The organism is Enterococcus sp. XAF26B05_ASV22 (assembly GCF_056727285.1).
Genome location: NZ_CM161538.1, coordinates 519,043 through 576,713, shown reverse-complemented (window position 1 = coordinate 576,713; position 57,671 = coordinate 519,043). Strand labels below are relative to the sequence as shown.

Here is a 57,671-nt window from a genome sequence, read left to right as displayed (position 1 = left end):
TTCACCTCATTAGATAGTATATCATAATAAAAAATGTGGCATGATTATTTTAAGCTGTTATTCATGTTCATTTATTTAGTTTTTCAGTATCTAACGTTATAACATTTCCTTCATACATCAATCGATTAAAATTAATTCCTCTGCTCACATCATAATTACCATTTTCACGTATATTTTTCTCGATACAGATTTGTCGGCCTATTTCTTAATACACTTCTCTCATTATACGATCTCCTTGAAATTCAAATACAATAACTAAAGAATTTTCTTCTTCTCGTTTTATCATCTATTCATCCTTTTTGACATACTTGTTAAAAATCGTTATCTGTCTACTATTTATACTATTGAGCTGATTTTTTTTAACTTATTCCAAATTAGTATATAATTTGATTATAAAGTACTTTATCAATTTTCGGGTCATGAACTCATTTGGGAGACATTGCAGGTTCAACTCCTGCTTGACCCTTATCTTTTTTGTTTTAATAACTAACATAACATACATTATTAGACACTTAAAACTACCTTTTTTTATTTACCTTCTTTTCGTACAGATAAGACGTTCTCATTTTAATATTTAAAATTTTTCTAAAATAAATTCTACTAACAATTATTTTGAACATTAAATTCACAAAAAAAGCGCACCTATATTCTGGTTGGTACGCTTTGTTTGTGAATTTATTGAGATTATGTTAAGTAAGTATTCAAATAACTATTTTTTATTTTTATACTGATGTACACCTTGACTCATAATCTTTTAGTCCGCTCACTCATTAAACTGTATAAATGTGATTATCTAGTTGAATATCATTATATGTGATCTCAGTTAATGTTGCATCCATGGTTTTGGATGTAATAGCTAATCCTTCCCCAGTTTGGACATAAACGGTTCTATTCGTAACGTCATATCCTGACCAGTAACGTGTATAGTCCGTGATCTTCTCTTCTTTCTTCGCATGTTCTAAGCCACGTGGTATGATTAATGGTCTAAAAATTGCGTACAAGGTATTTATACCTGTTTCTGTATCAAACGTATCCACCATATTTTTATAATAAAAACTTCGTACAAAGCGTGAAGGAGAGGTATAATCACCTGGAATACCAAACAAACCATAACCAGTTCCATTTTCAATAGGTTGCAGTGTTAAATCTTTATCGACTTTTTTTTCAGATACTCCTGTATTTTCAAGCCCAATGTAATTTCTAATGTTCACTGTATGATAATTGTATTCAGGACTATTTGTCATCACGCCGACATAGTCATACATTTTAAAACCGCCCGCAACTACTGGTTCTAAAACAACACCATCACCTGTTTCATCAATAAACGCATAATGCAGTGGAAACTGTAATTTAGCGCCTTGATATTCATAAAATTGATCCGTCAACATGAATTTTGTGTATGTTTCTCGAAGTTCTTTTACACTTTTAAAATTCGTTAATACATACGTGACAAATTCCTCCCCAATCATAGGTGTTTTTCCTTGTGCTTCAATTTCGGCTGTCTTACTTCTCGTTGTTTCCACTAAAACTTGACAATCTCCAGCTAAGCCATGTTCGTTGATACCATCATACAGGATTGTAGTATCCTTCGTAGACACGCCTAAAACAGCATATTTACTTTTCCATGGTTGCAATTGACTCTTAACAGTTACACCTTTAGGTATAGAAACCAACTTTACATCTAGATCAATTCCTATATCTTCACCAAACATTGACATATTCAAATCCATAGTGCGACCAAAGAAAATATCCTTATTCTTTGCTATTAATTTAATATTTGTGCACATTTTCAACAACCTTTCTTTATTAAACATATCCTTAAGCATGGCATTGTAAGTAAAAATCCCTTGTTATGAGAGCCGTTCATTTGATATATGAATCGATTTAGGTTATGCCCCAAAATAGTCTTTGCTGCCTATAATCCCAGTTTATGTTACTTATCTTTAACTGTATACCTTATCTTATAAAAAATCTAGACTTTTGGGATGTCTTCCACGTTATCACAAACGAAGAATTTTTTATACTTTTACTCAGTTGTTTTCAGCCAAATAGAAGAGGTTGGGACAAGCGTTTAAATCCCCTAAACTACCATTAGAGTATTATGCTATAACCGATAACCTTAACAATCCAAGTGATTAAACCGGTATTACTACTCAATTTGAAGGTGGGGAAATATGGTTAAAAGTAAATGTTTAACCATAACAAATCCCTTTGCAAAAAATCAATGTAGAAACCCCGTCTTCAATAATTTATAATAAACGAATATTCCTATCTTTTAAAGTTTTGGTTTATAAATACCTATGTCCAAAGCCATGCTACTCTAGATTTTGCTATCTACTTGATAAGGAGTAATTGAATTAATAACACAGCTTTTTTTATCTTACTTTGATCCATTTTATATTTTTAAAATGATTCAAGTTCATTAAATGGAAACAGTTTTGTGATCACTTTACCAAGTACACGATCCTTAGCCACGAAACCATACTGTCGACTGTCATTCGCATATGGTCGATTATCTCCCAATACAAAGTAATACCCTTCTGGAATAACGACAGTCTTTTGTTCAAAATCTTCTGTATAGTTGCGACCATTTTTTTGGCTCTCATTAATAGCTTCCACCAAAAATTTTTCATCCACCGGCTGTTCATTAATATACAATGTATCGTCTGCATAACGAACCGTCTCTCCTGGGAGGCCAATAATACGGCGAACCTGTGGACCCTTACCACCTACAGTAAAAGCAACCAAATCAAACCGCTTCAAGTCTCCCTGTTTTCGAATTAATACCTTGTCTCCTTCTCGTAAGGTTGGTACCATACTAAATCCTTGTATCGTTAAAATACTCACAACCATTAGAGTCAATCCCACTACCAAAATACTACCACCGGTCAAAGCTAAAAACAGTTCTTTAAAAAAAAGAGCTTGACTATTAGAATAATGTTTGTTTTTTGATTCAGTCGGCTGACATATTCGTTGCCTTTGCTTAGTCGATTCCTCTTGCGATAGTCTGTGAGACTTTGTCTTTTTCATTGCTTCTCACTCCACTTATTACTCTTGTGATAAGTTAGATTCGTCGACCTTATAATAGGAGAAGGCTGCTTTTTCATACGTCTGTATTTTTTTTATATCCTCTATAAAACTGTCGACTACTTGTGTATTACCATAGAAATTTTTAGTCTGAGTACTTGCATTCATTCCTATTTGCTTGATTGCATTATAATACCGATTCAGTATCAGTTGACCTTCTTTCGAATTAGTCGTACTCGCCGTTTTTGTTCCATAGCTAGCCATTGCTGTTGCTAGATACCGAATATTTTTTTGTAGCTTTTCCTCACTATCGCCTTTCTCTTTGGCGATGGTTATCTGTTCTTCAAAATCATCTAACAGGTAATAGCCTTTGACAACAGATTCTGAATCGTCCGTTGTCAGGTTCATAGCCTGATAATGTGAAATATACTTAGAAGTACCACCAAATATACCCGTTAGCAACAACGATATTAAACAAAGCAGAAGACTTCGTTTTCTTTTTTTATAAGCTGTTGACTTTTACTTGCCACTACTCGCTTTTTTTTCTTATTTTTGATTCGTCTGTTTTTTAGCCTCTCAATCTGTTGCTGTGCTCCTAAAATCTGAACCAAAAAATAGGCTGATCCTAGGAGCGCAACGATTGTTAGTGCAATACCTATAACTAAAATCCAATCTATGATAGACACTCATTTCATCCCCTATGCTCCGCTAATTCTTTGGTTTCCTATGCTTTTTACTTGTATTCACTGCTGCTTGATTTTTCGCTTGTTGATGTTCATTCTTGATAGCAACTTCTTTTTCTTGTTGCTTCTTACGACGGAATCGAAGAATGAAAAAGAGCAAAAGAACACACATAAGGAAAACTAGTACAAGTAATAGAATCAATTTCCAGTCTAAACCTTTTTCTTGGATCAAACCGACATCCCGCTCATTGAATTTATTAGCATCTTCAGCCGTAATTTTAAAGGCTTTTTTCCATGCCCATTGTTTTTCTCCAGAGGTAACGAGGATATCTGCATCATAGTCTCCGGGAGCCATTTGCTCACCATTCATACTAACTGGAAAATCAATGAAAGAATTTGGCGCCATCCGCATAGCCGTCTGTTTTCTTTCGTATAGTACTGTTTCTTTTCCTTTTTCAGTGATTTGCACTTCAATTGTCATGTTATCCAAGTATGTAGCCATGACATTGGAAAAGTTGACAAAAATCGCATTACGATAATTGTTTTGCCCAGCTTTTACGCTGTTTAAGGACAGATCGGGATTAACTTGGGTCTCATTTTCTTGTAAAACCATCCCGATAACATAAGCATATTGATTGATGATTTTTGAGCCACCATTATTCTTCGTTGCGTCATTTTGTCCCGCACGCATCAACTGAATGCCCCCAGCGATCAAACCATCGTAGTCAGTTTCTGGCATGTCAACAGTCAGCTCTAGATTTTTTGTTTCTCCTGGCGCCAACTCCACTGACTTTGGTCCTTTCACAAGGTCGGTAAAATCAAATTTTAATGACTGATCATTTTTTATTGTAGATTCTCCATATTCGATCACACCGTTTTGGTTAGTCTTCGCCCCATTCAATTTCACATCGATTGTCACTTTTTCTGTGCTAGGATTGCTTAAAGCAATAGCTAATTGTTGGTGTTGGCCTGGAGCCATTTTTAATTTGTAGTAGCCTAAATCTTTGTCTACCTGATTCTCTGGAAAGGTGATACTGTAGGTAAAACCTGTAGCACCTATGGGGTTCTCTTTTGCGGCATAGCCAGGAACTGTTTGGAAAAAGAAAAAAAGTCCCACAACTAAACTCCAAAAAATTAAAATACGTTGCCATCTAGATACTGTATATGTTTCCATAATCAACCTCATTTATTCTAAGTATTTTTTTATGTAGGTAGACTAACAAGACATAATTGTTAGTCTACAAAAAATAGAAAAATACAGTTTATCCTGCCGGAGTTTCTTCTTCAGCTGGTGCAGCAGTAATTTTCCAAGTGACTGTTGCAGTATAATTTGTTGCTGCCATGTTTGAAGCTGTAGCTGCTGGGACAGTTAATTTCACTGAATTCGCATCAGTACCTGCGACACCCACCGTTGAATCTTTACTTTGACCAAATTCCATTGCATAACGACCTTTACCTTCTTTTTTATCTTTGCTTGCCGTTACGATTGTTTTTGCATCGTTCGCTGTTTCCGTTAGTTGAAAAGCAGTTTGTGCGCTTGATGGTACTGTATTTGTATTGTCGCCTTGTGCAGCCAATAATCCATTACTGAAATCAATCGTCGAACCAGTTAATACATTCGCTCCCGTACTATCCTTAAATTGGCTTGATAATTGAGCGGTCACTGTATAACCGTATGTTCCTCCCGCACGAACATCTGCCCATTGTACGTATGCGCCACGCGTTTTCGCACCACTTTCAAAACTCATTGGTTTCGCAAATCTTGTCACATCACTCGCTGATGTTTTAATTGTTCCAAAGTCTAAATTTGTTGTTTTTTCAATCACTAGGGAACCAGTATCTGGGTTTGTATTTTCTCCTGGAGAGTCTGGATCTGGAGTTGGTAATGTTTGATCAGGATTTTCTGGATCGACCGTTCCTTGGTCACCACCACCGGCTGTTCCTTCTTCTACAGTTACATTTCCTGTTGAACTTAATTCTGTTGGTGCCGCCAAAGCAGGGGATGCTGTTCCTACCACCGCTACTCCTAAGATTGCTGCTAATGTTGTTGTACAAAGACTTCTTGCTTTCATATTGTTTTTCCTCCTAAAATGTGTGTAATCTATTAAGGCAACTTGGCTAATATCCAAGTTAACTCCGTTTGATATTCGACCGGATATATCGTCGTTGTTTCGGGTATGTTCAAGATGATTGCTGAATTATGATAGACCGGTTTGTTGTAAGTACGGTCTATTACTGGTTTACCTGAAGCATCCACTACAGGGCTCAAGGTATGTGGTTGATTATTCGTATTGGTATCTGACGCTCCAAATGCGATGGTCCAAACCCCTTTTCCGCTGCCAGCTCGTGCTGTCGCTACTTCATAGGCTGAACCGATAGAATTCAACCCAATCGTTTCACGCGTCACCGTTGGTGCTTCGCTCGTGCCGCTAGAATTCGCCCATCCTTTATCTAACGAAAGAACGGCTCCTTTGAGTTCTTGTTCCTTTTTATTTTGAATAATCTGATTGGTAAACTGTGTTTCTTGTTTAACTTGTAGTGTCCAACCAGAGGAATCCGCTTGTTGATCCGTAATTTGGATATAACTACCTCTAGGTCCAGTTTCTCCAAAAAACTGTTGTGCTAATGCATTGTACTTACGCGTACCTTTACTGATTTTGCTTTCGCCAAAATCCAGAGATGATGCATAGTCGATACGTAGTGGTCCTTCTGTGGACGGACCTGGTCCTGGATCAATAGGTACTCCTGGATTTTCAGGGTCAATTGGATTCGTCACTACGCTCCCTTCAACTGAAACAGTTCCAGATTGATTTAACGATGCAGGTGTTGCGTTAGCAGTCAAATTGAACGTACTGCTGAAAAGCACGATAATTAGTACCATACTGAGTAAAAAAGTTTGTTTTGTTACGCTCATTCCCGCTCCTCCTTCCTACGCTTCCGTAAAAAGAGTAAGAGAAGGAATAAAAGGATCATGCCGCCTAAAATCAAACTGTACGTTCGAATTTGTTCCCCAGTACTAGGAAAGTTCCCTATGGGTTTAGTCGGCTTCGCTGTGCTTGATTCCACTGGAGCAGAACTGCTGGGTTCAGTCACTTCTTCATAAAAAGAAATCTTACCTGTCGTACTGACTTGACCGCCAGTCCCCTCTTTAGCTTGGACAATGGGCCCAGAAACTATTGTACCCACCCATAGAAGCAGAGAACAGCCGAACAAGATAATGCGTGAATAGTTCATTTCCCTCTCTCCTTTTATGGTTGTCCTGCCATCACTTTCCATGTAATGACGCCAACATAATCTCCCGTATATACCGTGTCAGAGGAATTGATTTGGAGTTTTATCCCGTCTGTATCAGATGTTTTACCCCAACCATCGCTGATGGCATAACTACCAGCTGTACCTTTAGTATTAGTGTAAATCACCTGTGCATCCTGAGATAATATTGTTTCTTTGCCTTGATTCATATAGCGCAAGGCATTAATCAATTCTTGTCCTTCACTATTGCGCATTGGTGTAGATAAAGATGCGGTCATACGCCAACCATTTTTAGCATCTGCTCGTGTATCCGTTACGACTAATTGCTCGTCGAAAGATGGATCTTCCACGCGTTTAGTCCTTGCATCGTATGTCAAGGTTCCAAAATCAAGGGCATTGGGCACGGATGTCAGACTTAAGACTCCTTGCAGCTTGTACTGTACAGTAACTGCCGTATTATCGATTGTGATTGCGTTCTCGTTGGCTGGACGTTCCGCGATGTCATACCCTGCAGCGGTGACATTTTCTACTTGGGTTTGAACGGCATCATTTGTCGTTAAGTCTACGGTATTGCCTACTATCGTATTGATAGTTACTGTGTAACCTGAAAGCACTTGATTCGCTTCATTCACAAATTCAACACGTAATACAGCATCCATGTCAACAACCGTCACATTGATCGTTATTGAGATATCTGTTGCTAATCCTGAATCTGCTGCTTTCACCGTCAATGTTACCGGATATGCTTTAGGTCGAAGATTTTCAGTCTCATTCAATCCACCAAAATCAGTTACTTTTATTAAAGAACTGATATCTGTTTTCTGCCCATCACTAATTTTATACGCCGTTGATTGACTATGCTCAAGGATATAGCTTTTTAATTGATCATCGGATAAGTCACGAATGTCCTTATACGGTGCATTAAAATCAGAACCGTCTATCACTTTATTCACTGTAAGTTTTGATACGATGGTCGTCTCATTGCCTGCTTCATCGAATAAATCCACTTTCACTGTATGTTCGCCAATTTGACTCATAAAGCCATCGACCATTGATTGTGGTGTTTCAGCATTAAATGCATACGTGAAGTTTTGTGGCGTTGGATTGGAATCAGTCGGATTTTTTACGAATTTATCTGCTGTTGGTGTTGGGCCGTTCAACGCAACCTGATAGTTGACAGATTCTCCTTCGGGCGGTGTTTTATCTGCGACCGTTTGAAGTGCATAGCTGTCTTTACCATCTAACCAAGCGTATGCTTTGATTTTTTGGCCTGCTTTTAACGTTACGCTACTTGGTAAATCAAATGTAAATTTCCCATTATTATCGGCGATCGTATTAAATTTACGGGTATCTCCTTCTATAGGAGAGGTAACAGTAGGTGTTGTCAATAGTACATCTGTACTTGGATCACTTTCGTCCGTTACAAGATAAAAGAGCATCAATGCATTATTATTGACCGTTCCCGTTAGTTTTTGTCCACTTTCCAGTGTCTTATTGTCGCTTGGTTGGTCAAATCCTACAAGAACATCTGGAATATAGTCGTATACAATTCTAGAAAAGTTCTCTGTCCGATAATTATCTACAAAGCTTTTCTGAATAGCGTTAGTAATACTATTTCCTACTACACTTGTTGTAGTAGTACCATTGTACTTGATTGACATACCATACATTGGTATCCAATAGAAAGTTGGCGTTGCTTGGCTAGCATCTGCTTTACTCCAAGCAGAAACTGCTTGGATATCCGCAGTAAACGTACCTGGATTTGTCATATTAATCAGATTTACGTTAGTATTGCCACGTGAGTCCAAATCGATTTTTTGTGCGTTTGAAAACTGGAATGTCGTGTTACTACCAAAATCCAACATATTCCTTACGCCTGTACCCTCTTTTATCACAGACTCAAATGTTCCTTTATCACCAATGATAAAGGATGACCCACTTCCACCATAAATCATTGAACTGGTAGAGGCCCCTTCATTAGTAGAGATGAATTTCGTCACACCTTGGTCTTTTACTTGGAATTTCGATCCCGTTGAAAGATCCAAAAGACGACCAGTTCCTCCGTTTTTGTTCAAGACGAGACTCCCTTTTTGGGCGACATCAAATTTGGCATTTTGCCCCATCGAGATAATCGGTGCTCCAGTGGTCATTTGATTGGCATTGATAACCATCTCTGCATTATCTCCCACATTGATTGCTGAATTTTGTTGAAGCATGAATCCTGCACGAGAATTGGTGTTACTGATTGGTCCATTGATCGTTACATTGAAATTACTACTGTCTTCAAGATTGATACTCGTCGTCCATTGCGATGTTGCTGCCTGATAACCCAATCGAACTGGTACACGTGTCGTACCATCAGCCGTTTCAACATTTAGATTAGCATTTTTCCCAACGTCGATTTTTCCATTTCTTTGTACACTGATGACGGACGGAATACTTCCTCCATTTGTTTGCCAAGAGTTGGTTTCCCCTGTATTGCCTAATGTACGAATCGTGGCGGTGGCATTCTCTTCAAGTGTTAATGACGGTTGAATAGTAGCGATCGTATCCCAGTCAGAATACCAACTACCTAAGATCACACCGTCTCCGTTTTCTGCTTCAATAGTCGTATCTGTATTAGAGGCAAACACTAGGGTGTGTGACTCCAAACCAGATTGGTTTGTATCAGCCATATTTCGGACTGTTCCATTATAGGATGTATACTGAGTGGCTTTCGATTTAATCACATTTTTTCCTTCAAAGCGCAGAACAGCTTGGAAAGAAGCGGTCAATTGTGATCCAGTATAATTTACATTGCGGTACGTAATACTTGAACCATAGGCATTTCGATCCCACATTGTCACAGGTCCATAGAAATGTCCGCCATATAGGTCAACGTTATCGACCACTGCTTTGTGCACGATGGATGTATTCGTGCCCCATCTATAAGAATAGCCTATAAAATCGAGCGAATAGCCATTCCCTAGTAATACATAATTGGGCCGATTGTCTGAAAGATTGCGGTCTGCTCTACCAGTCGCCGTATTTGTCATAGAACTTTGTACATCAACGATTGTTACCGTATTGCTCATTAGAGCAGCATCTAATTGACTCCAATTACTTACCTTTGCAACATTTCCAATGTATACGATGACGTCACTACTCAACGCACTACCTGTTCCTGACTGAGTCGCCGGTACTGTTAGCGTTAAATGAAATTCTTGCAAATTATTCGATGAAACGGTCTCTAGTCCCTTTAAGTCAGATACTTGGATACTGTCTGTGACATCCACTACAGATCCCCCGGATAACCCATATGCTTTGGCACCTGTCTCTTTGAGAATCATTTGTTTGATTGCGGCAATATCACCATTGTAACCTTGGATATCTGTCATCGTTTTTGCTATATTTTTAGCAACAATTCCCGTACCATTCGCAGTAAGTTCATAGGCTTCAATATTTTCCATTCTTGGTCGTGCTATCTCTGAAACAGTTTGTCGTGAGCTAAGCGTTTCATTGCCCTCTTTAGGTGTATCTGCTTTGATCAATGACGTGCTCATAGATAAGTACATACTTACTACTACAATAAAACTTGTAAGTAAAAATACAGTTTTTTTCCTTTTCATTTTATTCCTCCTCTCCTATATGTGACATGATCATTCTTAAAAAAATTCACCTCCTTACGTTGTAGATAATGTCTTTCTTATGTCACTTGGCACATATTTCTGTTAAAAAGAGCTCGTTGGATATATACTAATAAAATAGATAATTCTAATTCATGATATGCTGTTTATCTGTATGCAGAACAACGAAAGGAAGAAATATTATGGCCAATCACCAAAAAATAAAATGAAGTTTACAGAAGTAAAAGCAAAACTTTAGAAAAGGAAAAAACTATTCTGAAAAAATGACTACCCTATTCACACCACATGCTGTCAAAGACTAATTGCTATTTCTTTTCTTCATAAGGAAGAAGAACTGAACCTCTATGCTTTTCTCAATTAGAAGTAGTAAAACCTAGCCAGTTTAGCTATATTGAAATTTTTTTATACTTCTAGTAGACCGTTTTCAACAATTGATACGCTTTCCCAAATTTAAAAGTAGACATTTCTTGGCAGTTTCAGTAACATACCTTCTTTTTTCTCTTTATTTTATCGGCATTTATCTACCTCTATCTCTTAATTACTCCATTTCATTCTCTTTGATTTTTAGCATATATCCTTTAGAACGTGTAGTCTTTATATCGAAATTTTTACTTTTTTTCATCTTATTCCGTATATGAAATACTGTATTCGCTATCAAAAAGGTGTTTCTTTTAGAATGATTTTTCCATACTTTATCCATTAATTCTTCGTAATGAACGGTCGTATTCTTGTTTTCATACAAAATATTTAAAAGTTCAAATTCTTTTTTAGTTAAAGAGATCTCATCACCATTAATATATGCTGTTCGATTCTTCTCATTCAAGAATTTTTCTGAAGAATGGTTTATTTTTTCTGAAATCCTACCGTTTAACCTAGAAAATGTATTTTTTATGATAATTGATAATTGAGGTAAATTCGCTGTTGATATCACTACATCATTAGCTCCTAAACTCATCATCATCATCTGCTCATGTTCCAATTCAACTTCTGAAAAAATCCAGACAAATAAAGTGGGTGTTGTTTGCGACGCAATTAACCAATCAATAACACTAGCTATTTGATCCTTTGTTTTCATCACTATTACTAATCCATCCAATTGTTGTAACTGTTCTTTTTTATCCACAGTGCTTACACAACAATTTTCTAGCTCTAACAAACTATCCAGCATCGCATCCGCTTTTATTTCTTGTTGTATTATTCCTAGATTCAACATATAATATATCGTCCTTTCATATTTAATTCTCTTTTGGTTCTCAGATTCCTTTATGTATCATCTTTTATCGCAAAGATAACGGAAGAAATTCTTGCTTAGATTCCCCTGCACATTCTCGCCATACACTATCTATTTTTAGGTAAGAAAACTGAGTGTTTTTACATAAAATTTTTACCGATTTCTTTAAGTTTTTTTACTTTTTCGGAGGTATGTTTACTAGGAAATATCAGAATACTAGATTAAACTTACTTTCATAGTTTAAGTAGTTCAATCCGTGAGTATTCTGTATTTACTTTAATTTTTGTGACTTTCTCAACGATTGTCTCCATTTATTATGTTATGTCTAATAGTTCAAACCTATTTCTTTTTAAACAGAATTAAATCGATTATAATTGAAGCGATTGTCACGTGCGCTGATTATTGTCTTTGTGATTTGTCACCTTAGGCAAGATAACAATATAAAAGAAAAATAACATTAAACTAACTAAGCTTATCCATCGACTTACTTTTTGAATAATTGTTCCTTTATACCACACCAAAACTGTACCTTTTCCTTTTACAGTAACTTGTACTAATCCATGCATGTTAGTCCCTTTATAGCTTTCTGCATCTTCAACTGCTTTTTCTGTCCCGTTCACCTCAGCTACATATCCTTTATAATAAAGAATCGGATAAATTAGCCTCGTGGAAGAACTTACATTATAATGTAAAAAGAAAGCATTACTATTTCTAGACATATTGGTGATTTCAACATGATCTTGTGGTTCAGATAATAAACTCGTTGGCGTCGTCCAGGCTTCCATGCCACTTGGCAAAAATTCCTTTCCATAACCAAGCGAATTTCCATCCAATTGCTCGAATTGTTTAGCTGTGGTTGGTCTGAACTTATTTAACTGTAGTTGATTTTGAAGATTCAATCCAATCGTTAAAAGTAATAATAAACCTATCAAGGTAGTTCTAGTTTTAAAAGTAAGTTTATTTACCTTAACCAGACTATCTGCTACAAACCAACAAACTAAAAATGTTACAATTAGGAAATAGCGCCAGGGAAACTGAATAGCGTTAAAAAATGTGCCATGGAATAACGCATGTGGAAAATAGCTCGTTGCTAAGAAAAAAAATAGTATCGCAATAAATAGTAAGCGTCGATTTTCTTTGCTTTCTTTTTTTAAGTAAATCAGACCGATTAGCAATCCTATTGGAATGAGTATTCCAATATTATTATATCCAATGTTATTGTAGGCAATTGACAAATATTCTCCTATAGATTGCGCTTCTTTGGCAAGATAAAACATCGATACATCCTGCATACGCAATCTTTGGAATAACACTTGTTCTAGCATTGGAAGATAAACATCTACGCTCAATAATGCTGCCGCACCTGTTGCTAATACTAAACGTAGTAAGCGGGACCTATCCTTGAACAAGGGTCTAATAGAAATTAGGCAATATACTAGCAAAAAGATACAAGTTAAAAGGGCACTGAGTGGATGACTATACACTAGCCCCGTCATACCAATAGCAAGTATCCACCATTTTTTTTTGTCTCCATATATAATTTGATAAATTCCTACATAGACTAAAGGAAAAAACAGAAAGGCTAAACTTTCTCCTATTGCAGCTCTATATAAGACATCGCTCATCCTATAAGATGACAAACCATAAATAACAGAAAATAACAAAGCGCCCCATTTTGATTTGTTCACTGAATAAAAACAATTATAGGCAATAACAAACGTGATAAAATTTAATAGTATCAAATATAATTGATAACTTGTTACAACGGAAAAACCAAAGTATCGTAAAATCGCTGCTGGATATAAGAAAAGTTCAGGATAAAATATACCTGTTGGATAACCCATTCCTTCGGCTAAAAAATAATTGATTCGAGGTAAGAACTCACCTGAACTAATTGACTGCGATAAGCCCTCAATCCTAGCTAAATGAAAAGCAAGATCGTCTCCATTAAAATATGTTGGTCCTTTTAGCCATACCCAGTAGATACTAAACACACTTAGGAACAGAAAAAGACCGTAAGTCCCAAAAGTAGTGAATAATTGTTTAGTCTTATTATTCATCTCAATTCGCTCCTTTTGTTACTCTGACTCAATAGTAGTATTCCACTCTGTTACTTTACCACTAGCGTTATAGAATAATTTTATATTTTTCATTAAAGGGGATTCCGATTTACTTTGAGGAAATAGACTAACTGACTCCATTTTCCGTTGTTCATCTTGCTCTGGATAATTTTTAAGCGCACTGTTTACCGTTTCATCTCCTTTAGATAAAAAGATATTCGATGCCATCTGTTTACTTATATCAGCTAAACAAGCATAAAATTTGGGAGATTCCGAAGCAACTGTTGTGATAGTGACTTGTTGATTTGTTGTTTTTACTATTTCACTTTCCGTGTTTACTTTATAAGTCATTTGAATGACGGATCTAACTAACTCTGGTATCGTTGACGAACCGTAATAAGTGGTCTGATCAACTATTAATATGTCTTCTTTTGCGATAATATCGTATGTTGTCATCTGCTTTTCATAGTCTTTAAAAAAACTAGTTTCATCTAATAATTTATTAGATATATTATAAAAAGAAGACAATGACACTTGAAATTTATCACTTAATATTTTTGTTGCTTCTTCCTTTGAAGACAACTTTTTATAGTCGTATACGCCAAAAGGTTTAGTTCGTTTACCTTGCCATATAAGTTTCTCTTCTTTAGAAGAAAGTGACGTTTTTTCGTTTTTTTGATTGGTACAGCCAATAATAACTGTCAGGCACAATCCTAAAAGTAATAATTCAATAACAAGCTTCATCTTCGTCATCTACTTTTCTCCTATCCTTATTTCTGAGGTAATTTTAACGCATATTCATTTTGTTCACTTTGTATCCCTTCAGCTAAAGTCAGTGAGATAGTGGCTTGACCATTCACTTTATATAGCAATACCCCTTCTTTGGTCTCACCTTTTGGTACAGAACTTTCCGTGCTATCTTGTAAGCGAACAATATCATAATTTACACTATCTTTCGGTAAGATTGTTTCTGTTAACACTTTCCCAGCTTGATTCAACTCAATATCTTTTACCCACACATTTGCAAGCTGAGCTTCTGGTGTTTTATTTTTATAAGAAAAACGTAAAGCAACTAACTCATCACCATCATTTTTCAATGTACCCAAACCAATAATATTGACCTCATATTCATCGGTAGAAAATGAAACTTCATCTTTTTTTGATTTTTTGGCCTCTTCTTCAGCTTTTTCAGCACTATAGCTAACTTCTTTCACCGTTTCAATGGATTCATCAATTATTTTCACTCTATCTTCGTAAGAAGAATCTTGGGCGGAATAATAAAGAAACTGTATAACCGCATGTTCTGTGAAAATGCTATAATAATGAGCCCACACTTGTTTGCTGTTAAAAATAGTTTCAAAACTATACTTGAAGACATCATTTCCATTTATTTCCTTTTGAACAAAATAAACATCTTTTTCATCCTGATATCCATTTTGAGTAGCTAAATCTTTCCTTGTTTTTTCACCAAATCCATCTTTTTTAATGTCATCTTTTGAGACAATCACTACAGCCATATTGGAATTACTCACTGTATCTTCTGCACCATATACTGCCTGGGTTCCATAAAGTGATTTAAAATCTGCTTGTTTCTTCCAACTAGAAGGTAAACGAAAGCTATATGTTGCTCCTTTTCCTTCCACTTTGGTCGTTTCATCTGATAATTTGTTGCTATTGCATCCTACGACTAGAAAAAGCATAATTAAAACTATTCCACTTATCAGTATCTTTTTATTATTTTTCATTCGTATTGTTTCCCTCTCTTTTTCCAGAAGTAACTGCTTATAAATATACAAACACTTATACCACTTATTCCAGCTCCTATAAATAAACCTTTAGGGTAATAAATCAATTCGATACTGTGCTGGCCTTTAGAGATAGGTATGCCGATTAATCCATTTTCAAATGATTGAATTTTCTTTTTTTCTCCATCGATATAGGCTCTCCAACCAGAATCATACGCAATTGTTGTCAATAGTACATCCTCTGTATCAACTTTGACATTTCCTGATACACGATTTTTTTCAGCTTTAAGTGGGACACCTTTTTCTTGGATTCCCTTTGCCGATTTTTCGAACTTCTCAGTATCGATTAATAGAACATCTGGTTCGGGAAATTGAACAATTGCAGAACCGTAAAATGTAAGTTTTACATGTACTAACGCCGCTTTTTCATAATAGCCGATGTTATAGTATTGTCCTACCTTACTCATTTCATAATTGGAACTCTGACCTTGCACTGTGATCTCGGTATTAACATCTTTCATCATTGCATTGTTTTGAGTATATAAACTAATATACGCTTGGCTATTTGCTGGTACTGAAACGTCCCATTCAATAGTCATATTTTTTCCAGGTTGCTCTTGTGAGTACGTCACATAATTATTTTCACGAGTGATAATCGTATTTGTCGCTACTTCATTATCGAGACCTGTCAGACGGATATACTCCTCCTGTTTTCCAGATAGATAATTCCATAAATCAGACTGATTAGAGACGTTCTCTTTATCGTATATCCCTTTATCCGTCAACATGCCCAAAGGTAATGCGTACTTATTCTTGTATAATTGATAATTACCAGCTTGTGTTTCCTTTTCATAGCCAAATAGTAATGGGTCTTTTTGACTTACTATATAATCAACCCCTAAAAAGCTGTCCATTAAAAGGGTATTGTTTATAGCCTGTATTGTTAAGTTCGTTCCCTCAGAACGATACCCCATTTGTGCTAGATAAGACAGGGCACTACGATTGCGTATTGAAGAAAACTGACTAATCCCGCTATACCCTAAGTTAAACCCTTCATTTAAGCTAATTGGATTTAAATTGATCATTCGTTGAAATGAACCCGACGCTGCCATTTTTTTATCTGCTTGATCCACTAAGCCTTCAATGTCTTTATAGTTTTCGCTATACATTGTACGCTCGGGAAATCCCCAATCTTTTGCGATACCAGCGACCATTTGTTTCGTATTGACAGTCATTTCAGCGATGACACAGAACAATAAGAAAAGGATCAAAATGTTCTTCTTTTTATTTTCTAAACGTTGCAGTAAATAGATACCGACTAGATAAATGAGACAAAAAAAGAGTGTCCACAGCACATTTTTCGCTTGTATATAATCATATCTTTTTGGATTCATTAAAAAGTAAGTGATTAAAAAAAGAGTCATAGTACCAATACTAAAGTTAATAAAAATAGATAAATTAGTTGGTCTCCATTTTTCTATAACTTGTAGTGTCCAAAAACAAATCATGAAGGATAATAAAAAACTAAATCGAAAAAGCAACATATTAGGAAAATGAAATCCATGCCAGAACAGATTAAGCGGATAGATATACACACTAAGTATGAGCAAACCAGCTAACAAAGCATTTCCTATTTTTTTTCGTTCTGATATTTGCGGACTGAAAAAAAAGAATAGCCCTAAAAGTAGCGGCAATATTCCCACAAAAATAAAAGGTGCACTTTCAAACTTCGCTGTATCATACGATCCTACGAATTGCTTCACTATCAAATCCCAGCCGCCAATATCTGGTGTAATCAGTTGATTGATTGGAGAAAGCGTCTCTCCATTTGTCCGAAGATCAATAATTGATGGTAAAATAACGACCATCGATGTTCCACCAGCTAGTAAAGAAGTAATAAAATACGAGAGTATAGATTTTTTATACACTGGATAGCAATATACGCGTAAAAACATATACAATACAGAGAAAAAACCAACGATAAAACCAAAGTAAAAATTAGAAACAAATAACAAAGTGTAGCTTATAAATAGTAAAAAAGGTTTTTGTTTTTCTTGTATTCTATTAATCCCCCAAATGACTAGCGGAAGATAAATTAATGCATCCAACCACATATTGATAGGTGAATACGCTACGCTGAAACTCATTAATGCATAACAAAGACTCACTGCTAAACTAATCCATTTTTTTACAGAAAAATTGTGTTGTGAATAACAATAAAAACTGCCACCGATTGCCCCAAATTTTAAGAGTGTTATCAAATATAGCGCTTCAGGCATATCTACTTTATCAAAGAAAACAACGATAAATGTAAATACGCTATTTAAATAATAAGCAGATAATGACCAAAAATTCCCTCCTAAAGCACCTCCCCAAGTATAAAAAATACTTTGCTCTCCTATTAATACATCATGAAAGTTCGAATAAAAATTTAATAATTGAGGATACGCATCACTCGCCAGCATAGTTGTTTTACTTCCCCAATAAATCCCATTCTGATAATATACCCAACCCATAATGACTATAGGAAGCAAAATACTTAGAAGAAAAATACATACTCTATATGCTGATTGCGGATTCGCTTTTTTCATAATCTGCTCCTTCTATTTATTCATTACTTTACTTAGATAAAATCGAAAAGAATAGTCGATGCTACTCTTTTCGATTGTCAATTTTGTTTTTTTACAGAATCACTACTGATCCCAAAGGTTTCAAAAATTTCTTTTTGTTTTTTTTGTAAAGAAGATATATCTGTTAAAAACCCATCAATCCGTTTGCTATCATTTAATTGAGCCGTTGTCTGTCCGTATAAATTTGTGCCCAATTCTGTCGCTTTTTTATAATAGTTTCTTAATTGTTGTTGTCCGTCTATGCTCAAAGTTGTTGAAGGCTGTCTTGATGTATATGAGACCAACATACTCAACATGTCTTTCAATTTCTGTTGTGATTTGTCTACATCTGAACCGGATTTAATATTCGATAACTCTGCTTTTACTTCTTCTAACACGAAATAGCTTTGTGAGATTATCTCTTTATCGTCTGCATTTAGATGCAACGATTGATAGTATCGGCCATATAACCCAACACTTAATATAATGAAAGAAAGAAATAAACAGATTGACAGCTGAATAATTTTTCTAGTTCTTTTTTTGGAAATATTCGCTAATTGTCGTTTTAGTTTATGACGTTTTTTTTTATTTCTCACTCGCTTTTTTGATAAAGTCTTCCATCTTCTAGTTAACTGAATAAAAGAAAGTAGAAAAAATAAGGCTAGTACAAATAACAGAACTGCACTTGACATAGAAACAACTATAAACCAATCTAAACCCGACATCTACTTTCGCTCCTTACGACTACCTTATTTTCTTTCGTTTATTCGTTTTCTTACTTTTGCTTGACTTATTTCTTTTTTTATTCTTTTTATTCTTTTTAACAAAATAAATAATGAGTGAAATTACTACGAGTAGAACTACTCCACCACCAACGATCAGCAAAATAAATTGCCAATTGATTCCTTGTTCTTGAACTAAGCTAACATCTTGCTTATTGTATTTATCAGCATCCTCTTGTGTAATTTCAAAGTCTTGTTCCCATTCCCACTTTTGATCACCGCTTGTTACTACCGCATGACCTGTATAGTTACCAGCTCTCATTTCATCTCCATTTAAAAGCAACGGAAAATCAATCATTGACGTAGGAGCTATTTTCATATCCGTTTTTTTTGTATCATATAAAATATCTTGCGATCCTTTTTGACGAATATCAAATTCAACACTCACATCTCCAGTAAAAGCCATTGCTGTATTGCTAAAATTTAAAAAAACAGCATTTCTATAATTAGAAAGTCCTGGATAAATTGAATTAAACGTAATCTCAGATGGCACTTTTGCATCACTTTCTGATAATAAAACACCTACAAGAAATGCGTATCTGTTTGTTACGCCAGATTGTGCTTCACGTTGTTTTTTTTCTTCATCGTTTTCTTGTTGCTGTAGTTGAATTCCTCCAGCAACAACCCCGTCAAAAGATTTTTCCGGCATCTGAATCTCGATATCAATAGTTTTACTTTCTCCACCTGCTAACGTCACACTTTTTGGAACATTTACAATAGTGTCAAAATCGATTGCCGCAGACTTGTCCTTTTTAATTGTGTTAGGACCATATTCAAGTACTCCGTTACTATTTGTTTTAACAGCGTTACGCTTTACTTCTACGGTAACGGGTTGTGTAGGCGATGAATTTGTCAATTCAATTTGAACTGTTTGTTTTTGATTTGGTAGCATTCTTAAATCAAAATATCCAGCATCTGACTGTTGATTTTCTGGATGTTTGACTTTATATGTAAAAGAACCTGATTCTTCTGCATTCGCACTCATAGGCAAATAGAAACAAAAGCAAATGGCAATAAATTTTACAATAAAATATGTGTATTTATTTTTTTTACGCATAGTTTCTCTCCTTAAAAAAGGGTGCTGGTTCGCAACCAGCCCCCCATAATAAATTCTTTTTTACGCAGGTGTATCTGACATAGTCCATGTAATTTCAGCTGTATAAGCACCTTCTTGGATTACAGCATTCTCTGAACCACGTGGAATAGTTAATTGGATAGATTTAGCAGAAGTATCTTGTGCAGAATCAGAGTTGTATTCACCCCATAATAATGACCATTCACCATATCCTGTTGTAAATTGTGGTGCGCTAGCTGTATTTACATTTGCTACGATTGGAGTTGATGCATCTCCTGTAACAACTGCATTTGCATTTAAGCCTGCAGTTGGAGCCAATGAAGCTTCTGTTCCTGTATCAGCAACCAATCTAGGATTTGTATAAGTGATTGTTGCTCCGTTTAAAGTAACAGCTGTATTATTAGTCCCTACAGTTGCTGTAAATGGTTTAGTAATTTTAGCAGCAACTTCATAGGTATGATCTAATGTTGCACGTGTATCTTTAAATTTAATAAAATTTGAATTTTTTATTTCACTTGTAGTTCCAACATTTGCTACCCATGTATTCGCCCAATAGGTTTCAGCATTTGCAGCGCTAGCCACGATTGAATGCTTGTCAAAGTCCAAGTTAGTTACATAACTTATACCAAAAGGTCCTACTTGTGTAGTATTACCAGCTGAACTATCTGTTAAAACTCCAGATGCATTGCTTCCGCCATTACTACCCCCTGGTGGGTTCGTTGGTGTTGTACTTGAAGAAGTTGACGTACTAGTAAATTCGATTTTACCTTTCCCTGTCAAGACATTTCCATCTGCTTTTACCACCTGTGGTGCTAAAGCCCCGAAACTTATTGCTGTAACAAGTGCAGCACTTGCTAATTTTGTTGAATTTTTCATTCTTGTTTCCTCCAAATGTTTTTTTATTTATGGCAACTCGGCAATTATCCAAGTTAACACCGTTGAGTAATTTCCAGCTTGAATCGCAGTGCTTGCTGGAATGGTTAATTGTATAGCATCATTCTCATATATTTTCTGGTTTTCGAATGATGGGTTTGTTTCTATCTTATTATCTTTACCGCGCTTTACACTTAATGTATTCGCTTGTTTGAGTGGATTTGTTTCAGATGCACCGAAGCTAATGCTCCACGTTCCCATCCCTTTTCCTGGCTCTGCTTCAACTAAAGGATAGGTATCACCAATATTGTTCATAACAATGGTCTCTTTCGAAACAGAGGGTGCGTATGCTTGACCCAAAGAAGAATAGGACCATGCTTTATCAAATGACAATGTTGCGCCTTTTAAACTAGCATTAGCTTTTGTGTCATCTCGAAACTGATGTTCTTGCCGAACTAGCAGTGACCATCCAGCTTGCGTATTGCGGTAATCTGATACTTGAATAAAATTCGCCCTTGGTCCAGATCCTTGATGTAGCAATTGAGCATCTGCTTTGGCAGCCATTGTCTTTCTTGAAACCTTTGTCTTTCCGAAATCAAACGACGGAACATAATCGAGTCTTAATGGTCCTTTGGTAGAAATAATCTCTCCAGGATCAACGATTTTCGTATGGTCTTCTGGATCCAACACGCCTTTATCTGGATCTCCTCCAACCAAAGTAAGTGACGCACCACTCTCAACACCATACGAGACAATCGGATTTAGCATTACTCCTACAAAGATGGCCACAACCAATTTTATGCTATTTAGATTACTATTCATCTTTGTTTTTCTCCTCTCTTTTTTTTCGTAAAAAGAAAATAAAAAGAACGAAAACAATAACAAAAATACCAATCTGTATTACTCCTTTTAAAACGACTTCCCCAGTACTGGGGAAGCTTGGTTTTTCGTTTGATTGATCTGGTACGGTTGTGCTACTTGATGAAGTATCTGAAGCAGTATCAGAATATAATTGAATAACGCCTTTCGTACTTACTGAGCCATCTGCGTGAACAGTGTTACTCGAGAAATAACTAGAAAGTAGTACGAAACTTAAAAATAGGAAGAATAAATGTCTTTTCTTATATTTTTTCATCCTTCTTCTCCTCTCATGGTTCATACGTATCTGAGATCGTATACGTTATTTCTCCTGTATAGGCTCCAATTTTCGCAATATTTGCAGGTGACGTCTCAAATTTGAATCCACTACTCTCTTTAGTACTGCCCCATTCTGAACTGATATTAAATTTTCCATAGCCATCATTTTCAGACAGAATTTCTTGAGCTTCTGAAGTAACAGTAAATTCATCTTTGTTAGCAGGTTTGTATTTTAATGCAGTTGGTAAAAGAACTGCCACTCCAGTATCACCTGCACTTTGAATCGGTTTTGTTAAACTAACCTTTACAACCCATTGATGATTTATACCATCTCGCGTATCCGCTACAACTAAATCGCCACTTACTGAGGGGTCATCTACACGAATCAATTTTTTAGGATTTAAAGTCTGTACATTAAAATCGATTACATCTGGAATAGAAACTATTTGGAGAGAGCCACTTAGATTGACTATTAAACTTAAGGAATCTAAAGCATCACCTGTTGCTGAAGCAGAAGAGTCCATCCTATAGATAGCTACAGAGAACGTATTATTTCCATACTTCAACGTTTCCGTTGGCACGCTAATGGAAACTTCTTGGTATTTGCTAACAAGAGCATCGTTTACGATTTTTTGACTTGTAACGGTCTTACCACTCGCATCTTTAGTAATAAGCAAATAGTTTCTATTCGCTACACTTGTTTGCCAATAAATTTTTTGAACTAAAACATCACTCATCGTAGATTTATCTAAACTCTCTGTTTTTTGCTTCACTACTGAACTGCTACTCCAAGATAGAGCTGCATCCACAACTGTGACCGTTAAATCGATCTGTGATAATGGATCACTTGACAATTTTCCGTCTGCATCCAAAGTATACATAGCGATTGTCAGCTTGTTCTCGCCAATCATCAATTTATCTACTGGAATCTTCACACTTTCCTGCAACCAGCTATTATCTCCTGTTGAACTATTCGTTGCAGCTTGTTGGTAGATAATTTCTGAACCTTTTTTTACAACTACTTGGTATTGTTTATTTTTGAAAATCGTTTGCCAATAAAAGGTCTCATTAAGCGCTTCTTTAACTGGACTAGCTAATTCTTCTTTTTTTGCAGTTACAATATCATCTGTTTGAAAAGAGAGATTTGCCTGCTCAGTTACTATGTTTCCAGAAACGGTCAGCGTAAGTTTAATGGTTGATAGAGCATTGCCCGTTTTCGCCCCGGCTTCATCTGTTGCATATATAGCAACTGAATAATGATTGATTCCACTAGTTATAGCACTCGATGGTATTTCTAGCATTTCTTCTTGATAGGTCCCTATAGAAGCTCCATTTGTGATAGGTTGGGTTGTTACAATATCCCCTGTATCTGTATTGGTCGTCAACATAACATATTGTCGGTTTTCTAGTGGTGTTTGCCAATACACATTCTTAGAAAACGTTTCTGCAATTGTAGCGCCATCTACTGATTCATTCTCTACGTCCGTTAGCTTATCGGTCGTCCAAGATAATTGTGCTTCTTCTAGGATTTTCACAACCGTAATGGGTATCGTGATTTCTCCTACTAGTCCAGTTTCTTTACTTTTGATTTGAACAACCGCGCTTTCACTGCCTTCGGTCGAGAAGGTTTTTGTCTCCTTAAATCCTACTACTTCAACCGTATCATTGGGCACTAAGCTGCTTAAATTTGTTACTAAATCTGCTGCTTTTAAGTCCTCGGTACTTGATCCAATTCTTACAGTTTGCGGGATTGGATCTGCAGTTGGAGCTGGCATCTTAACTTTAGCTATTCCGGTGGTTGTATCAGTTGAATCTGAATTTTTTGCTGTAAAAGGGAAACTGAAGTAACCTGTTGTCATATCGTAGTACTGTATAAGGTCAGGATTCGTTCGATCAATCTGGTATTCCGATGAATAGGTAAGAACATTGTCGCCTAATTCTTGTAGCAAAGCTTTGCTTAAAGTCATCTCTAAAGTACCATTAGGTTGATTAACAATATCACCTATTTTTTGTGTAATATTATTCCCATCACTGTCAGAAACTTTTATGTTATCTACACTTTGTTGAATACCCATTTTTGAAACATCCAAAGTTATTTTTAAACTATCTGGATAGAATGAATCATCTGACTGTTTATATAAAGATTGAGTAAAATCGATTTTTGCAGAAAAGTTATTTGTATCATCATTTGTACTATCTAATGCATTTGGAACTCCATTAGATAGTGGGATTAACATATTAGTTCCACTCTGTAAAAATGCAGCTGTACTTTGTGTGCCGTTAGTGATTTTTGTCCCCTCGGGATAGGTACCAGTATATATTGACAATCCGTAAAATAAGTGTCCGATTTCACTCGGATTGTATAGATAGTTATACTTCGAATTCACTGGTCTGTTTGTCAAGACAAGATTAAATGCATTACTAGTAAAATCTACACCAATATATTGGGGATTCAACGGGTTGGAATTTCCGTCTTTTTGTACAAATAAATTACCGACTCCACTCTTCGAACCAAACAATTGACTCAAATTGTAAGCAGCACCTGTTTGGCTCCCTGATAATGTTTGTTGGAAAGGAAAAACAAATTTCACTTTAGGATCAGTGATCTCCTTTCCTTCAGAATCTTCAACCCATATCTCGTATATAGGATCACTATTTCTTCCAGAGTCATAATTGCCCGTTGGAAACGGCTTTATGAACTCCCCATTCCCATCTGACGTGACAAGCATTCTCATCTTTTTATTGCTTCTAAATGCAAGTTTCATTGGCTTCCCTTTATAAAATCCAGAATTAGCTACTCTAAATACGGATCCTACATTATAAGTTGACGCCATATTTACCTTTATTTCGCTTTGACCTTCTGGTGTTACTGTTAGATCGTCGATACGACTTTTCCCCATGTACTGTATAGGGATTGCATCTTTGAAATTTACGTTTTCATTTCCTCCGACAATGTTCCCACGAGGATCCAGTTGAGTTACGTCAGGAGATTCTAAAATAGGAACTACACCTGAACTAGCTTTAATCGTACTATTACTTATTCCCAAATATAAAATTAGTAGTGGGGATATTATGAGTAAAAATCCTAACAACAGTTTATATGTTTTCCTTTTTTTCATTTTCTTATTATTCCTTTCACGTAAAGTCCTTTTTAACTCCATTCGTCTCACTTCCCCATTAAAAAGGGGAGTAACAAAAGCTTTCTATCCTTCCATTTGATTCAGGTTGTCTTAATGTATTGAGTTTATTTATTAATCTCTCTTTTTAGAAAGTCAGAATGATTTTTTTTGTTTGCTCTAACTGATGATTTGCTATTAATCATCTTATACCTGTAAATCCCCTTCATTCTTTATTTTATTTTTAAAGTCAAAAAAAAACTGTTATTTAGCTAGATAGTGTATACTTGAGATACTTTATTCCTTATCAATAACATTCGCTGTCGATCTCCCTATTTTTAATTCTCTTTTGGATTACTCGTCTCTTTTATGTCTCATATTTCTAATCTTTATAACTACTATTTCAAGAAATCATATGATAATTATGTGATTAGCTTTTCCTAGAATTTTATATACCAAGAAAAATTGACGTACCGCTAGTATAATAAACGTACTATTAATACAATTGACCATTGATGACGGCTTATAAAAAAAGACATAATAAAAAAAGGCACTTTTTTTCAGTACCTTTTAAATATTTTTTATGATAGCGCAAAAATTTATATATTTACCTAAAAAAGAGGTAAACGTTATCATTTTTTGTAAAGTTTAATTGTATTATACGAAAACACTCGTTTTTTTATTCTTATTTAGATTTTGCTAACTCCATCTTTTCAATTACTTGTTGCCGACTTTCAAGTAAAGAATCTGTATAAATATCTAATGTAGTTTGTGTGGAGGTATGTCCTAATAATTTACTTACCGATGCAATATCCGCATTCGATTCAATACATCGTGTCGCGAATGTGTGACGTAACTGGTGAAAATGAACTGAATTAATGCCGCATATCTCGCGTATTTCATGGAAATGATACGTTAACAGTCTTGGCTCACTTGGTGTTGATTTGTTTGAACAGACATATGCGCCTGGGGCCTTCTTTCTCCATTTTTTTAAATACTTGTACAGACTAAAACTGATAGGCACAACTCTATTGGAACTTTCTGTTTTAGAATTATCGAATACCAATTGCGTTTTTTGATTTTCCATTCCTAATGGAAGTCTTTGGAATGTTTGATGAATATGAATTATACGTTGATCTAAATCAACATCTTCCCAGCGAAGAGCAGCAATTTCTCCAATACGCAGCCCAGCATTTAATGCCAAAAGAACTGGAAGACCTTTGTATAGAGGTAATGTTTTCGCCTTTTTCTCTAAGCGTTCTTGCTCTTTTTTAGTAAGAGCACTGGCTTTGTTCTTTTTCTTTTTAGGCAAACGGATCATCTGACAAGGCGTTTGAAGAATTCGCTTTTGTTCAAAGGCTTCTTTTAATGATTTTTTTAGGATTTGGTATAAAACATGGATAGTTGTTGACTCTAAATCACGCTTTTGAAATTCTTCGATTAATTCTTGAATTTGATTATTTGTAAGTTGATTAAGAGGTGTTTGTCCAATAACAGGAAAAATATACTTTTTTAGTTTATATAGATAGCTAGTATAGGTAGAGTGCTTAATGAGACCTTGTTGTTGTCTTAACCATATTTCCCCCCATTCTTCATATGAGAGTGTACTTTCTCCATGTAACTGCATGATAGTTTGATATTTAAGTTTAAAACTATACAGACGCTGTTTTACTTCTCCATAGGTTTTTCCATATATATATCCATATTGCAATTGGCCACTTTCTTTACGGCCTTTCTTATAGCGTCCTTCCCAGCGTCCATCTTTTCTTTTGTATATATTCTCGCCTTTTCTTGACATTTCTTTCTTCCTTTCTCTGACGGCTTATTTGACGGTGTATAAAAAGCTATAAAAAAATCCATATATATCAACATTTTTTCAATTATGTATAAATTAAATTAAAAAAGACTTGTTTTTTTGTTTGGTTTTTCCTATAATATATAAAGAAAACATCTTATCCTTCTTGGTATATAAAATACCAAGATTTTTTTATTTTTATACGCCGTTCAACTAATTAATTAACATCTGTTATTTTATTCCCTTTTTATTATTTTAAAAAAGTGAATCACATTTTTTATATTTCATTTTACAAGTATAAATATACACCATTCTGAATTATACAATCTTTTATACGAAAAAATATTTAAAAAAAACATTTTTATGCTTTTTTTAAAAAATAACGGATCGAAAACGAACACTCAAAAAATAAATTCTATTGTTATTTAAACAAAGAAGAAAGATTCTTTGTCATTTTGTTCCACCTATGAAAATCAAACAAATTTTGAAAATAAAAAAAGAATATTTTTAACTTAAAAATATAAACAGAACGAAATTATACAATCATTTCATCTGAACGTATTTTTAATAAAATCACTGTTTCTTACAAAAAAAGATGCTGGTAATTTCTTACCAACATCAGAAATAGTAAGAATGAAAGGTATGCAACAATACTTCATCTTCCACTCATTACTCTTTATATTTTCGTTTCAGGATTTAAAAGTTTTTAAACGTAACACTTTGTTTATTTTTTTCAAAAGATATTGATACGTTCTCATTGACTAAATACACATTTCCTATTTTTTAGCTGTAGGATACACTTTTTTCGAAAGCATTCTCTTTTAAATTATCGAAGTTAATAGTCCTGTAGCTCCAGCAAAATAAACGTATTCAAATAAATTATTTGTACTAATAAATCGTTGAACCTGTTGCGCATTGCCATAAATTCTTCTTGAATAATACAGTCTTTCACCATCTAATATTTTCGCTACTTCGTCTGCTGTCATTGAACTCGATAAACCAGATAATGTATACGTATTTTTTTCAATAGCTTCTTTTACGATAGGATTCAATAATGGATTTTTGTTTTTACGATTAGTAAATTGAGTAACGTCAATTACGGTTTTATCTACTCCAGGCTCCTCTTCTCCGAAGGTAAAATCTAGTGGAAATTCACCTGTATACCGTTCATTTTCAACCGTAATTGGAATATCATTTCCTTGTGCATCTTTTCCTTGTCTGGTATAAGTGAAGCGTTGGTCATTTATTTCTGTTAATTCTAATTGTGCACCATAGTTCATTCCTAATGAAAGTGAGGCACGTACTTTATTGTCTCGTACAACATCTAAATAACCATAATTCCCTCTTGTTTGTCCCGTAGTTTTGTCAAAAAATTCGTAACGTCCTGTTTGATCATCATAGTGGGCTAATCCTAAATAACTTTGATTATAAGCTGAAAAATCTCTACCTTCTTTTGAACAATCAATAGATCCAGTTTGTGTTATCAATTTAGGCAATGTGGTTGTAAACTCTAATGCTCCTGCATATGGTACATGTTCTACGATTACCTTTCCATCTGAAACATCCGCTTGTTTTCCAGTTCCACTGTATGTAAACACATCATTATTTAGTTCCACCATATCTACTGCAACGTTATAGCCTAATTCAGAAAAAAGAATTCTCTTCTTTCCCTCCTGAGTAATAAAAAAAGTTACCACGATCATTACGTGTTTGACCTATTGTAGCATCAAAAAAATCATAATGATTGCTATTTGCATCGTACTTAGCTAATCCAATAAAATTACTATTTTGACTAGTCAAATCATTCCCCTGTTCATCAGTAACGATAGTTCCTTGCCAATTTGTTGAACCTAAAATCTCATTAGGATCTGTTTGTTGTAAACTATAGTTGATAGAATCAGAATAACCAGTTGCTAATGCTGTGTCAGTTTGCCCAACACTTAATAAGAGTGACGAATAGAGTGCGATGAATACAGCGAAAAAAAATTTCTTTTTCATAAAATACCCTTTAATAATTAGTATACTTGTCAAATATAAACAAATTGTAAACAAAACATAAACAACTAATAAATTTTATTTATTTTATGAATCATCTAGATTATTTTATCTGAATACACTATCTTTTATTACGATAAGTCGAGAGCTTGATTCGAATTTAAGGACTATAGGAAAGAGGATGGGACATGACTTATGAGTCACACCCCACCCTCAAGAAATCCTAGCAAATGTTCTCTGAATTTTTTTATTTTGTATAGGCTAAAACATACGCTTTATTTGTACTTACTATTCGTCCATTTATAGATAACAGATCATCATTTTTCAAGACTATTATTTTTTTGTATAACAGTTTTACTTTTTCTATAGGGAAAAAGTAATGATGCGCTTAAAGTTAGTAGGATCATACCCCAGAAATTAGTCCAAATTGTTTGATTTGTACCTGTGTTAGGTAAAGTCGAATAACCTAGATTGTTTTTTGATTTTCTAGATTTATTTTCAATATTAGTATTTGGTACTGATTTTGCGTCATTCGTAACGGAATCATTTATGGGCTTCTTAGATTCTTTTGGATCATCCAGACTAGTGCCTGGTTTATACTGATTCTTTACTAATATTCGTCCTTTTTCTCCTGCTGACTGAATTGCATCCGTGGTTGTACTATTATCAATAGCATTTTTTGCTTTTTCAGTCTCTGAGTCCACTGCTGCTTTTTGGGTTGCCTTTTCTTTTGCTGTTAACGTTGGGTCATTGTCAATTGCCGTTTTTGTGTCATTCGCAATGGCATCAATTTCGGCTTTCTTTGCTGCTTTTTGATCGTCCAAGCTCATTCCTGGTTTGTATTGATTTTTCACTGACGTTTGCCCTGTTTCTCCTGCTGACTGAATTGCATCCGTGGTTGTACTATTATCAATAGCATTTTTTGCTTTTTCAGTCTCTGAGTCCACTGCTGCTTTTTGGGTTGCCTTTTCTTTTGCTGTTAACGTTGGGTCATTGTCAATTGCCGTTTTTGTGTCATTCGCAATGGAATCAATTTCTGCTTTCTTTGCTGCTTTTTGATCTAGTAATGAGTTCTTCTCTACAACTATCTCGGTCGAAGTTCCCTTTTGACCATTAGTTTCTGGTGTTGCTGTAACTATATCTCCTTCTTTAATTTCACTAGTTAAAGGAATTGTAAATGTTCCGTCTTGTCCGACCACACCTTCACCGACTATATTTCCCTCTTTATCTGACACTATAATTTTGTCGCCTACTACACCTGTGCCAATAATAACCGTATCACCTTCTTGTAACTTATCTATCGTTGGTTTATGGGATTCAGCATCAAATGCATAAATATAACTAACTACATTTTGACTATCATCTTGAGAAATTTGTACTTGATCTATCTTTGGATCTTGTATTAATGTATATCCAGGAATTTCAATAGGTTCTCCTGCAATACTGTATGTTTCAATTGTATCGAAACCTTCTTTGGTCAACGTAGGATAAAGTGTATTTCCTTGTTCATCTTGGTATCGTATCTCAATATTCTTTTTCTTTGGTATATATCTTGCATACAGTTGGCCAAATGGGCTAGATACCCCTATCCCTCCAAAATTTTCAACACCAGTTTGAAATGTCCGGCTATTTTGATATACTTTTACAAAAGGATCGCCAACATTACTGGTTAATATATATGAAAAAGTAGTCCCATTATCCCCTATGCTGATTGCTGCATCATCTATCACAATTTCAGTACCATCAGTGGGGATAGCTACTCTGTTGGTCATAATCCCTGTATCAACGGTTAGTTTTGCCCCAAATAACGTTCCGGTAGATTTTTCAACCTCTATTATAAAAAGATTATTTTCATCACTTGTGTAGCGATTATAATTAGCATCTATCGTTATATAATTATCAGTATCAGGATCTACATATTTTTCATATTGAGTTCCTAAACCTTTGTCTGTAATAATCAATTCTTGAGGTATTTCTTCAGCATAGGCAATCATTTCATTAGCTCCTACTAAATGAAAATCAGCAGTACTTGTTCCTAGGAAAGTGACTGTGAATAAGGCTAATGATACTATCCAAAATTTTTTTCTTTTTCTTTGTTTATATCTAACTTTACTATTACATAATTCAATTTCTTTTATTTCTTCATTTTTTTTCATGTGATTCTCCTTTTTCTTTTTGATTTATTAGTTTTTTTTGGAGACTTAAATATTGTATAAATATTATTGTCTGATTGTCAACTATTATTTTTGAAAAAAATTTAAATAATTAAATAATTACCATTCATTACTCCTTTTTTCTCATACTAGAATTTATAAATTTCTAACTTTCCCATTGCTTATATTGCCTCACCTGTCAGCCTTGATAGATCTTACATTATTTGAAATTAACGAAAAAAATAAATTTTTAAATAAGTGAACTATGAACTAATAAATAATACTATTTTCTTTATTTTTTCTATATCTAACGAACCCTTATCTTCTGATATTTGTGAATATACCAATGTTTTTTAATACAGAATAATAGAAAATATACAAAAGCAAAGAGTTAAATGAATTGCAAGATTCAAAAAAACATTAACTAAGAAAATCGGCGTCAAATCCGCTTTCTGTTATCTGAATGCTTGCTTAGGATTCACTCACTTTTTGTTAATTGTCCAAAATTTAAGAAGATGCAAGGTAAATCAACCAACAAATAAATTTTATTCTCATAATATAAAAAATAGAAGACCGAAAATCGTAAGAGGATTTTCGGTCTTCTATTTTTTTGTCTCAAAACTTATGCTCCAAGCTCTTCATACCAATTGGTTTAATTTTTTGAACTTTCTTAAATCTTAAATAACCTCAGTTTACGGGGCTATGCTTTTTTAACTATTTTGCTTCAAAATCTGATTTTCTGTATAGAATTATACTTAATATAAATATAATCAACAGTAACCCAACACAATACAGAAATAGATTGTCTTTTTCACCCATCTTTGGTAATGCATATCTTTCTTTACCTTGGTTTGAATTAGAATTTTTCGCGTCACTTACCACTTGATTGCCTTCTGTTGGTTGGTTGATCACTGGTTTGTGGGCTTCTGGATCAAATGATTTTTTTGCTACTACTGTTATGCCTGGTGTGCCTTTTTGTCCATCTGTTTCTGGTGTTCCAGTAATCGTTTCTCCTTTTTCTAAGGGGCGATTGACTGGGATTTCAAATTTTCCATTTCCATCTACAGTCCCAGTTCCTAGCTCGTTGCCATTTCCGTCTGTAATGACGATAGTATCTCCTGGTACGCCTGTTCCACTTACCACTTGATCTCCTTCTGTTGGTTGGTTGATCACTGGTTTGTGGGCTTCTGGATCAAATGGTTTTTCTGCTACTACTGTTGTGCCTGGTGTGCCTTTTTGTCCATCTGTTTCTGGCGTTCCGGTAATCGTTTCTCCTTTTTCTAAGGGGCGATTGACTGGGACTTCAAATTTTCCATTTCCATCTACAGTCCCAGTTCCTAGCTCGTTGCCATTTCCGTCTGTAATGACGATAGTATCTCCTGGTACGCCTGTTCCACTTACCACTTGATCTCCTTCTGTTGGTTGGTTGATCACTGGTTTGTGGGCTTCTGGATCAAATGGTTTTTCTGCTACTACTGTTGTGCCTGGTGTGCCTTTTTGTCCATCTGTTTCTGGCGTTCCAGTAATCGTTTCTCCTTTTTCTAAGGGGCGATTGACTGGGATTTCAAATTTTCCATTTCCATCTACAGTCCCAGTTCCTAGCTCGTTGCCATTTCCGTCCGTAATGACGATAGTATCTCCTGGTACGCCTGTTCCACTTACCACTTGATCTCCTTCTGTTGGTTGGTTGATCACTGGTTTGTGGGCTTCTGGATCAAATGGTTTTTCTGCTACTACTGTTGTGCCTGGTGTGCCTTTTTGTCCATCTGTTTCTGGCGTTCCGGTAATCGTTTCTCCTTTTTCTAAGGGGCGATTGACTGGGACTTCAAATTTTCCATCTCCATCTACAGTCCCAGTTCCTAGCTCGTTGCCATTTCCGTCCGTAATGACGATAGTATCTCCTGGTACGCCTGTTCCACTTACCACTTGATCTCCTTCTGTTGGTTGGTTGATCACTGGTTTGTGGGCTTCTGGATCAAATGGTTTTTCTGCTACTACTGTTGTGCCTGGTGTGCCTTTTTGTCCATCTGTTTCTGGTGTTCCAGTAATCGTTTCTCCTTTTTCTAAGGGGCGATTGACTGGGATTTCAAATTTTCCATTTCCATCTACAGTCCCAGTTCCTAGCTCGTTGCCATTTCCGTCTGTAATGACGATAGTATCTCCTGGTACGCCTGTTCCACTTACCACTTGATCTCCTTCTGTTGGTTGGTTGATCACTGGTTTGTGGGCTTCTGGATCAAATGGTTTTTCTGCTACTACTGTTGTGCCTGGTGTGCCTTTTTGTCCATCTGTTTCTGGCGTTCCAGTAATCGTTTCTCCTTTTTCTAAGGGGCGATTGACTGGGATTTCAAATTTTCCATTTCCATCTACAGTCCCAGTTCCTAGCTCGTTGCCATTTCCGTCTGTAATGACGATAGTATCTCCTGGTACGCCTGTTCCACTTACCACTTGATCTCCCTCTGTTGGTTGGTTGATCACTGGTTTGTGGGCTTCTGGATCAAATGGTTTTTCTGCTACTACTGTTGTGCCTGGTGTGCCTTTTTGTCCATCTGTTTCTGGCGTTCCGGTAATCGTTTCTCCTTTTTCTAAGGGGCGATTGACTGGGATTTCAAATTTTCCATTTCCATCTACAGTCCCAGTTCCTAGCTCGTTGCCATTTCCGTCTGTAATGATGATGGTATCTCCTGGTACGCCTGTTCCACTTACCACTTGATCTCCCTCTGTTGGTTGGTTGATCACTGGTTTGTGGGCTTCTGGATCAAATGGTTTTTCTGCTACTACTGTTGTGCCTGGTGTGCCTTTTTGTCCATCTGTTTCTGGCGTTCCAGTAATCGTTTCTCCTTTTTCTAAGGGGCGATTGACTGGGATTTCAAATTTTCCATTTCCATCTACAGTCCCAGTTCCTAGCTCGTTGCCATTTCCGTCCGTAATGACGATAGTATCTCCTGGTACGCCTGTTCCACTTACCACTTGATCTCCTTCTGTTGGTTGGTTGATCACTGGTTTGTGTTCATCCGCATCAAATGGAACCTCAAAAGTATTTGGACCATTCCAATACCCTGCTTGATTTGAGTTATCCTTACTTAACCTGAAGTAAACTGGTATTCCAGCATTCTCTTTGTTACTTAAAAAATTTACTAATTCCGGTACTGATTCCTTTGGTAAACCAAAATTGGAATTTTCATTTACAATATCAGTTCTTACAGGCACACTATAAGTTTCAATTTTCCCTGTATTTGCATAATATATTTCTAATGTTTTTTTAGAGTAAAATTCACTAGTATCTGTATTATCAGGAAAAACTGCAACCTCAGTATTACTATTATAAATATTATATAGAAATCCACTGACTTGTATATCGTAATGATAATCATAAATTTTGTTTCCCATTGAAGGTGCCGGATAAGAGATATTTGGCGATGCACTCTCTGCTAAAACCTCTTTTACATTTCCAAAAAAGAAACTTATAAAACCTATGAAAATAAAAAATGTTTTAAATATTACCAGTTTATTTTTACTTAATTTAGCGAACAAAAAAATCAAACCTTTCTAAATTTTATATTTGCAAACATCATATCCTAGGAAGCATTTAAAACCAAATGATTTGCAAAAGAAAAAAAATGAAAGTAGTATAGATTTTTAGTTTCCCCTACCTTATTTTTTATTTCTTCTATCTAAAAAAAATTTTTTCACCAGTTTTAAAACTAGTATTAAAGGTCATCCGGATTCCTTCCACTAGTAAATTTTTTTTAATTAAAACAGATATAATTTTTTTTACTAGTAAAAAAAATATTAAGATTTATTTAAGGAGTGTTTGTATGTGTTGGAAAAAAATGTCTGATATTGCGAAAAATCTAGAGGTTAGTAAAGACGTTATCAAGTACCATAAAAAATTTATTGATAAAAATGAGATTATGTATGAAAATGGACAGGTCTTTATTTCAGATAATGGTGTCGATTTAATTAAAAAAAGATTAAAAAAAAGTAAATATAATGATAGTTTTGAAAAATATACTCGACTGAAATTAAAATCCATCGAGGATGAATTAAAGTTGATTGGTGAGTCAATAACACATACTCAAACGGACTTAGGTTTATTAGAGCAAATACGTCAAGAATTGAACGAAGATTTTCTTTCTTGGTACTGTCAGAAGGAAGGTATCATTGTATGGGCAGATTGGCGTTGGAAATTTGTAAGATTAAATGATCTATTAGATTTTTTAAAACAGAAATAACTATCATTATTGAGATTGACTACTCCTTATGTGTCTTAAAGAAAGGGGGAATACACACAATCTAAATTGATAGTTAGGAACTAACAGACGTCTGCCTCTCTTCGAACCCTATATAAATTAAAAATATCTTTTAATTTATATAGGGTCTTTTTTTCGCTTTTTTTCTATGTTAAAATTACGATTCATATGGAGGGAAAACTATGGTAACTGCAGAAACTATTTTAGAACATACACACGCATATGGTATTTCAACAATTAACGAGAATGGATTTCCAAAAACGTTGATTTTGCAATCGATTATGAGCCGATTCAGTTTTGTAACCTTGTATTTTTATTTAGATAAAAATACTGATATTGTCAAAGATATACAAGCCAATCCAAAAGCGGCAATAGCTTGTTATGCTGAATTTGATGCTGGATATGTCACAATGCTTAACTTAAAGGGTACATTTACACTAGTTGAACTAGATGATGTTACAAATATATCGGAAGATTACAAGAGATATGATTCTAACTTAAGCTATAAGAATCCGTGTATTTTATTATTTGAAACACTAAGTTTTGATATAGAAAAAATAAAAAAATATAGTGGTAAATAAGGCTCTATATTTTCTGATGTTGGTGAGCAATCATCGACATCTTTTTTTATGCAAACCAATAGAAAGAATACCAAGATTTTTACAGAACTGAGCTTCATAAAATCAATTAAAATAAGAAATTCCTTAGGTCATTCTCAAATTACTTATCCATTGCTTTTTTCAATCTTATCCTATCTTTTGTCATTCCTTAGATAAAACAAAACTCTAAATTTATACTGAATGAGCATACACTCTTCACTAACCAACGGATTAAACACATTCAACAAAAGAAAACTTTCACTGGGAAAAATAATTTAACATAAAACTAGTTCGCCCCATCTAAGCCATACTTAAAGATCGATTCATTGCAATTCGAATTCTATACCATCAATAATCTATTTTGGATTTACTAAAATTTTTACTAGGAAAATCCCCTATCTAAGCAATAGAAAATCAATATTGATAAAAAACAAACTTCTGAAATTACAATTGATGAGTATGTTATCTTCTCAAACCAACGGATTAGACAACTCTATAATAGGAATCTTTCACTGGGGAAGAATACTTTAATCTGAATAAGCAATTCTCAAATCTATACTACACTTCAAGAACAATTCATTGTCATTAGTATTTTGCACTATGAATAAGCACTTACAGATTTATAAAAAACTTAAAGTAAAAAAGTTCTTTTCCTATAAAATTCCCCTAGTAAAATACCTAGAAAAAATACGCAATATTTAGTCATTATTAAACCTAATTATTCTTGGATAACAGCTTAAAAGAAGTCTGCGTATATAAAAGAACTCAAAAGCTGAAGAATCTCTTCAAAAGTCCTTCTTACCCGCTTTGTTTCTATTGAACTATTCTGCATCTAACAGTGTTAATGGAATTTCTAGCTATACTAACTCTAATCAAATTAGCAAAAAATACTGTGATAGAAAAAAATTTCTCAACGCAATTCTCATTTCTTCTATCTTAATAAGTCACGACTTAATCAAACCGCAATGAAAAAAGCCAACCTCCATTAAGAAGTTGACTCTCTCCAGTTAATACTCAAACTTAATCTGCATCCCATTTGGATCTTGTATCATTACTTGCTCATTTACCGTCACATATTCAACAGATGTTTCATCAAGTTGTTTGTTAAAAAGCTGAAACGCTTCTTTAGATGGCAACTGGAATGTATACCACGCCAAGCCCAACTGATTTTCACCAATTAGAGCCACATGTTCACCATTCCAAGTGTTCGTCCCAATATGATGATGGTACTCGCCTGCTGCGAAAAATTTCGCACGTCTGCCAAAATTAGATTTCAACGAAAAACCAAGTTTTTCATAAAACGTCTCCGTCTCCTCTAAATCTGCAACCTGTAGATGAACATGCCCGATTCTTGATCCAGGTGCCATACCTAACCATTTTCCATCGGCTGCTGCAACAACAGCGTCTCCATCTAGCTCTTCCGTCACACCGATGATTTCTCCATCTTTACGAATGTCCCATTCAGTCATCAGCTTATCACGATAGATTTCAATGCCGTTCCCTTCTGGGTCAGCTAAATATATCGCTTCACTGTAACCATGATCAGCCGCGCCGATTTCACTATTGTTTTGTAGTAGCCACACTAAGCTATTGCCTAGATCTTTACGCGAAGGTAAGAGAAAAGCCGTATGGTACAATCCCGTCGTTTTATCTTTTACCATAGGATCAACAAGTTCTTCCAACACAACGATTGCCTCCGAAGAATCTTGTGCACCTAAGAAAGCTGTCTTTAGTTCTTTTTTAAGTAAAACAAGTCCAATCATCTGTGTATAAAATTCTGTCATTTTCTCCAGATTTTGTACGTTCAATTTCACTTGTTTTACAATCGTTTCTTTAGGTAGTGTGACCGCCATGCTTCTCTCCTCCATTTGCGTTAATTAGTTAAATTCTAGGAAACGTGCGCTATCTTCCATGTATTCTTTTTCGCCAGCTTCGGCTTCGATTGAACCGAAAACAAGTTGCGCTCTTAATTTCCAGCTGCTTGGAATTGACCATTCGTTTGCTACTGCTTCATCGATTACTGGGTTGTAATGTTGTAAGTTTGCACCAATGTTTTCTTGAGCCAAAGCAGTCCAAACGTTTGCTTGTGTTAAACCACTTGCTTGTTCTGACCAAACTGGGAAGTTATCTGCATATAAGGCAAATTGTTCTTGTAAGTTTTTAACAATATCCATATCTTCAAAGAAAAGCAATGTACCTGTTCCAGCTGCAAAACTTTGTAATTTAGCTTGTGTATTTGGGAAAGCTTCTGCTGGTGTTAAAGGTTTCAACGCTTCTTCTGTGATTGACCATAATTTTTTATGTGCATCACCGAATAAGAAAACCACACGTTGTGTTTGTGAGTTAAATGCTGTTGGGCTTTCTCTCACTACTTCTTTGACTAACGCTTTGATTTCTTCTTGTGATTGAGGAAGTTTATTTCCTAGAGAGTAGATTGAACGACGTTTTTTTAATGCTTGAGTAAATTCTGTCATGTGTATTGCTCCTTTTCGATTCGAATTCTTTTTTGATTACTTTCATAGTATAACCTCTTACTAAAAGTAAGTAAAGAGTTTTGACTTACTTTTTATAAGTTTTTTTTAAATGAAAAATAAAAAGCCTAAGACAATGGATTTTGTCTCAAACTTTTCTTTGATTATTTAAAAATCATTAATGCTAGTAACGTGATAATTGCTGGTACACCTTGTTTCAATAGAATTGATTTCGAAGAGGTCATTCCCCCGTAAACTGCGGCCACAATCACACACACAATAAAAAATGTAACAACACTCCAACTATTTGAAGCAAAAAAGGCGCCCCATAAAATTCCTGTTGCTAAAAATCCATTATACAATCCTTGATTTTTAAAAAGAATTTGTACTCGGGGATCTTCTAAAAATTCTTGTTCTAATCCAAATGAACGTTGTGCTGCAGGTGAAGTTGTCTGAAACATTTCTAGGTACACTATATAATAATGTTCAATTGCAACAATAACGGCTAACACGAAGGGAATGATTTGCATGCTTGCTCCTCCTATTTCCAGGTTGTGATATCAGTTGCTGGCAGTCGATACGAAGGGTAACCTTCTTCATTTGCTTTACCAATTGAAACGATCATGACCGGATAGTAACGTTCTTTATCCACTCCCAAGGCTTCTGCAATTTTTTCACGTTCGAACCCACCGATTGGATTTGTATCATATCCATAAGCACGCGCAACAAGCATTAAGTTCATTCCTGCTAAAGCACCGTCGATAATCGCCATTTCTTTTTTATCTTCTGTCGACATTTGCTCAAATAAAGGACTCAATACTTCTAGTTGGCGGTCTTTGACTTCTTGTGGCATTAGGTTTTGTTCAACAGCAGTACCATAAATTTTTTCTGCGTGTTCAAAACTGTTTAGATCGCCAAAAATCACGATCATTGCAGCGGATGTTTCATTTTGCAATTTATTAAAACGAACAAGTGGTGCTAAGGCTTCTTTCCCTTCATCACTTTCAACCACAGTAAAACGCCAAGGTTGCATATTGACAGAAGAAGGTGCTTTAACCGTATCATTAATGATTTGCTCCATCTCTTCGCGCTTGATTTTAACTGTCGGGTCATAATGACGAATTGATCTTCTCCCTTTCATGATCGTATCGAAATTATTTTCTTTATATGTGTTTTCCATAATATCCCTCATTTCTTCCTTTTGTTCGATTTTTTTCGAACATTAAAAATATAGCACGCTCTCAGCAATATGTAAAGTAGAATGTTTGTGTTATAATCTGTTTATGAAAAATAAATCGACCGACAACCAGGATCCTGTTCTTCAAGCGCTACAAGCAGTCAGTGACCCAATCCGTTTGAATATCCTTACTTGCTTGTTACTTGATGGTGAAAAACGGATTACCTCAGAAAAATACAATATTGTAAAATCCACTTTATCTCACCATATAAAATTGCTTAAGGATGCTCAGCTGATTCAAGAAATCAAGCTAGGAACAACCAAAACATATGTGTTAAATCAAGAATACATCCAGCAAGAATTACCTGGCTTACTTGAATTGATTCGCTTTAGAGCAGGAAACACCACCAAATAAACCGTCCTCAACATTTTTCTTTGCTGAGGACGGTTTGTTGTGTGGTTAGTCCGCCATTTTAATGACAATTTTTCCCACTGCATGGTGGGTTTCGCTTAATGCATGTGCATCGTAAACACCTTGTCTAGAAAAAGGAAATACTTCTCCGATCACTGACACTACTTTGCCTGAAGCCATTAATTCTGCAATTTCTTGTAATTGTTTTCCATTCGTTTGAAGCCAGATGCTTTCTGCTTTGATATTTTTTTCTTTCGCCACTTCTTCATCTGCGATCCCAACAATTGAAATCAAGCGTCCTGTGTTCGGTTTTAGTACCGAAAAACTAGCTTTTTGAATCTCTCCGCCCATTGTATCAAAGACTACATCGATATCGCTTAAGACTTCTGCGAAATTGGTCGTATGATAATCAATCACTTCATCTGCACCTAATTTTTTGAGTAGTTCATGATTTTTTTCACTCGCTGTTGTAATAACGTACGCCCCCGCTTGTTTCGCTAATTGGATCGCGTACGTTCCTACACCCCCAGCACCTGCGTGAATCAACACCTTTTCGCCTTTTTGAAGTTTTCCATGGTCAAATAGTGCTTGTAATGCCGTTAAACCCGCTAAAGGAACAGCTGCTGCTTCTTCAAACGAGATATTTTCAGGAATTTTCGCTAATAAATGGTCATCAACAATTGTTTCTTCTGCATACGTACCAAATCGGGTTGTTTCTGGACGAGCGAAAACTTTATCGCCGACTTTCCAATCCGTCACGCCACTACCGACTTCTGTGATAACACCTGCAACATCCCAGCCTAAAATGATTGGAAATGGCCAGTCAAACATTTGTTTTAAATAGCCTTCTCTCAATTTCCAGTCGATTGGATTGATAGAGGTTGCATGCTCTTTAACAAGTACTTGGTTTTCTGTTAATTCAGGTAAGGTCACGTCTTGTTCAATTAATTCATCTTTGCTGCCGTATTGATTAATCACTACTGCTTTCATATTTATAATTCCTCCGTCTTTAAATTAAAATGTGAACTTAGTATACTCCTTCTTTTTCATTTAGGTAAAAAATATGCTTACAAAAAATGGGTGTGAGACAAAAGTAAAAAATCACTTTTGCCTCACACCCTAAATGGGAATAAACGCTGGGAGCAGAAGCAATCCCTTCTGTCCCAGCCTCAGTAATGTAACCCTTATTCATAACGCAATGATTCAATTGGGTCTAATTTAGCTGCTCTTCTAGCTGGCAAAGTTCCTGCAAGGAATGCGATACCCATGATTACTAGAATAATAACAGCAGATGAAGAAGCCGAGAATTGAATCAGCGTAAAGCCTGACAAGGATTCTAAGAATGAATCCGCTGCGACTTGATTTATCAATGCACCTGCACCAACAGCTCCTAAAATACCTAGAAGTGAACCTAAAAATCCAATCAAAGCCGCTTCTACACTGAAGATCGTGAAGACTTTCCCACTGCTAAGTCCCATCGCTTTCATTAAACCGATTTCTCTAGTCCGTTCTTGCACGGACATGTACAATGTATTGATGATCCCAAAGCTAGCTGCTAGTAATGCAATCGCCCCAAACATCGTTAAGACGCCTGTAATCGCATTGATCACATTACGAATCATACCAATTTGGTCTTCAACTGTTTGTCCCATGTAGCCTGCTTTGTCCAAACGTTCTTTTACATCTGCGATTTCTGATTTGTTTACATCTTTGCTCATTTCACCCATGATCAAACCGTATTGACCGGTCATCGCTGCTGGTAAGCCTTCTTCGTTGATTTTTGAAATTTCATCAACAAGAGCACGGTTCATTAAAGACATTCCGCCTTGGATCAAGCTCGTATTACGCACTCCAACGATAGTCGCTTCGACTACTTTTTCTTCTCCAGTAGCCGCAGAAGGTGCTGCAATTTTCACCGTTTTACCGATTGCATCTTCACTTGATTTGTACCCTAAAGATTTCACGTATTCTGGTGCTAAATTGAGTTGTAATTCTGAACTTTTTTGATCTAGTTCTTTCCCTGCTTCAAGGTCTACATTTATTTCTTCTACCATTGGCATTCCTGAAAACACATATTTTTCATTGTTTTCTCCTGTAATGTAAGTAGTTGAAACAGATTTCATTGCTTCTGCGCTTTTGATACCATCAATCTTTCTGATTTTTTCGAGGTCTTTGCTATCTAACGCTTCTTGTTGTTGCATTGAGCTTGTTTTTTTCGTTTCATCATACTTTTGTGGTTCACCGTCTTCACTAGTTCCTCCAGTCATTTTAGGCTGGATCATGATTTGATTTTGGCCGCCAACACTTCCGACTTGTTTGTCGATGTAATCATTAACGCCAATATTGACACCCGTTGTTAGTGAAATGGTAAATGCACCTATAAAAATAGCTACGATCGTTAGAATCGTTCGCCCTTTATTACGCATTAAATTGGAACTGGCTGATTTTAAAATATCACTAAATTTCATCTACTCATCCCCTCCTACAATTAATCCATCACGCACATGAATTTGTCGATCACAGCGTGCTGCAAGGTCTGGATCATGAGTGACAATAATCAGCGTGATCCCTTTTTCTTTGTTCAAATCAAATAACAGCTGTTCAATCTTATCCCCTGTTGTTGAATCTAGATTTCCTGTCGGCTCGTCTGCAAAAATAATTTTAGGATTGTTTACCAACGCACGTGCAATACAGACTCGTTGTTTTTGACCACCGGATAAATTATTGGCTTTATTGTTGATTTTATCGTCTAATTCCACAGCTTTCAGTGCTTCAAGCGCCATTTCTTTGCGTTTGCCATTTGAAATGCCACCGATTTTTAGCGGTAACATCACGTTATTTAACACAGTATCTTTTGGATTCATAAAAAATTGCTGAAACACAAAACCAAATTGTTTATTTCTAGTTTTGTCTAATTCTTTTTTACTGATACTTGTTACGTTTTGATCATTTAATAAAATTTCTCCAGAAGTTGGTTTATCTAATAATGCTAAAATATGCATAAATGTTGATTTACCTGATCCACTTTTACCGATGATCGCAACGGATTCACCTTCTTCAATTTTTAGATCCACGCCTTTTAATGCATCAAATTTTGATTCATTGCGGCCGTAACTTTTCTTTATACCTCTTGCTTCGATTACAGACATGTTTTCCCCTCCACTGATTCTCATTCTACGCTACCTACAAAATTGTGTTTAACTGATTGTTCGCCCTTTCAACATTTATCCTCCTACTTCTCTTATCATTTTGAAGGAATACACCGTCCTTGTCATGGTACTTAAGACCTATATTTGACGAACTTAAGGCGGAGATAAAAAAAAACGGATGTGGGACAAAAGGAAAAATCACTTTTGTCTCACATCCTAAATGCGAATAAACGACGGGAACACTTTTTAGGTAAGTGGTTTCTCCATTAGAGTCAAGAGTTGCACTGTACGCCTAGCAGCATTCGCTAAATTACTTTCCGCATTATTCATCGCTTCCTCCAATGTTGTTATTCGATCGACCATTGGCACAATCACCGAAATACCTTCTTCTCGAAAAAGCTGTTGATCTCCAGTAAAGCTTCCCACAAACGCCACAACTGGAACCTTATATTTTTTTGCGATCCGTCCAATACCAATAGGAACTTTCCCTTGTAAACTTTGGTTGTCCATTTTCCCTTCACCCGTAATCACTAAATCAGCTGTTTTGATCGCTTCCTCTAAGTTTGTTTGTTCTGAAATAAAGGCAAAACCTGATTGAACCACGCCTTTTAAAAACACCCTGATTGCAAAACCAAGTCCCCCAGCTGCACCATCTCCGGCTACAGAAAGTCTTGTTCCGCAAACTTTTTCCTGATAGTGCTTCATTCCATTTTCATACTGAGCCAATTCATTTTCAGCCACTCCTTTTTGTTGGCCAAACATATAAACAGCCCCATTTTCACCTAGTAATGGACTCGTGACATCTGATGCACTATAAAATGAGGTATTTGCTAAACGTGAATCTAAATGTTCTACAGAAAAATGATCAATGGCCGCTACATTGCTTCCTTTAGCAGATAACAACTGATTGTCTTGATCAAAAAACTCAACACCTAAAGCACTTAGTAATCCGATACCGCCATCTATTGTCCCTGTTCCGCCTAAGCCGATGATAATTGTTTTAGCCCCTTGATTTAAGGCTGCTAAAATCAATTCTCCAGTACCATATGTGGAGGTATTGAGTGGATGGGTCGCCAGTGTACCATCTAAATATTGAATCCCCGAAGCCGCAGCAGATTCGATCACAGCTATCTTTTCGGTACTAAACCAACCAAATTCAACAGTCACGATTTGACCGTCTAAAGCGTGTACTTCTGCTGGGATTTTCTGGCCATCACCATTTTTGATCACCGCTGCAACTGTCCCTTCACCACCATCTGCAATGGCAATGGCTTTGACTAGATGTCCTTGCTCGGAAAAGACTTTGGTAACAATTTGATTTGCTTCAATACTAGATAAGGATCCTTTCATAGAATCAATCGCTGTTACAACATTCATTGTCGTTCCTCCATCGTTTACTCCATGTTCCTTTTTTTGTTATCCTTATAACTAACTATTCAATTTATATCCTTTTGATCGTATAGTTTGAATCACTCTGGAATCTCCAAACGTTCCTTCTAACTTTTTACGAAGATGGCAAATCAAATTAGCTATTCGATAATAATTGTTATCAGATTCTTCATTATGCGGCCAAATGCTTTGGAAAATTTCTTCGTAAGTTACCGTTTTTTTTCTATTTTCGAAAAGTATATCCATCAATTTGTATTCACTATTCGTTAATTGAATTTCTTGATCATTTTCCGTGGTTATACTCCTATTTCTTGGGTCTAAAGTTATTTTCAGACCTTTCTCAAATTGGTCATATTTTTTCTCATAATCGTATTTTTTTTTATGTTGTTTCATAGAGTTATCGATTATCATACATATTTCTTCAGTACTCAGCTGATTCTTAACTATACCGTCTGCACCTAACTTTAAATATATTTTTTTACTTTTATCGCTATTTGATGTAGACCATATCCAAATTAACGCATTTGCTTTACTTCTGATCTCTATTAATTTGACACATGTTTCACTTACCTGATCGTCACCGTTTTCCATTAAAATAATCAAATCGGTATCTTTTGATTGTACTCCATCTTTTCATGAAATTTTCCAATGAGAAGGTAAACTCATTTTCATGTTTTCCCATTCTTCTTGACTTCCAATGAAGTTAGTAATATAAGCACAAAACATTAAAACACACTCCTATAATCACATGTAGTATATTCATTCGAAAAAACTAAAAAATATACAATTAAAAAAGTTGAGCTTGACCATTCCACTAATTATTTTCAATATTTAAATAATTATATCTTAATAGTCGTTTACCACCTATCAGAAAAAGCTCTCATTTAAATGACCAGACAAAAATACGATTAGTCCATCCCAAGTATCTTTATTGTAAATATCTTCAAAATAAAAAAATTTTTTTCCAGAGTTAACCGACTCAAAATTATTGGAAATAATTATTTGAGCTTCCTCTGGACTGTCACAAAAGTTTACTACTTTGTCAGTAAAAATTTTTGAAATCATTGCCTTTAAATAAACTGAGTTAAAGATGTTAGCGGTGTGTGCAATATAAATATTTTCAGGTTTCACCTTAGAATTCATTTCATATATAGTGTACAAAATCGCTACAAGTACATCTTCTCCAAGCGTACTCAAAGAATCTGTATTAGGTAAGTATTGAACAAACGATTTCAAATTATCTGCGACGGTAAGATATGATTTTTTCTTTTTAAGTAATTTTAAATTATTTTTCAATGAATCATTCAAAGAGTTATCAACATGAATTTGAAAATACTTATAATAAATGATTGTGATAATAAGAAAGTAATAGGAGTTAACATAGTTTTCATTTTTATATTCATAGAAAAAAGTTGATTTCATTTTGAACAATACAAAATCTACAGCGTTTGAAATTTCTAGTTCTGAGTTTTTAAACTTTTCGACAATCTCTTTTTTTCTTTTAAGTGTATCAACGTCAAATACAAAAAAGCGCACCATATAACTGAAGATTTTTGATTCGTTCTCTAGAGTTTTAGTATCAATGTTAAGATTCAGACAAATTTTTCCATCATAAAAAAATTCTATATCATCAATAAAATCTTGTGTTATACTAATTTGTTTTGAAAACCTTAAACGATAAGAGGTAATACAAGATAGCAACATTAATTGATATTTTTGTGTGACTGTTAGATTTTCACTTAACCCCATAGTTTTAATTATAAAATCACTATCTATATATTCCTGTCTAGCCAATCCAAATACTTTAGGCATTTCTATGATGTCATACATTTGCCAATAGGATAAAAACAAAAAATACCGAACACCAAACTCATTACCAGAAAAATTACTGCTATCTTTAAAATCTAATTCTGCTCCAAATGGTTCTAACAACTCATTTAATTTACTTAAATTATTATATGTAATAGATTTACTATAATTCAAATCATCAGCTAACTTATCTACCGAAATATAGTTTTTTCTCGTTAAGGAAGATATTATGTCATAAAGAAAACTATTCTTAATGTAGTTTAATCTAAGTATAGATACTATATAATTAATTGCCATTTCTGACGGATTTCTTACTATTATTTTTCTATTTATTATTTCGTCTAGCTTAACTTCTCCTTCAAATGTTTGTTCCAAATCTATTTTTAATTCGTTGATATATCTACGTAAAGTAGTATCTTTTAATTCAAAGTGGTGAAGCAATTCTTTCATAGTTTTACCGCTATCCGAAAAAAGTATGTGTTTAAATATATCTAATTTTTTTTGATCTTTAGCATCAATAAAACTTTGTGACATAATCACTATCCTCCATATAAAATATCAGTTAACATACCTAGAATATGTTTCTGAATCGTACTATGATAACTCTCAAAACCTCCATCATAATATAACAATTTTATTTCAGATTAAATGTTAATAGTATAAAATAGTAGTAACTTTAATAATAGTTATATAGAATTTTTTAGTTAATAGATAACCCTTTAATGATGGTATTTAGCCTGAATTGTATCAATTGTTTCTATCTTTACTTCCTATATTGGTATTGTAACCATTTGCCAACTACCTGCTACCAAAATAGGATGTTCGTTGATCTTTTTCCTTAATGTGCCACACATGCAAAAACAGCATATTAAACTAAATATAAACATTATGATATACTGTCGTTTTTCAATCTTGATTTTTTAATAACCTAACAAATCAAATAGTATCGTTTTATATAAAAAGATAAAATTATCTTATCTGCCCAATCAATAAATTTAAATTGTTAATAGACAAAGTTAACAAAAAATTAAATAAACTAACACGTAATATAGAAAATAAATTTCTTAAACAGAATGGTTTCGATAGTTATTCTTAAATAAATGGTAGTCATAAAAACTACTCGACCTAATTTAAATTTTTTTATTTATTTCCAATAAACTTTTTTATTATCATATAAGCAATAAATAGTAATAGAATTCCTACTACTATCACTAAAGAGATCAGAATCCAATCTGTACCTTCTGAATCTTCAAACACAGAATTAGAATTTATTTTATTTTTTTCTTCTTTATTGATAGTAAACTTTTTAGTAAAATGCCAAGAATACTTGTTTTCTTCAGCTTTTACTGATATATCAATCGTATAATTACCTGCTTTTAATCGATTTCCATCTAATCCAAATTCATAATTCATTTTAGAATTTGGTGCCATCAACAAACTTTTATTCTCATGGTGAATGTATGCTTTATTTTGCCCCTCTTTGTAGATGTCAGCCACTAAATCTATTGAACCTAATACTACGGGTTTCTGATTATATAATTCTGCTACGATAACGGGTTTATAGTCACTTTCTTTTGGAAATACACTTGCTAATTTAAGTTCTGGAACAATCTTTTTGTCATTTTCTTTCAAGCTAATAGCCAGTACGTATTTATATATATTTCTTATCTGTACACCATTTTCGTTCTGTTTGCTTGAAGAGTCTGAACTATTTTTTTTATATACAATGATTCCTCCTAAAACAGTTCCATCAAACTCTTTTTCTGGAACAGACAGATGAATAGTCACTTTTTTTTCTCCGTGTGCAGCAACAGTAATTTCTTTGTCGGATATGCTAGCAATACTTTTAATGCTAAATGGCACTGTCTTGTCAATTGTTGCATTTTTTTTACTATAATCAATAACTCCACCAGCACTAGTTATAGCTGGATTAACTTCCACTATATACGTTTCTTTTGTTGCTGAAGCATTCGTTATTGTCACCGTTAAATCTTGTTCTTGCCCTGGCACTACCATTAAATCAAAATAATTTTTATTTTTATCGATTTGATTTGTTGGTATTTGTGCATTTATAGAAAAACCATCTTGAGAATTTTCTTCAGTTGCATACATTTCTTTAGGTTGCAGAAACGATACTAACATTGTTGTTAACATTAAAAGACTCGCTATACCTTTTTTCATTTTGTTATTTTCCTTCTATATATTTTTTTAAGTGTGTGGGATAAGAGTAAAAATCTCTTTTATTTCACATACTACATGCGAATAACGGTTGAAACTGAGGTAACCTCTTCGTAAACAAACTTGAATTCACGGAAATTTGAAGAACAATTCCCGTGAATTCCCAATTATTTTTCGAGGTTAAACACTTCTGTCCCATCCTCTTCTAAACTTATGAATTTGCACAATCATCTATCTTTTATTCTGTTATATTTCGCTGTTAGGACCTGCTGTAATTGTCCAAACTAAATCAGCTGTATAAGCTTTTGCTTTAGCTGTACCGCCTATAACTTTTAATTGGATACCATCATTTTGTCCTTTTCCATCTACTGGTTCTTCTCCAATCCATTGATTGATCCAGGTTCCAGCACCAGCATCTTTTTTAGCATTAAAAATTGTTTTAGCTTCCGATCCGACAACAACTGCTTTTGCTTCTGGAGCTGTTGATACAGATCCTGGCGTATAAACTTGACCAGGTGCAAATGTTAACTCTGCTCCTTTTAATACATCGCTATCGCTAGTGAAACCGTCTGTTGAAACAGTTACATTCCATCCGGAAACAGAACCTGTATTATCTGTTACTTGCACGTAAGGGAATTGATTTTTTGCGTTGTATGATTGTGTTTTTGATGAAACCTCTTGATTACCAAAGTCAATATTTGGGACATAATCCAATGAAAGTGGTCCTTTCATACCAGTACCTGAGTTATTTCCATCTTCTGGGTCAACTGGAGTACCATCAGGATTTTCAGGTCCATCAGGTCCTTCCGTTCCTTGCGGTGGTGTTGTTTCTTCAGCTGGTGCTTGAAATTCTACTTTTGCAGTACTTGTTGCTGATTTACTGTTTGCATCCTCATCCTGAGCAGCAAAAGCAGAAACAGCCCCTACATTTGCCATTAATACTGCAGTTGATACTAAAGTTAGTGTTCTTGTTTTCATCTTTTTTTCCTCCTGTATTTAAATTGTTTGAATAAAAAGAATAGATAGATTATGCAAATTCCCAACATAAAACAATAAGTCCTATGTAGTCTATAAGTATTGCATTACATGAATTACATTCAAGAGCTGCTCTATTTCTAAATAGCAACAAATCAAATAAATTCACTAAATATAATATACAACAAAAAATTATCTTATTTTCTTATATATCGGTTTTAAAAAAACCAATATATAGTATCAAAAAAATAAATTATTATTGAATATTTTTCCAAAAAACATTTATCCCCCAAAATTAGAAAGACTTAAAAAATGTAGAGACAACCTTCTAGCGCTGTCTAAAGTATCACTAAAAGGTTGTCTCTATATTGTTACTTAACTATTGCGGACCTCTAGTTAATGTCCAAGTCAGTGTCGTTGTATAAGATGAATTCCTGCTATATTTACCTCCACCATATACCTTTAACTTTATACCATGTTCTTTATCAAATTCAAGATCCTCGTCAAAAACTTGTCCATAGTTTTTCTTACTATTTTTATAGATTGTTTTTTCATTTCTATTTATATCAAACTCTTTTCCGAGCTCTTTTTGTTTTGGATTAAAAATCAACGTTCCAGGTAAACTATCTCCATCTTTGTTAATAAAATCTTCAGTTTGTTTAAGCGTTAATGACCAATTTGAATCGATTAATGTATCACTAATAAGAATATTCTGCATTATATCTAATCGTTCAATTTGTTCATCCTTTTTAGGAATTTTATTCACCCCAAAATCAATATCTTCAGGTGTATGAATAAACGTCAATTCTTCTGGAACTGTCTCTACTTTAATCGTAACAGGTTCCATTATCCCAATGGTTTTATTAGTAAATCCACCAACTTCTGAACTTGCCTCTAGGCGTTCTGCCGGCAACTCAATACTTTCTCCTGATGTAGAATTTGTAAGTGTATATTCATATACTGCTTTAATAGTTTCTCCTGGTAAAAAAACATGTGTATATGAATTGGCATACATATATATATCAGTTAACGAATGTAAAGGTACTTGATTCATCTCTTGTATCACCCCATCAGGTAAAGAAAATTTTGCTGATCCCTCTACATACTGAACTTGTGAAGTTGTTCCAGGTAAATAGGCTTTAAATATTGGATTGTAAAATGTATTAAACTCAGATGTATTCTTAAATGTATATTCATGCTTAATTTTATCACCTACTTTAGCTTTTATGATGGTATTAGTATTGTTATTTGATTCATTAGTTCTCTCGTTAGTAACTTTGCGCTCGACAAATACATTTGTATCTTTCTTTGATAATATGGCTAACAGTCCATAATCAAGTATATTAGATGATTCTCCATATTCATCAATCATGCTAATATGAAATATAACTTGAACACCATCTGGATTAAGACTGTCATCAATTGCTGCTTCTCCTGCCTGCTTAAGAATATCATTAACTGATGGCAGCTTTAGTTGATAGATGTGCGTTTGCTTTTTGGGGTCATTATCTAATGTTGGAAGGTTGTCTTTCAACACATCAACTGTAACATTTCTATCTTCAGTCCCTCCCCAAAAAGAATTTTTTTTCTTCTTATCTTTTATGCTCATTGAAATTTTGAAGGTTCCTTTATCATTCATTTCACCAAGCCAGCTTAAAATAATAGGCAGCTCAGAATTTCTATCTATTTCCTTATAGTTTTCCTTGTCATCAATTGCTATTTTAATCGGAACATATTTCCCATTATTTACTATCAAAGGTACTGGGCTAAGTTGTGTTTCTCCATACATATCTACTTGTTTCCCACTGTAGACTATAGTAGAATCTGCACCTTCAAGCAAAGGAACTTTTGTCGGTGTATGTATTAGAACAGATTCTTCTGTTACATCATTGCGATCAAAATAATTAACGACTCGATTAAATCTGGTTGAATCCATTGATGAAAAAGCTCCATCTTTTTCAAACTCTAAATCTAATCTACGATTGTTAATACTTCCTTTCAAACCAAATAGTTGCGAATTAGATTCATCCTTTACTTCAGGGAACCCATCCATTGTTACATTGCTCTTTACATCGTCTTGAATATTATATGTTGACTCTCTATCTATTGGTGATATATATGAATTCCAAGTTGCCAATGAACTCTCTGATAAATTTTTGTTTTCATGTCCGGGTAATATGTCGTAATTATTGTTAATATCTTTACTATCATAGAAATAAACTTTAAAATCAAGTTTCTTATCGTTTGCAGGCGGTAATTTTCCTTTAGTAAGTACTTTCTCAGTGCTATAGTCAGATACAAGACCTTTTGCAACTGCAGCATTAATGTCAATATCTGACTGAAAACCGACAGCTAGCTCTCCACCTATTATGGATATCACAATATTGAAAAAAGCATTAATAACAGCTTCAATCAATCCACCACTATTTTCTTTTTTAAACGTTAAAATTAAGATTTGTTCATTATTTGGATCTACCGAAAATGAGGATCTTTCAGCTTCTATAGGACTACCTGCTATCAATAATTTAGGCTTTCTTCCGTTGGCAAATGTCCCTTCAATAGTATCTTGTGCTGTAATTCCCTCAGGTAATATAATATCTGCTCTAAATCCAAATCCATTTGAAAAAATTTGACTAATATATTTAAACGTTTTTCCATTAAAAATATTTATAGGATTTAGCATTAGTCCCCAGTCAAGTTCCAACTTTAAACTATTTGACCATTCAAGGTGAATATCTCCGCCCTTCCACGGATCATCTTTTTCTCCAGAAGTATAGCTAATATCTAGTCCTGGCGTTACCTTAGGATTTTGTGTAAGCACTAGCCCCATATCATACTCTCCGCTTTCAGCTTTACTCTGATCGCTTTCATAAGGAGTTATCACAATAGGCTGTTTTTCTTCTCCACTCTCATTTGAATCCGTTGAAGTTTCTTCTTCTGTCATTTCGTTTGAGTTTGTGTTTGTGGTATTTTTTTTCTCTTCCAGGATTTTTTCTGAATCTGGTGAGGAGGATTCTTCTTCTGTCGTCTTGTTTGGAATTGCTGTGGATTCTTCCTCTTTTGTCGTTTTATTTGAATCTGCTGAAAGCTCTTCTGATGAAACGTCACTATTCTCCGGATTCATCCTTTCATTTATAGCAAATACTGGAACTTGCGTTCCTAATACTGAACCTATTATCAATAATATCGCTATTATCAAGCTTAATAGTTTTTTTGTAATTTTAATGAATCCTTTCTTATTTTCCATTTAGAATTCCATCCTTTACTACTGTTGCTATACTCTCTCTCCAAAGTCCAATTACTATTATTAACAATTCTAATCCAAGAAAACTTAGGTACTTATGCCACTGATCGCTTTCATCACCTGTTCGAGGTAGAATTTTTGAGATCTTTCGTTCATTAGCAATTCCATTGATGTTTCCTATTGGATTTTGTATATTCGCTAAGGTTATTTTTTCTCCAGTTATATGATTCTTGGTAAATGAAACTTTTGCTGTTGATGAAACATTTTCTTCTGCATAAAATGCTTCATTTGAAAAAAAAGAAAACAAGCATAACAGACTTAGCAATAAAACTACTATTTTTTTCATTCCCATTCTCCTTATTCTTTAAATTAATTATTTAATATTAAGTTAACATAGAAAAACAAAAAAAATTCTTATATATTGATGTATTTAACACCAAATATAAGAAATTTCCTTTTCACCTATGAAGCTTACAGCAGCATAAAAATGTTAAACAAAACTAGTTGAGACAAACACTTATAAAAGCTATTTTTCTAACATTCGATAGCCTATCCCGATTTCAGTCAAAATGTATTCTGGTTCAACGGGATTATCTTCGATTTTTTTACGAATATTCGACATGTTTACTCTTAGAGTCTGACTTTCATTGCTGTATGGCCCCCAGACTTTTTGAGAAATATACGTGTGGGTCAGTACTTTCCCTACATTTTCACCAAGAACTTGAATGATCTTGTATTCATTTGGGGTCAAATGGATCACTTGCCCTCTTTTACTAACCGTGTGGTGTTCAATATCGATACACAAATCACCATTGTTAAGCTGTTTTACTTCGTTTTGAACACCCGCATTCCTCGCAGCATGTCTTAGTGCTGTTCTGATTCTGGCCAGTAATTCTGGCGTTCCAAATGGTTTGGTAATGTAGTCATCTGCTCCTAAATCTAGCGCTTCGACCTTATTATTTTCATGATCCCGTGCTGAGATAATAATGATGGGTACAGCAGCGGTTTCTCGGATTTTTTTCAATACTTCGATTCCATCTTGATCGGGTAAACCAAGATCAAGTAATATCAAATCCATCGGCCACATCCGAAAGGTCGATAATCCTTCCAATGCCGAATGTGCTAGATGAACTGTATGCTTTTCTTTTTCTAAGACAGCACCCATGAATTCAGCAATCACATCGTCATCTTCAATAATTAAAATCGTTGCCATTCTAATTGCTCCTTTCTTTCTAATGGTAAAGCGAAAGTGAATATCGCACCACCTTGGGGTCTATTTCCAGCTTTAAGTATTCCGTCATGAGCCATGATAATGGTTTTAACAATTGATAAACCAATTCCCATCCCACTTTTAGAATCGACGGGTGTATTTTGTTTGGTCATGCCACTAAACAATAATTTTAGTTGTTCTGGGGTCAATCCTTTACCTTGATCGGTTATTTCAAAAGTCACTTCTTTTTCAGTTAACGTAACCGTAACGAAAATCGGAGAATCGCTCTCCGAATGTCTGATTGCATTTTCCATCAAGTTAAATAGGACCTGTTCAACCAAAATCGAATCCATCGGCACAAGTACAAACTCTTCAGGTAATGTGACCTTGATTTCACTATGAGGATAGCTTTTTCTAATCCTCTGAATCGCGGTTGAAACAACTTCTTCAGCGGCTTCTTTGCTTTTAGCAACTTTCATCGTTTCTTCATTGATCCGAGTGATCGATAATAAATTTTCCACCATACGGATCAACCAATCTGCATCTTCTTTGATCCCAACAAGTAATCTGCGTTTCGTTTCTTGCGGAAGTTTGGCTGTCTCATCATCATTTAAAATCGTTTCGACTGATCCTGATATTCCAGTAAGCGGCGTTCGTAAATCATGTGAGATTGCCCGCAGTAAATTGCCTCGCATTCGTTCTTTTTCATTTTCAACTAAGATTTGCTGGCGCTCTGATGTCAGTTTATTTTGTTCGATTGCGAGCGAAAGATGCGTGGAAATCAATTCTAAAAAGCTAATGATTTCATCTGTTATCGGATTTTCTTTCCTTTTTTCGATACCGATAACCGCTAGCGTAACGCCATTTGATAAAACCGGTAAATAGAGTGCTTTGGCTCCCATTAACGTATCCGTCCCGTAGCCCGCTTGTTTTTGGTTGATGAAGACCCAGTTAGCGACCGCTAATTCTTCCAAACTTCTTAACGGTCCTTTGATTGGCGCACCTTCTGGATTTTTCAGTTCTTGTTCACCGTATAAAACGACTTCTCTATCTAGCATATTAGACAAGTATTCAGCTGTTGTTGTGAAGATTTCTTTTTGGTCCTGAGCAATTAAATATTTTTTATTCAATTCATACAAAATCTCTAATTGATGCTCTCGTTTCATGGCGTAGAATGCTTGTTTTTTGATTTGCATCATTAAATTACTGACTAACAAAGCAACCAGTAGCATGAAAACCAACGTTACTGGATACCCTTGTTTGTAAACGGTTAAAGAGTACAGCGGTTCGACGAAAAACCAGTTAAACATCAAAACACTAGCCATCGAAGAGAGCGCCGCCCATAGATAACCAGTTGTTATTCTGGCTACTAACAAAACAAAAAGAATATAGATCAAAATTAAATTCTGATCGCCAATATGAAAATAAGATCCCAATTCGGAAAACAATGTCGCTAAAGCGAGTAAGCCAATCGTCATATACAGGTCTTTCCAAGTAAAAATACTTTGTAAGTTCTTTTTCTTGGTGGCGTATTTATTCAGCAAATACTTGTTTGATTGATAAGGTACTAAATGAATATCCACATCTGGTATAAAGGCAACCAACTCATCCTCTAAGTCAGGTCGATACAAACGGATAAAGCGAGAGCGCTTAATGATTTTCCCCATTACAACATCCGTCACTCCACGCATTTTTACGTATTGAACGATTGTCTCTCGCTGGTTGTCACTTTCTAAGGTGACCACTTCACCACCAAGTTTCGCTGCAAGTTTTGAATTGTCAGACTCTGAATGTTCAGACATGTCTTCTAAAATCTCCAGTGCAATCCATTCCGTCCCTAATGCTTGAGCCAAACGAGCCGTCCAGCGGAGGCATTTTTTTGTCATTTCTGGATTCTTTTCATCGATAATCGTGAGTAATTTAGAATGGATTCCCGTACTTTTTTGTGTTTCTTGCTGATTCGTTGTATTGATATGGTCGGATGCTTTGCGAATAGCTAAGCCTCTTAAAACGATTAAGTTATCTGTTTTAAAAAAATTGGCCATGGCTTTTTTGGCGTTTTCGGAATGATAGATTTTGCCTTGTTTCAATCGTTCTAGTAATTCCTCTGTTTCAATATCTACTACTTTTAATGAACTGGTTTCAAAAAATGTATCAGGTACGGTTTCGGAAATATGAATCCCTGTCACTTGCTCCACTACATCATTTAAACTTTCGATGTGTTGGACATTAACGGTTGTATAAACATCGATACCTGCTTTTAATAGTTCTTCGATGTCTTGGTATCTTTTTCTATTTCTAGCCCCTACTGCATTGGTGTGGGCAAGTTCATCCACCAAAATAATCTCTGGTTTTGCTTGTAATGCGGCATCTACATCAAAATCGTTGATTGTAATCCCTTTATATTCATACTTTTTGGTTGGTAATGTGGGTAATCCTGCTACCAAGTTTTCCGTTTCAGGACGTGCATGGGGTTCTACATACCCAACTAAAACAGTTTTGCCTTCTTCAAGTTGTTCATGGGCTTCTTTTAACATCGCATAGGTTTTCCCAACGCCTGCCGCATAGCCGAAGAAAACCTTCAGTCGACCAGACCTCAGGCTTTGTTCGTTCTTTTTCCATTTTTCTAATAAGTGTTCTGGATCTAAACGTTCATCTTCCACTTTTTATGCCATCCTTTATTTCGAGGTTGAGATAGTCTGGTTGTTTATTTAGACTTATCCAATGATTGGTTTACACCTAAAACATTCACACGTTGTGAATCAACTGGTCCGATTTTAAGTCCTGTGATATTTTGTTTGATTATAGCACGGACTTGGGTATTTTTCATATTTCTACTCGTCGCGATTCGCTCGACTTGTGTCATTGCCGCTTCAATTGAAATTTCAGGATCGATACCGCTCGCTGATGCTGTAACCAAATCAATAGGAACTTCTTTTATGTCAAGTTCTTGTACACGTTTCTCAATACGATTTTTTTGTTCTTTCGATACAGGTGATAGTTGGCTCACTTTTTCAGGACGTCCATGGAGATAGTTTTCTTCTGAGAAGGATTGTCCAATCAACTTTGACCCTGTGATACCTGTTTCATCCTTGATCAAACTGCCATTTGCTTGGGCTGGAAATAATACTTGCCCAACGGCTGTTACTGCTACAGTATAAATGACACCGCAGATTATCGTAAATAATAAAATACCTTTTAGTGAAGCGATCATTATTTTTTTCATGAGATTTTCTCCTTAATTTTAAAGATGAATAGGCTCGTTTAGTCTTGACAGAAAAATAGGAAAAATAGAGAACGGTGCTCTCTGCCATACTCTATTTTTATCTTTTTTCCGAAAGACTAGCCTATGAACCTAAGGTAAGTAACGTTTAGTACAAAACGAGTGTCAATAGAACATCGATTACTTTAATCGCAATAAACGGTGCTACCACGCCACCCACTCCATAAACAAGTAAATTGTGGCTTAAAATTTTACTGGCTGGTTTTTCTTTATAAGAAACACCTTTCAACGCCAATGGGATCAACGCTACGATGATTACAGCATTGTAGATGATCGCTGATAAAATCGCCGTTGTTGGACTCGTTAATTTCATGATGTTCAAGGCATCCAAAGCTGGATAGATACTGAAAAATAAAACTGGGA

46 protein-coding genes (1 of these 46 running past the window's edge) are annotated in these 57,671 nt (G+C 35.0%); 3 read left to right on the top strand and 43 right to left on the bottom strand.

Going from position 1 to position 57,671, the window contains the following annotated elements:
- Positions 1-770: 770 nt before the first annotated feature.
- From AC1PU0_RS02885 to AC1PU0_RS02765, 25 genes are all read right to left on the bottom strand, one after another.
- On the bottom strand, positions 771-1,787 hold the full coding sequence (locus AC1PU0_RS02885) for a linear amide C-N hydrolase (protein WP_206849213.1): 1,017 nt from the start codon (positions 1,785-1,787) through the stop codon (positions 771-773).
- 616 nt (positions 1,788-2,403) lie between these two features.
- Positions 2,404-3,030 (bottom strand): signal peptidase I, encoded by a 627-nt coding sequence (lepB, locus tag AC1PU0_RS02880; protein WP_206849214.1) that lies wholly within the window; start codon positions 3,028-3,030, stop codon positions 2,404-2,406.
- A gap of 18 nt (positions 3,031-3,048) precedes the next feature.
- On the bottom strand, positions 3,049-3,435 hold the full coding sequence (locus tag AC1PU0_RS02875; protein ID WP_479998676.1) for a hypothetical protein: 387 nt from the start codon (positions 3,433-3,435) through the stop codon (positions 3,049-3,051).
- Between the two features lie 62 nt (positions 3,436-3,497).
- A complete protein-coding gene (locus AC1PU0_RS02870) occupies positions 3,498-3,713 on the bottom strand; it encodes a hypothetical protein (RefSeq protein WP_479998675.1) in 216 nt (71 codons plus the stop codon).
- A 22-nt stretch (positions 3,714-3,735) separates the two neighbouring features.
- Entirely contained in the window at positions 3,736-4,884 is a 1,149-nt protein-coding gene (locus tag AC1PU0_RS02865) for a WxLIP family cell surface protein (protein WP_069653985.1), read from the bottom strand.
- Positions 4,885-4,972: 88 nt separating this feature from the next.
- Complete coding sequence (locus AC1PU0_RS02860; RefSeq protein ID WP_479998674.1) at positions 4,973-5,782, bottom strand: WxL domain-containing protein; 810 nt, start codon at positions 5,780-5,782, stop codon at positions 4,973-4,975.
- Between the two features lie 32 nt (positions 5,783-5,814).
- On the bottom strand, positions 5,815-6,624 hold the full coding sequence (locus AC1PU0_RS02855) for a WxL domain-containing protein (protein WP_479998673.1): 810 nt from the start codon (positions 6,622-6,624) through the stop codon (positions 5,815-5,817).
- Complete coding sequence (locus AC1PU0_RS02850) at positions 6,621-6,944, bottom strand: LPXTG cell wall anchor domain-containing protein (RefSeq protein ID WP_069654930.1); 324 nt, start codon at positions 6,942-6,944, stop codon at positions 6,621-6,623. Before AC1PU0_RS02850 ends, AC1PU0_RS02855 begins: the two co-directional genes overlap by 4 nt.
- A 14-nt stretch (positions 6,945-6,958) precedes the next feature.
- Positions 6,959-10,570, bottom strand: a complete 3,612-nt coding sequence (locus AC1PU0_RS02845) for a pectate lyase-like adhesive domain-containing protein (RefSeq protein ID WP_479998672.1) — start codon at positions 10,568-10,570, stop codon at positions 6,959-6,961.
- Positions 10,571-11,126: 556 nt separating this feature from the next.
- Positions 11,127-11,801 (bottom strand): winged helix-turn-helix domain-containing protein, encoded by a 675-nt coding sequence (locus tag AC1PU0_RS02840; RefSeq protein WP_206848566.1) that lies wholly within the window; start codon positions 11,799-11,801, stop codon positions 11,127-11,129.
- A 404-nt stretch (positions 11,802-12,205) separates the two neighbouring features.
- Positions 12,206-13,879, bottom strand: a complete 1,674-nt coding sequence (locus AC1PU0_RS02835; RefSeq protein WP_206848565.1) for a YfhO family protein — start codon at positions 13,877-13,879, stop codon at positions 12,206-12,208.
- 18 nt (positions 13,880-13,897) lie between these two features.
- The gene (locus tag AC1PU0_RS02830) at positions 13,898-14,632 is read right to left on the bottom strand and encodes a hypothetical protein (RefSeq protein WP_111248148.1); all 735 of its coding nucleotides are present in this window, start codon (positions 14,630-14,632) and stop codon (positions 13,898-13,900) included.
- Positions 14,633-14,649: 17 nt separating this feature from the next.
- On the bottom strand, positions 14,650-15,624 hold the full coding sequence (locus AC1PU0_RS02825; RefSeq protein WP_206848564.1) for a DUF5067 domain-containing protein: 975 nt from the start codon (positions 15,622-15,624) through the stop codon (positions 14,650-14,652).
- Positions 15,621-18,215, bottom strand: a complete 2,595-nt coding sequence (locus AC1PU0_RS02820; protein WP_206848562.1) for a YfhO family protein — start codon at positions 18,213-18,215, stop codon at positions 15,621-15,623. The genes AC1PU0_RS02825 and AC1PU0_RS02820 overlap by 4 nt, the downstream gene beginning before the upstream one ends.
- A gap of 77 nt (positions 18,216-18,292) precedes the next feature.
- Positions 18,293-18,958 (bottom strand): hypothetical protein, encoded by a 666-nt coding sequence (locus tag AC1PU0_RS02815; RefSeq protein WP_206848560.1) that lies wholly within the window; start codon positions 18,956-18,958, stop codon positions 18,293-18,295.
- 19 nt (positions 18,959-18,977) lie between these two features.
- Positions 18,978-20,072, bottom strand: coding sequence for a WxLIP family cell surface protein (locus tag AC1PU0_RS02810; protein ID WP_181429501.1), 1,095 nt, complete (start codon positions 20,070-20,072; stop codon positions 18,978-18,980).
- 60 nt (positions 20,073-20,132) lie between these two features.
- Positions 20,133-20,966 (bottom strand): WxL domain-containing protein, encoded by an 834-nt coding sequence (locus tag AC1PU0_RS02805; RefSeq protein ID WP_206848558.1) that lies wholly within the window; start codon positions 20,964-20,966, stop codon positions 20,133-20,135.
- A 27-nt stretch (positions 20,967-20,993) separates the two neighbouring features.
- Entirely contained in the window at positions 20,994-21,785 is a 792-nt protein-coding gene (locus AC1PU0_RS02800) for a WxL domain-containing protein (RefSeq protein WP_206848556.1), read from the bottom strand.
- Entirely contained in the window at positions 21,778-22,098 is a 321-nt protein-coding gene (locus AC1PU0_RS02795; RefSeq protein WP_206848554.1) for an LPXTG cell wall anchor domain-containing protein, read from the bottom strand. Before AC1PU0_RS02795 ends, AC1PU0_RS02800 begins: the two co-directional genes overlap by 8 nt.
- A gap of 13 nt (positions 22,099-22,111) precedes the next feature.
- Entirely contained in the window at positions 22,112-25,219 is a 3,108-nt protein-coding gene (locus tag AC1PU0_RS02790) for a hypothetical protein (RefSeq protein WP_479998671.1), read from the bottom strand.
- 682 nt (positions 25,220-25,901) lie between these two features.
- Positions 25,902-27,014, bottom strand: coding sequence for a tyrosine-type recombinase/integrase (locus tag AC1PU0_RS02785; RefSeq protein ID WP_206848552.1), 1,113 nt, complete (start codon positions 27,012-27,014; stop codon positions 25,902-25,904).
- 818 nt (positions 27,015-27,832) lie between these two features.
- On the bottom strand, positions 27,833-28,714 hold the full coding sequence (locus tag AC1PU0_RS02780; protein WP_277989335.1) for a DUF4822 domain-containing protein: 882 nt from the start codon (positions 28,712-28,714) through the stop codon (positions 27,833-27,835).
- Positions 28,656-29,009 (bottom strand): DUF4822 domain-containing protein, encoded by a 354-nt coding sequence (locus AC1PU0_RS02775; protein ID WP_277989334.1) that lies wholly within the window; start codon positions 29,007-29,009, stop codon positions 28,656-28,658. Before AC1PU0_RS02775 ends, AC1PU0_RS02780 begins: the two co-directional genes overlap by 59 nt.
- 314 nt (positions 29,010-29,323) lie before the next feature.
- Positions 29,324-31,162, bottom strand: a complete 1,839-nt coding sequence (locus AC1PU0_RS02770; RefSeq protein ID WP_206848551.1) for an Ig-like domain-containing protein — start codon at positions 31,160-31,162, stop codon at positions 29,324-29,326.
- Positions 31,163-31,873: 711 nt separating this feature from the next.
- Complete coding sequence (locus AC1PU0_RS02765; RefSeq protein ID WP_479998670.1) at positions 31,874-34,549, bottom strand: Ig-like domain-containing protein; 2,676 nt, start codon at positions 34,547-34,549, stop codon at positions 31,874-31,876.
- 428 nt (positions 34,550-34,977) lie between these two features.
- On the opposite strand from AC1PU0_RS02765, the gene AC1PU0_RS02760 reads away from it, so the two are divergent.
- Both AC1PU0_RS02760 and AC1PU0_RS02755 read left to right on the top strand, forming a co-directional pair.
- Positions 34,978-35,394 (top strand): hypothetical protein, encoded by a 417-nt coding sequence (locus tag AC1PU0_RS02760; protein ID WP_206848549.1) that lies wholly within the window; start codon positions 34,978-34,980, stop codon positions 35,392-35,394.
- Positions 35,395-35,594: 200 nt separating this feature from the next.
- On the top strand, positions 35,595-35,993 hold the full coding sequence (locus AC1PU0_RS02755; protein WP_206848548.1) for a pyridoxamine 5'-phosphate oxidase family protein: 399 nt from the start codon (positions 35,595-35,597) through the stop codon (positions 35,991-35,993).
- 1,025 nt (positions 35,994-37,018) lie between these two features.
- Here the strand turns inward: AC1PU0_RS02755 and AC1PU0_RS02750 are convergent.
- The 4 genes from AC1PU0_RS02750 to AC1PU0_RS02735 all read right to left on the bottom strand — a co-directional run bounded on the left by AC1PU0_RS02750 (position 37,019) and on the right by AC1PU0_RS02735 (position 39,662).
- Entirely contained in the window at positions 37,019-37,864 is an 846-nt protein-coding gene (locus AC1PU0_RS02750; RefSeq protein ID WP_206848547.1) for a VOC family protein, read from the bottom strand.
- 24 nt (positions 37,865-37,888) lie between these two features.
- The gene (locus AC1PU0_RS02745; protein WP_069653894.1) at positions 37,889-38,485 is read right to left on the bottom strand and encodes a nitroreductase family protein; all 597 of its coding nucleotides are present in this window, start codon (positions 38,483-38,485) and stop codon (positions 37,889-37,891) included.
- 161 nt (positions 38,486-38,646) lie between these two features.
- Positions 38,647-39,012 (bottom strand): DUF1304 domain-containing protein, encoded by a 366-nt coding sequence (locus AC1PU0_RS02740; RefSeq protein WP_069653895.1) that lies wholly within the window; start codon positions 39,010-39,012, stop codon positions 38,647-38,649.
- A gap of 11 nt (positions 39,013-39,023) precedes the next feature.
- Positions 39,024-39,662 (bottom strand): nitroreductase family protein, encoded by a 639-nt coding sequence (locus AC1PU0_RS02735; protein WP_206848543.1) that lies wholly within the window; start codon positions 39,660-39,662, stop codon positions 39,024-39,026.
- A gap of 103 nt (positions 39,663-39,765) precedes the next feature.
- Here AC1PU0_RS02735 and AC1PU0_RS02730 point away from each other — a divergent pair, with 103 nt between their 5' ends.
- Positions 39,766-40,074, top strand: coding sequence for an ArsR/SmtB family transcription factor (locus AC1PU0_RS02730; protein WP_069653897.1), 309 nt, complete (start codon positions 39,766-39,768; stop codon positions 40,072-40,074).
- 45 nt (positions 40,075-40,119) lie between these two features.
- On the opposite strand, the gene AC1PU0_RS02725 is transcribed toward AC1PU0_RS02730, so the two are convergent.
- From AC1PU0_RS02725 to kdpB, 14 genes are all read right to left on the bottom strand, one after another.
- Positions 40,120-41,061: an NADP-dependent oxidoreductase gene (locus tag AC1PU0_RS02725; RefSeq protein WP_069653898.1), complete on the bottom strand. Its 942-nt coding sequence runs from the start codon at positions 41,059-41,061 to the stop codon at positions 40,120-40,122.
- 194 nt (positions 41,062-41,255) lie between these two features.
- Positions 41,256-42,539 (bottom strand): ABC transporter permease, encoded by a 1,284-nt coding sequence (locus tag AC1PU0_RS02720; RefSeq protein ID WP_206848541.1) that lies wholly within the window; start codon positions 42,537-42,539, stop codon positions 41,256-41,258.
- A complete protein-coding gene (locus AC1PU0_RS02715; RefSeq protein ID WP_069653900.1) occupies positions 42,540-43,220 on the bottom strand; it encodes an ABC transporter ATP-binding protein in 681 nt (226 codons plus the stop codon).
- Between the two features lie 246 nt (positions 43,221-43,466).
- Positions 43,467-44,597 carry a glycerate kinase family protein gene (locus AC1PU0_RS02710; RefSeq protein WP_206848539.1) on the bottom strand — a complete coding sequence of 377 codons (1,131 nt, stop codon included), beginning with the start codon at positions 44,595-44,597 and terminating at the stop codon, positions 43,467-43,469.
- Positions 44,598-44,648: 51 nt separating this feature from the next.
- Complete coding sequence (locus tag AC1PU0_RS02705; RefSeq protein ID WP_206848538.1) at positions 44,649-45,200, bottom strand: winged helix-turn-helix domain-containing protein; 552 nt, start codon at positions 45,198-45,200, stop codon at positions 44,649-44,651.
- A 276-nt stretch (positions 45,201-45,476) separates the two neighbouring features.
- Positions 45,477-46,952: a helix-turn-helix domain-containing protein gene (locus AC1PU0_RS02700; protein WP_206848536.1), complete on the bottom strand. Its 1,476-nt coding sequence runs from the start codon at positions 46,950-46,952 to the stop codon at positions 45,477-45,479.
- A 606-nt stretch (positions 46,953-47,558) separates the two neighbouring features.
- On the bottom strand, positions 47,559-48,599 hold the full coding sequence (locus AC1PU0_RS02695) for a WxLIP family cell surface protein (protein WP_206848534.1): 1,041 nt from the start codon (positions 48,597-48,599) through the stop codon (positions 47,559-47,561).
- Positions 48,600-48,842: 243 nt separating this feature from the next.
- Positions 48,843-49,574 (bottom strand): WxL domain-containing protein, encoded by a 732-nt coding sequence (locus AC1PU0_RS02690; RefSeq protein WP_206848532.1) that lies wholly within the window; start codon positions 49,572-49,574, stop codon positions 48,843-48,845.
- A gap of 376 nt (positions 49,575-49,950) precedes the next feature.
- Positions 49,951-52,818, bottom strand: coding sequence for a WxL domain-containing protein (locus AC1PU0_RS02685; protein WP_206848531.1), 2,868 nt, complete (start codon positions 52,816-52,818; stop codon positions 49,951-49,953).
- A complete protein-coding gene (locus AC1PU0_RS02680; RefSeq protein WP_206848530.1) occupies positions 52,808-53,161 on the bottom strand; it encodes a hypothetical protein in 354 nt (117 codons plus the stop codon). The genes AC1PU0_RS02685 and AC1PU0_RS02680 overlap by 11 nt, the downstream gene beginning before the upstream one ends.
- Positions 53,162-53,341: 180 nt before the next feature.
- Positions 53,342-54,028, bottom strand: a complete 687-nt coding sequence (locus AC1PU0_RS02675; RefSeq protein WP_069653902.1) for a response regulator transcription factor — start codon at positions 54,026-54,028, stop codon at positions 53,342-53,344.
- On the bottom strand, positions 54,013-56,688 hold the full coding sequence (locus AC1PU0_RS02670) for a DUF4118 domain-containing protein (protein WP_479998669.1): 2,676 nt from the start codon (positions 56,686-56,688) through the stop codon (positions 54,013-54,015). Before AC1PU0_RS02670 ends, AC1PU0_RS02675 begins: the two co-directional genes overlap by 16 nt.
- 44 nt (positions 56,689-56,732) lie before the next feature.
- Positions 56,733-57,251: a potassium-transporting ATPase subunit C gene (locus AC1PU0_RS02665; protein ID WP_479998668.1), complete on the bottom strand. Its 519-nt coding sequence runs from the start codon at positions 57,249-57,251 to the stop codon at positions 56,733-56,735.
- A 145-nt stretch (positions 57,252-57,396) separates the two neighbouring features.
- On the bottom strand, positions 57,397-57,671 hold the final stretch of the coding sequence (kdpB, locus tag AC1PU0_RS02660; protein ID WP_479998667.1) for a potassium-transporting ATPase subunit KdpB. Its footprint extends 1,786 nt past the window's final position; the window shows 275 of its 2,061 coding nt (coding positions 1,787-2,061); its start codon lies beyond the right edge, outside the window; its stop codon occupies positions 57,397-57,399.

Excerpts from the sequence above, each read along its gene's own strand:
- AC1PU0_RS02765 (WP_479998670.1), bottom strand. The coding sequence starts at position 34,549 with ATGGGAAACAAAATTTATGATTATCATTACGATATACAAGTCAGTGGA.
- AC1PU0_RS02770 (WP_206848551.1), bottom strand. The coding sequence starts at position 31,162 with ATGAAAAAAAATGAAGAAATAAAAGAAATTGAATTATGTAATAGTAAA.
- AC1PU0_RS02675 (WP_069653902.1), bottom strand. The coding sequence starts at position 54,028 with ATGGCAACGATTTTAATTATTGAAGATGACGATGTGATTGCTGAATTC.
- AC1PU0_RS02860 (WP_479998674.1), bottom strand. The coding sequence starts at position 5,782 with ATGAAAGCAAGAAGTCTTTGTACAACAACATTAGCAGCAATCTTAGGA.
- AC1PU0_RS02710 (WP_206848539.1), bottom strand. The coding sequence starts at position 44,597 with ATGAATGTTGTAACAGCGATTGATTCTATGAAAGGATCCTTATCTAGT.
- AC1PU0_RS02680 (WP_206848530.1), bottom strand. The coding sequence starts at position 53,161 with ATGAAAAAAATAGTAGTTTTATTGCTAAGTCTGTTATGCTTGTTTTCT.
- AC1PU0_RS02835 (WP_206848565.1), bottom strand. The coding sequence starts at position 13,879 with ATGAATAATAAGACTAAACAATTATTCACTACTTTTGGGACTTACGGT.
- AC1PU0_RS02705 (WP_206848538.1), bottom strand. The coding sequence starts at position 45,200 with ATGGAAAACGGTGACGATCAGGTAAGTGAAACATGTGTCAAATTAATA.
- AC1PU0_RS02795 (WP_206848554.1), bottom strand. The coding sequence starts at position 22,098 with ATGAAAAAATATAAGAAAAGACATTTATTCTTCCTATTTTTAAGTTTC.
- AC1PU0_RS02785 (WP_206848552.1), bottom strand. The coding sequence starts at position 27,014 with ATGTCAAGAAAAGGCGAGAATATATACAAAAGAAAAGATGGACGCTGG.
- AC1PU0_RS02725 (WP_069653898.1), bottom strand. The coding sequence starts at position 41,061 with ATGAAAGCAGTAGTGATTAATCAATACGGCAGCAAAGATGAATTAATT.
- AC1PU0_RS02850 (WP_069654930.1), bottom strand. The coding sequence starts at position 6,944 with ATGAACTATTCACGCATTATCTTGTTCGGCTGTTCTCTGCTTCTATGG.
- AC1PU0_RS02830 (WP_111248148.1), bottom strand. The coding sequence starts at position 14,632 with ATGACGAAGATGAAGCTTGTTATTGAATTATTACTTTTAGGATTGTGC.
- AC1PU0_RS02740 (WP_069653895.1), bottom strand. The coding sequence starts at position 39,012 with ATGCAAATCATTCCCTTCGTGTTAGCCGTTATTGTTGCAATTGAACAT.
- AC1PU0_RS02720 (WP_206848541.1), bottom strand. The coding sequence starts at position 42,539 with ATGAAATTTAGTGATATTTTAAAATCAGCCAGTTCCAATTTAATGCGT.
- AC1PU0_RS02875 (WP_479998676.1), bottom strand. The coding sequence starts at position 3,435 with ATGAACCTGACAACGGACGATTCAGAATCTGTTGTCAAAGGCTATTAC.
- AC1PU0_RS02800 (WP_206848556.1), bottom strand. The coding sequence starts at position 21,785 with ATGAATAGTAATCTAAATAGCATAAAATTGGTTGTGGCCATCTTTGTA.
- AC1PU0_RS02755 (WP_206848548.1), top strand. The coding sequence starts at position 35,595 with ATGGTAACTGCAGAAACTATTTTAGAACATACACACGCATATGGTATT.
- AC1PU0_RS02715 (WP_069653900.1), bottom strand. The coding sequence starts at position 43,220 with ATGTCTGTAATCGAAGCAAGAGGTATAAAGAAAAGTTACGGCCGCAAT.
- AC1PU0_RS02845 (WP_479998672.1), bottom strand. The coding sequence starts at position 10,570 with ATGAAAAGGAAAAAAACTGTATTTTTACTTACAAGTTTTATTGTAGTA.
- AC1PU0_RS02805 (WP_206848558.1), bottom strand. The coding sequence starts at position 20,966 with ATGAAAAATTCAACAAAATTAGCAAGTGCTGCACTTGTTACAGCAATA.
- AC1PU0_RS02730 (WP_069653897.1), top strand. The coding sequence starts at position 39,766 with ATGAAAAATAAATCGACCGACAACCAGGATCCTGTTCTTCAAGCGCTA.
- lepB (WP_206849214.1), bottom strand. The coding sequence starts at position 3,030 with ATGAAAAAGACAAAGTCTCACAGACTATCGCAAGAGGAATCGACTAAG.
- AC1PU0_RS02810 (WP_181429501.1), bottom strand. The coding sequence starts at position 20,072 with ATGCGTAAAAAAAATAAATACACATATTTTATTGTAAAATTTATTGCC.
- AC1PU0_RS02695 (WP_206848534.1), bottom strand. The coding sequence starts at position 48,599 with ATGAAAAAAGGTATAGCGAGTCTTTTAATGTTAACAACAATGTTAGTA.
- AC1PU0_RS02840 (WP_206848566.1), bottom strand. The coding sequence starts at position 11,801 with ATGTTGAATCTAGGAATAATACAACAAGAAATAAAAGCGGATGCGATG.
- AC1PU0_RS02750 (WP_206848547.1), bottom strand. The coding sequence starts at position 37,864 with ATGGCGGTCACACTACCTAAAGAAACGATTGTAAAACAAGTGAAATTG.
- AC1PU0_RS02690 (WP_206848532.1), bottom strand. The coding sequence starts at position 49,574 with ATGAAAACAAGAACACTAACTTTAGTATCAACTGCAGTATTAATGGCA.
- AC1PU0_RS02760 (WP_206848549.1), top strand. The coding sequence starts at position 34,978 with ATGTGTTGGAAAAAAATGTCTGATATTGCGAAAAATCTAGAGGTTAGT.
- AC1PU0_RS02745 (WP_069653894.1), bottom strand. The coding sequence starts at position 38,485 with ATGACAGAATTTACTCAAGCATTAAAAAAACGTCGTTCAATCTACTCT.
- AC1PU0_RS02775 (WP_277989334.1), bottom strand. The coding sequence starts at position 29,009 with ATGAAAAAGAAATTTTTTTTCGCTGTATTCATCGCACTCTATTCGTCA.
- AC1PU0_RS02735 (WP_206848543.1), bottom strand. The coding sequence starts at position 39,662 with ATGGAAAACACATATAAAGAAAATAATTTCGATACGATCATGAAAGGG.
- AC1PU0_RS02700 (WP_206848536.1), bottom strand. The coding sequence starts at position 46,952 with ATGTCACAAAGTTTTATTGATGCTAAAGATCAAAAAAAATTAGATATA.
- AC1PU0_RS02855 (WP_479998673.1), bottom strand. The coding sequence starts at position 6,624 with ATGAGCGTAACAAAACAAACTTTTTTACTCAGTATGGTACTAATTATC.
- AC1PU0_RS02885 (WP_206849213.1), bottom strand. The coding sequence starts at position 1,787 with ATGTGCACAAATATTAAATTAATAGCAAAGAATAAGGATATTTTCTTT.
- AC1PU0_RS02665 (WP_479998668.1), bottom strand. The coding sequence starts at position 57,251 with ATGAAAAAAATAATGATCGCTTCACTAAAAGGTATTTTATTATTTACG.
- AC1PU0_RS02685 (WP_206848531.1), bottom strand. The coding sequence starts at position 52,818 with ATGGAAAATAAGAAAGGATTCATTAAAATTACAAAAAAACTATTAAGC.
- AC1PU0_RS02790 (WP_479998671.1), bottom strand. The coding sequence starts at position 25,219 with ATGAAAAAAAGGAAAACATATAAACTGTTGTTAGGATTTTTACTCATA.
- AC1PU0_RS02780 (WP_277989335.1), bottom strand. The coding sequence starts at position 28,714 with ATGATCGTGGTAACTTTTTTTATTACTCAGGAGGGAAAGAAGAGAATT.
- AC1PU0_RS02825 (WP_206848564.1), bottom strand. The coding sequence starts at position 15,624 with ATGAAAAATAATAAAAAGATACTGATAAGTGGAATAGTTTTAATTATG.
- AC1PU0_RS02815 (WP_206848560.1), bottom strand. The coding sequence starts at position 18,958 with ATGTCGGGTTTAGATTGGTTTATAGTTGTTTCTATGTCAAGTGCAGTT.
- AC1PU0_RS02865 (WP_069653985.1), bottom strand. The coding sequence starts at position 4,884 with ATGGAAACATATACAGTATCTAGATGGCAACGTATTTTAATTTTTTGG.
- AC1PU0_RS02820 (WP_206848562.1), bottom strand. The coding sequence starts at position 18,215 with ATGAAAAAAGCGAATCCGCAATCAGCATATAGAGTATGTATTTTTCTT.